The 57,671-nt window shown below is 71.7% G+C and carries 45 protein-coding genes (2 of these 45 running past the window's edge); 22 read left to right on the top strand and 23 right to left on the bottom strand.

The window, feature by feature from the left end; all coding sequences use genetic code 11:
• From ABD361_RS10500 to gadC, 5 genes are all read right to left on the bottom strand, one after another.
• Positions 1 to 1,991, bottom strand: the 5' portion of a protein-coding gene (locus ABD361_RS10500) for a bifunctional [glutamine synthetase] adenylyltransferase/[glutamine synthetase]-adenylyl-L-tyrosine phosphorylase (protein WP_344434673.1). Its footprint begins 1,150 nt before the window's first position; only the first 1,991 of its 3,141 coding nucleotides appear in the window; the start codon lies at positions 1,989 to 1,991; the stop codon falls past the left edge of the window.
• A gap of 295 nt (positions 1,992 to 2,286) precedes the next feature.
• Positions 2,287 to 2,898, bottom strand: a complete 612-nt coding sequence (locus tag ABD361_RS10505) for a histone deacetylase (RefSeq protein WP_344434960.1) — start codon at positions 2,896 to 2,898, stop codon at positions 2,287 to 2,289.
• Between the two features lie 41 nt (positions 2,899 to 2,939).
• Entirely contained in the window at positions 2,940 to 4,301 is a 1,362-nt protein-coding gene (gene glnA, locus ABD361_RS10510) for a type I glutamate--ammonia ligase (RefSeq protein WP_344434674.1), read from the bottom strand.
• A 205-nt stretch (positions 4,302 to 4,506) separates the two neighbouring features.
• On the bottom strand, positions 4,507 to 5,388 hold the full coding sequence (locus ABD361_RS10515; RefSeq protein WP_344434675.1) for an alpha/beta fold hydrolase: 882 nt from the start codon (positions 5,386 to 5,388) through the stop codon (positions 4,507 to 4,509).
• Positions 5,389 to 5,453: 65 nt separating this feature from the next.
• Positions 5,454 to 6,932, bottom strand: coding sequence for a glutamate/gamma-aminobutyrate antiporter GadC (gadC, locus tag ABD361_RS10520; protein ID WP_344434676.1), 1,479 nt, complete (start codon positions 6,930 to 6,932; stop codon positions 5,454 to 5,456).
• Between the two features lie 405 nt (positions 6,933 to 7,337).
• Between gadC and ABD361_RS10525 the strand changes: the two genes are divergently transcribed.
• The 3 genes from ABD361_RS10525 to ABD361_RS10535 all read left to right on the top strand — a co-directional run bounded on the left by ABD361_RS10525 (position 7,338) and on the right by ABD361_RS10535 (position 11,015).
• Positions 7,338 to 7,535 (top strand): hypothetical protein, encoded by a 198-nt coding sequence (locus ABD361_RS10525; RefSeq protein ID WP_344434677.1) that lies wholly within the window; start codon positions 7,338 to 7,340, stop codon positions 7,533 to 7,535.
• Between the two features lie 57 nt (positions 7,536 to 7,592).
• On the top strand, positions 7,593 to 9,179 hold the full coding sequence (locus ABD361_RS10530; RefSeq protein WP_344434678.1) for a multicopper oxidase family protein: 1,587 nt from the start codon (positions 7,593 to 7,595) through the stop codon (positions 9,177 to 9,179).
• Between the two features lie 81 nt (positions 9,180 to 9,260).
• Complete coding sequence (locus ABD361_RS10535) at positions 9,261 to 11,015, top strand: NAD+ synthase (protein WP_344434679.1); 1,755 nt, start codon at positions 9,261 to 9,263, stop codon at positions 11,013 to 11,015.
• A gap of 9 nt (positions 11,016 to 11,024) precedes the next feature.
• Here ABD361_RS10535 and ABD361_RS10540 read toward each other — a convergent pair whose 3' ends face one another.
• The 6 genes from ABD361_RS10540 to ABD361_RS10565 form a co-directional block, all read right to left on the bottom strand.
• Entirely contained in the window at positions 11,025 to 11,606 is a 582-nt protein-coding gene (locus ABD361_RS10540; protein WP_344434681.1) for a Uma2 family endonuclease, read from the bottom strand.
• 93 nt (positions 11,607 to 11,699) lie between these two features.
• Positions 11,700 to 11,912 carry a DUF2277 domain-containing protein gene (locus tag ABD361_RS10545; protein ID WP_344434682.1) on the bottom strand — a complete coding sequence of 71 codons (213 nt, stop codon included), beginning with the start codon at positions 11,910 to 11,912 and terminating at the stop codon, positions 11,700 to 11,702.
• Positions 11,869 to 13,089: an MFS transporter gene (locus ABD361_RS10550; RefSeq protein WP_344434683.1), complete on the bottom strand. Its 1,221-nt coding sequence runs from the start codon at positions 13,087 to 13,089 to the stop codon at positions 11,869 to 11,871. Before ABD361_RS10550 ends, ABD361_RS10545 begins: the two co-directional genes overlap by 44 nt.
• Positions 13,090 to 13,201: 112 nt before the next feature.
• Positions 13,202 to 14,242 carry an endonuclease/exonuclease/phosphatase family protein gene (locus ABD361_RS10555; RefSeq protein WP_344434684.1) on the bottom strand — a complete coding sequence of 347 codons (1,041 nt, stop codon included), beginning with the start codon at positions 14,240 to 14,242 and terminating at the stop codon, positions 13,202 to 13,204.
• A 261-nt stretch (positions 14,243 to 14,503) separates the two neighbouring features.
• Positions 14,504 to 15,151 carry a TetR/AcrR family transcriptional regulator gene (locus ABD361_RS10560; protein WP_344434685.1) on the bottom strand — a complete coding sequence of 216 codons (648 nt, stop codon included), beginning with the start codon at positions 15,149 to 15,151 and terminating at the stop codon, positions 14,504 to 14,506.
• An 8-nt stretch (positions 15,152 to 15,159) separates the two neighbouring features.
• Positions 15,160 to 16,764, bottom strand: a complete 1,605-nt coding sequence (locus ABD361_RS10565) for an MFS transporter (protein WP_344434686.1) — start codon at positions 16,762 to 16,764, stop codon at positions 15,160 to 15,162.
• Positions 16,765 to 16,937: 173 nt separating this feature from the next.
• Here ABD361_RS10565 and panB point away from each other — a divergent pair, with 173 nt between their 5' ends.
• The 3 genes from panB to ABD361_RS10580 all read left to right on the top strand — a co-directional run bounded on the left by panB (position 16,938) and on the right by ABD361_RS10580 (position 19,812).
• A complete protein-coding gene (panB, locus tag ABD361_RS10570; protein WP_344434687.1) occupies positions 16,938 to 17,810 on the top strand; it encodes a 3-methyl-2-oxobutanoate hydroxymethyltransferase in 873 nt (290 codons plus the stop codon).
• Between the two features lie 155 nt (positions 17,811 to 17,965).
• On the top strand, positions 17,966 to 18,991 hold the full coding sequence (locus ABD361_RS10575) for an ATP-binding cassette domain-containing protein (protein WP_344434688.1): 1,026 nt from the start codon (positions 17,966 to 17,968) through the stop codon (positions 18,989 to 18,991).
• Positions 18,988 to 19,812, top strand: coding sequence for an ABC transporter permease (locus ABD361_RS10580; protein ID WP_344434689.1), 825 nt, complete (start codon positions 18,988 to 18,990; stop codon positions 19,810 to 19,812). The genes ABD361_RS10575 and ABD361_RS10580 overlap by 4 nt, the downstream gene beginning before the upstream one ends.
• Positions 19,813 to 19,847: 35 nt before the next feature.
• Here ABD361_RS10580 and ABD361_RS10585 read toward each other — a convergent pair whose 3' ends face one another.
• Positions 19,848 to 23,507 carry an AfsR/SARP family transcriptional regulator gene (locus ABD361_RS10585; protein ID WP_344434690.1) on the bottom strand — a complete coding sequence of 1,220 codons (3,660 nt, stop codon included), beginning with the start codon at positions 23,505 to 23,507 and terminating at the stop codon, positions 19,848 to 19,850.
• A 138-nt stretch (positions 23,508 to 23,645) separates the two neighbouring features.
• On the opposite strand from ABD361_RS10585, the gene ABD361_RS10590 reads away from it, so the two are divergent.
• Positions 23,646 to 24,455, top strand: a complete 810-nt coding sequence (locus tag ABD361_RS10590) for a site-2 protease family protein (RefSeq protein WP_344434691.1) — start codon at positions 23,646 to 23,648, stop codon at positions 24,453 to 24,455.
• A 37-nt stretch (positions 24,456 to 24,492) separates the two neighbouring features.
• On the opposite strand, the gene ABD361_RS10595 is transcribed toward ABD361_RS10590, so the two are convergent.
• Complete coding sequence (locus tag ABD361_RS10595) at positions 24,493 to 24,678, bottom strand: hypothetical protein (protein WP_344434692.1); 186 nt, start codon at positions 24,676 to 24,678, stop codon at positions 24,493 to 24,495.
• Between the two features lie 92 nt (positions 24,679 to 24,770).
• A complete protein-coding gene (gene npdG / locus ABD361_RS10600) occupies positions 24,771 to 25,475 on the bottom strand; it encodes an NADPH-dependent F420 reductase (protein WP_344434693.1) in 705 nt (234 codons plus the stop codon).
• Between the two features lie 79 nt (positions 25,476 to 25,554).
• On the opposite strand from npdG, the gene ABD361_RS10605 reads away from it, so the two are divergent.
• Positions 25,555 to 26,184: a hypothetical protein gene (locus ABD361_RS10605; protein WP_344434694.1), complete on the top strand. Its 630-nt coding sequence runs from the start codon at positions 25,555 to 25,557 to the stop codon at positions 26,182 to 26,184.
• A gap of 69 nt (positions 26,185 to 26,253) precedes the next feature.
• The gene (locus ABD361_RS10610; RefSeq protein WP_344434696.1) at positions 26,254 to 27,594 is read left to right on the top strand and encodes an MFS transporter; all 1,341 of its coding nucleotides are present in this window, start codon (positions 26,254 to 26,256) and stop codon (positions 27,592 to 27,594) included.
• Positions 27,595 to 27,722: 128 nt separating this feature from the next.
• Here the strand turns inward: ABD361_RS10610 and ABD361_RS10615 are convergent, their stop codons facing one another.
• Entirely contained in the window at positions 27,723 to 27,962 is a 240-nt protein-coding gene (locus ABD361_RS10615; protein WP_344434697.1) for a hypothetical protein, read from the bottom strand.
• Between the two features lie 77 nt (positions 27,963 to 28,039).
• On the opposite strand from ABD361_RS10615, the gene map reads away from it, so the two are divergent.
• From map to ABD361_RS10645, 6 genes are all read left to right on the top strand, one after another.
• Complete coding sequence (gene map / locus ABD361_RS10620; protein ID WP_344434698.1) at positions 28,040 to 28,897, top strand: type I methionyl aminopeptidase; 858 nt, start codon at positions 28,040 to 28,042, stop codon at positions 28,895 to 28,897.
• Positions 28,898 to 29,001: 104 nt separating this feature from the next.
• Positions 29,002 to 29,667 (top strand): biliverdin-producing heme oxygenase, encoded by a 666-nt coding sequence (locus ABD361_RS10625; protein ID WP_344434699.1) that lies wholly within the window; start codon positions 29,002 to 29,004, stop codon positions 29,665 to 29,667.
• Between the two features lie 275 nt (positions 29,668 to 29,942).
• Positions 29,943 to 31,079, top strand: coding sequence for an iron uptake system protein EfeO (gene efeO, locus ABD361_RS10630; RefSeq protein WP_344434700.1), 1,137 nt, complete (start codon positions 29,943 to 29,945; stop codon positions 31,077 to 31,079).
• Between the two features lie 11 nt (positions 31,080 to 31,090).
• On the top strand, positions 31,091 to 32,383 hold the full coding sequence (gene efeB, locus ABD361_RS10635) for an iron uptake transporter deferrochelatase/peroxidase subunit (protein WP_344434701.1): 1,293 nt from the start codon (positions 31,091 to 31,093) through the stop codon (positions 32,381 to 32,383).
• Between the two features lie 31 nt (positions 32,384 to 32,414).
• Positions 32,415 to 33,407: an iron uptake transporter permease EfeU gene (gene efeU / locus ABD361_RS10640; RefSeq protein ID WP_344434702.1), complete on the top strand. Its 993-nt coding sequence runs from the start codon at positions 32,415 to 32,417 to the stop codon at positions 33,405 to 33,407.
• Positions 33,313 to 34,245 (top strand): SCO2278 family lipoprotein, encoded by a 933-nt coding sequence (locus ABD361_RS10645; RefSeq protein ID WP_486387905.1) that lies wholly within the window; start codon positions 33,313 to 33,315, stop codon positions 34,243 to 34,245. Before efeU ends, ABD361_RS10645 begins: the two co-directional genes overlap by 95 nt.
• Before the next feature lie 16 nt (positions 34,246 to 34,261).
• Here the strand turns inward: ABD361_RS10645 and ABD361_RS10650 are convergent, their stop codons facing one another.
• Positions 34,262 to 34,987 carry a bifunctional DNA primase/polymerase gene (locus ABD361_RS10650; protein WP_344434704.1) on the bottom strand — a complete coding sequence of 242 codons (726 nt, stop codon included), beginning with the start codon at positions 34,985 to 34,987 and terminating at the stop codon, positions 34,262 to 34,264.
• Between the two features lie 279 nt (positions 34,988 to 35,266).
• Between ABD361_RS10650 and ddaH the strand changes: the two genes are divergently transcribed.
• Positions 35,267 to 36,088, top strand: coding sequence for a dimethylargininase (gene ddaH, locus ABD361_RS10655; protein WP_344434705.1), 822 nt, complete (start codon positions 35,267 to 35,269; stop codon positions 36,086 to 36,088).
• Positions 36,089 to 36,092: 4 nt separating this feature from the next.
• On the opposite strand, the gene ABD361_RS10660 is transcribed toward ddaH, so the two are convergent.
• The 4 genes from ABD361_RS10660 to ABD361_RS10675 form a co-directional block, all read right to left on the bottom strand.
• Positions 36,093 to 36,656 carry a Uma2 family endonuclease gene (locus tag ABD361_RS10660; protein WP_344434706.1) on the bottom strand — a complete coding sequence of 188 codons (564 nt, stop codon included), beginning with the start codon at positions 36,654 to 36,656 and terminating at the stop codon, positions 36,093 to 36,095.
• Positions 36,657 to 36,760: 104 nt separating this feature from the next.
• On the bottom strand, positions 36,761 to 37,276 hold the full coding sequence (locus tag ABD361_RS10665; RefSeq protein WP_344434707.1) for a GNAT family N-acetyltransferase: 516 nt from the start codon (positions 37,274 to 37,276) through the stop codon (positions 36,761 to 36,763).
• 340 nt (positions 37,277 to 37,616) lie between these two features.
• Entirely contained in the window at positions 37,617 to 38,654 is a 1,038-nt protein-coding gene (locus tag ABD361_RS10670; protein ID WP_344434708.1) for a small ribosomal subunit Rsm22 family protein, read from the bottom strand.
• Between the two features lie 23 nt (positions 38,655 to 38,677).
• Positions 38,678 to 39,979, bottom strand: coding sequence for a multidrug effflux MFS transporter (locus ABD361_RS10675; RefSeq protein WP_344434709.1), 1,302 nt, complete (start codon positions 39,977 to 39,979; stop codon positions 38,678 to 38,680).
• 109 nt (positions 39,980 to 40,088) lie between these two features.
• On the opposite strand from ABD361_RS10675, the gene ABD361_RS10680 reads away from it, so the two are divergent.
• Together ABD361_RS10680 and ABD361_RS10685 are read left to right on the top strand one after the other, a co-directional pair.
• Positions 40,089 to 40,967 (top strand): PhzF family phenazine biosynthesis protein, encoded by an 879-nt coding sequence (locus tag ABD361_RS10680; protein ID WP_344434710.1) that lies wholly within the window; start codon positions 40,089 to 40,091, stop codon positions 40,965 to 40,967.
• Between the two features lie 149 nt (positions 40,968 to 41,116).
• Positions 41,117 to 41,665 (top strand): hypothetical protein, encoded by a 549-nt coding sequence (locus tag ABD361_RS10685; RefSeq protein WP_344434711.1) that lies wholly within the window; start codon positions 41,117 to 41,119, stop codon positions 41,663 to 41,665.
• Positions 41,666 to 42,234: 569 nt separating this feature from the next.
• On the opposite strand, the gene ABD361_RS10690 is transcribed toward ABD361_RS10685, so the two are convergent.
• On the bottom strand, positions 42,235 to 46,077 hold the full coding sequence (locus ABD361_RS10690) for a polymorphic toxin-type HINT domain-containing protein (RefSeq protein WP_344434712.1): 3,843 nt from the start codon (positions 46,075 to 46,077) through the stop codon (positions 42,235 to 42,237).
• A 359-nt stretch (positions 46,078 to 46,436) separates the two neighbouring features.
• Here ABD361_RS10690 and ABD361_RS10695 point away from each other — a divergent pair, with 359 nt between their 5' ends.
• The 4 genes from ABD361_RS10695 to ABD361_RS10710 all read left to right on the top strand — a co-directional run bounded on the left by ABD361_RS10695 (position 46,437) and on the right by ABD361_RS10710 (position 53,028).
• A complete protein-coding gene (locus ABD361_RS10695) occupies positions 46,437 to 46,946 on the top strand; it encodes a hypothetical protein (protein WP_344434713.1) in 510 nt (169 codons plus the stop codon).
• A 181-nt stretch (positions 46,947 to 47,127) separates the two neighbouring features.
• Positions 47,128 to 48,567 (top strand): FG-GAP-like repeat-containing protein, encoded by a 1,440-nt coding sequence (locus tag ABD361_RS10700; RefSeq protein ID WP_344434714.1) that lies wholly within the window; start codon positions 47,128 to 47,130, stop codon positions 48,565 to 48,567.
• A 100-nt stretch (positions 48,568 to 48,667) separates the two neighbouring features.
• The gene (locus ABD361_RS10705; protein WP_344434715.1) at positions 48,668 to 50,755 is read left to right on the top strand and encodes an FG-GAP-like repeat-containing protein; all 2,088 of its coding nucleotides are present in this window, start codon (positions 48,668 to 48,670) and stop codon (positions 50,753 to 50,755) included.
• Between the two features lie 218 nt (positions 50,756 to 50,973).
• Complete coding sequence (locus tag ABD361_RS10710) at positions 50,974 to 53,028, top strand: FG-GAP-like repeat-containing protein (RefSeq protein ID WP_344434717.1); 2,055 nt, start codon at positions 50,974 to 50,976, stop codon at positions 53,026 to 53,028.
• A 79-nt stretch (positions 53,029 to 53,107) separates the two neighbouring features.
• Here ABD361_RS10710 and ABD361_RS10715 read toward each other — a convergent pair whose 3' ends face one another.
• Together ABD361_RS10715 and ABD361_RS10720 are read right to left on the bottom strand one after the other, a co-directional pair.
• On the bottom strand, positions 53,108 to 55,171 hold the full coding sequence (locus tag ABD361_RS10715; protein ID WP_344434719.1) for a PIG-L family deacetylase: 2,064 nt from the start codon (positions 55,169 to 55,171) through the stop codon (positions 53,108 to 53,110).
• Between the two features lie 5 nt (positions 55,172 to 55,176).
• A protein-coding gene (locus ABD361_RS10720; protein ID WP_344434721.1) for a stealth conserved region 3 domain-containing protein crosses the window boundary here: on the bottom strand, positions 55,177 to 57,671 show its 3' portion. 382 nt of this gene lie beyond the right edge of the window; 2,495 of the gene's 2,877 nt are visible here — the last part of the coding sequence; the start codon falls outside the window, past its right edge; its stop codon occupies positions 55,177 to 55,179.

Here is a 57,671-nt window from a genome sequence, read left to right on the forward strand (position 1 = left end):
CGGCGCACTCCGCGCACCGCGACGATGGCGGCCTCGGCGTCCTCGGCCCGGCCGACGGCGGCCAGCACCTCCTGCTCCAGTGCCTCGCGGGTACGGGGCCGCAGGCCGCCGGGGTCGCCGAGCAGGGCGACGGCCTCGGGGGCGCGCAGCAGCAGGTCGGGGGCGAGGCGGCCGGCGGAGAGCACCCGGGCGAGGTTCTCGGCGGCGGCGCCCTCGTCGCGCAGCAGCCGCAGGTACCAGGGGGTCCGGCCGAGGGCGTCGGAGACCTTGTGGAAGTTCAGCAGACCCGCGTCGGGGTCGGCGGAGTCGGCGAACCAGCCCAGCAGCACCGGCAGCAGCGTGCGCTGGATGGCCGCCTTGCGGGTCACCCCGGAGGCGAGCGCCTCCAGGTGGCGCAGGGCGCCGACGGGATCGGCGTACCCCAGGGCCTCCAGGCGCTGGCCGGCGGCCTTGGGGCTGAGCCGGATCTCGCCGGGTTCGAGCTGGGCGACGGCGTCCAGCAGCGGCCGGTAGAACAGCTTCTCGTGCAGCCGGCGCACCTCGCGGGTGTGCTGGCGCCACTGCGCGCCGAGCTCGGCGACCGGCTCGGTGCCCTGGGGCCAGCCGTGGGTGCGGGCCAGCGAGCGGCCCAGGCGCCGCAGGTCGGCCTCGGCCTCGGGCACGAGGTGGGTGCGGCGCAGCCGGTAGAGCTGGATGTGGTGCTCCATGGACCGCAGGAACCGGTAGGCGGCGTCCAGCGCCGCCGCGTCCGCGCGGCCGACGTACCCGCCGGCGGCGAGGGCGGCCAGCGCGTCCAGGGTGCCGGGCACGCGCAGGGTGGCGTCGCTGCGCCCGTGCACCAACTGCAGCAGCTGCACGGCGAATTCGACGTCGCGCAGGCCCCCGGGGCCCAGCTTCAGCTCGCGCTCCAGCTGGCCCGCGGGGATGGAGGCGACCACGCGCCGGCGCATCTGTTGCACGTCGGCGACGAAGTTCTCCCGCTCGGCGGCCTGCCACACCAGCTGCGAGACGGCCTCGGCGTACGCGCCTCCCAGCGCCGCGTCGCCCGCCACCGGCCGGGCCTTGAGCAGCGCCTGGAACTCCCAGGTCTTGGCCCACCGCTGGTAGTAGGCGAGATGGCTGCTCAGGGTGCGTACGAGGGGCCCGTTGCGGCCCTCGGGGCGCAGATTGGCGTCCACGGGCCAGATGGTGCCCTCGGGCGTGACGTCGGAGCACACCCGCATCATTCGCGAGGCCAGCCGGGTGGCGGCCTGCAGGGCCCGGCCCTCCGGCGTCTCCCCCCGCGGCTCGGCCACGAAGATGACGTCGACGTCGGAGACGTAGTTCAGTTCCCGGCCGCCGCACTTGCCCATGCCGATGACGGCCAGCCGGCAGGCGGCGGCGTCGGCCGGCTGCTCCTCCTCGGCCACGGCCAGCGCGGCGCGCAGCGTGGCGGTGGCCAGGTCGGCGAGTTCGGCGGCGGTCGTCGACAGGTCGGTGCTGCCGCTGACGTCGCGGGCGGCGATGCCCAGCAGGGCCCGGCGATAGGCGGCGCGCAGCGCGTCGGGCGCCGGCAGGCCGCGCTCGCGGCCGCCGCGCATGCCCTCGGCCAGGGCCCGCTCGAACTGCGCCACGTCCGGGCGCAGATCGGCCGGTTCGAAGTCGTGCAGGACGTGCCAGTCGCCGGGGTGGCGGGCCAGGTGGTCACCGAGCGCCTCGGAGGCGCCGAGCACCCCCAGCAGCCGGTCGCGCAGCGGCTTGGCGGCCACCAGCGTCTCCAGCAGCGCCCGGCGCTCGCCGGCGTCCCGCTCGGCCTCCTCCAGCCGCACCAGCCCGCGCAGCGCGAGGTCGGGGTCGGCGGCCGCGCCGAGCGCGTCGAGCAGCACCGGGTCGGCGCCCACGGAGGCCAGCCCCGGCCCTTCGAGCAGCCTTTCGGCGGCTGCGGGATCCGTGAAGCCGTACCTCAGCAACCGGGTGTACGTACTGCTCCGCCGCCCCTGCGGCACGGTCATCGCCTGCCTCCCGCTCCGGTGCCCGCCGATCAGACCACGAACGAGCCTAGTGCCCAGCGCCCCCGTAGGGGGCGCGGGGCAGCGTCGATCTGCGGCTGCCGCCGCGCGGGCGCGATCGGCCACCGGCGGCCTGCGGCCGAAGCGCTACCCCGGCGTCCGGGCGCAGCACGGCAGTGCATCTGCAGGCACGTCGTGGCTTGTCGCGCAGTTCCCCGCGCCCCTGACGGGGCGCCCCGAAGGGGCGCGGGGAACTGCGCGATCGGCCACCGACGGCCCGCAGTCGAGGGCGCCGCCCCTACGGGGCACCGTCGTGATCGGTCGGCGCGGAGCGCAGGAGTGCCGCCGCGGACTCGCGCGTCCAGTGTCCGTCCGCTCCCGGACAGCCGGCCAGGTACGCGGCCGCGCGCTCCGCGCCCCAGCCGTGCGCCTCGGCCAGGCCGGCGGCGATGTGCCGCAGGTACGCCGCCGACGGCGGGTTGCCGGGCACCTCGCGGTGGCCCCAGGGCGCGGTGAAGGTCAGCACCGGGTGCCCCTCCAGCGTGCCGGGGCACACCAGCGTCTCGTAGCGCCCGGGCCCCAGGACGAGCCGGGAGCCGGCCCGGACGCGGCTGAGGTCCAGGTCCCGGTCCCGGCCCGGCTCGCGGTACATCTCCTGCGCGGCGACGTCGCAGAACTGCGCGGCGGTGAGCAGATAGCCGCGGGCGGCCGTCGTACCGGCGCCGTCGGGGTCGTAGAACGCCCGTCCGCCGCGCCACACGGGCGACTCGGTGGCGAAGTACAGCACTCCCGGCAGCATCAGCGGCACCGACCGCTCCGGCGGACGCGGGTCCCGGCAGCCGGGGTACGTCCGCCGTGCCCCGGCCGGCCTGCCCCCGGTGAGGTAGCAGCGTAAGCGCCGCGCGTGCATGTTCGACCCGAAGGCCGCGTACCAGACGCGGCCGGGGGCGCTCACAGCACCGGCAGCATCTTGCGCAGCTCGAAGGCGGTGACTTCGGAGCGGTACTCCTCCCATTCCTGCTTCTTGTTGCGCAGGAAGAAGTCGAAGACGTGCTCGCCGAGGGTCTCGGCGACGAGCTCGCTGCGCTCCATCAGCTCGATGGCCTCGCCGAGGTTCTGCGGCAGCGGCTCGATGCCCATCGCGCTGCGCTCGGCGTCCGACAGCGCCCACACGTCGTCGTCGGCGCCGGGCGGGAGTTCGTACCCCTCCTCGATGCCCTTCAGGCCCGCGGCGAGCAGGACCGCGTAGGTCAGGTAGGGGTTGGCGCCGGAGTCGATGGAGCGCACCTCGACGCGCGTGGAGCCGGTCTTGCCCGGCTTGTACATGGGCACCCGGATCAGGGCCGAGCGGTTGTTGTGGCCCCAGCAGATGTACGACGGCGCCTCGCCGCCGGCACCGGCGGTGCGCTTGGAGCCGCCCCAGATGCGCTTGTAGGAGTTGACCCACTGGTTGGTGACGGCCGAGGTCTCCCCCGCGTGCCGCAGCAGGCCGGCGATGAACGAGCGGCCCACCTTCGACAACTGGTACTCGGCGCCCGACTCGTGGAAGGCGTTGCGGTCGCCCTCGAAGAGGGACAGGTGGGTGTGCATGCCCGACCCCGGGTACTCCGAGAAGGGCTTCGGCATGAACGTGGCGTGCACGCCCTGCTCCAGTGCCACCTGCTTCATCACCAGGCGGAAGGTCATGATGTTGTCGGCCGTCGACAGCGCGTCGGCGTACCTCAGGTCGATCTCCTGCTGTCCCGGCGCGCCCTCGTGGTGGCTGAACTCCACCGAGATGCCCATCGATTCGAGCATGGTGATGGCCTGGCGGCGGAAGTCCATGCCGACGTTCTGCGGGGTGTGGTCGAAGTAGCCGGAGTTGTCGGCGGGCACCGGCCGGCTGCCGTCGACCGGCTTGTCCTTCAGCAGGAAGAACTCGATCTCGGGGTGGGTGTAGAAGGTGAATCCGAGGTCGGAGGTCTTGGCCAGGATGCGCTTGAGCACGTAGCGCGGGTCGGCGTAGGACGGCGAGCCGTCCGGCATCAGGATGTCGCAGAACATCCGTGCCGTGCCGGGGGCCTCGGCGCGCCAGGGCAGGATCTGGAAGGTGCCCGGATCCGGCTTGGCGATCATGTCGGACTCGTAGACGCGGGCGAAGCCCTCGATCGCGGACCCGTCGAAGCCGATGCCCTCGTCGAACGCCTGCTCAAGCTCGGCCGGCGCGACCGCCACGGACTTCAGGTACCCCAGGACGTCGGTGAACCACAGCCGGACGAACCGGATGTCGCGCTCTTCGAGCGTGCGGAGCACGAACTCCTGCTGCTTATCCATAGCTACCTATCCTTGCAGGTCAGACGGCTCGTTTCACCCGGCGTCGAGCTGGCGGCCGGCACGGGCCGGACCTTGAGTATCACGTCCCCGGGTTACCGGCGGGTTTCCGTTCGGATCCGGCCTTGCGGCCTATGGGTGCATCGTACTGACGCGCGGACGAAATCCACTGCCCAGCGCATACCCCCGCAGGCGGCCGGCGGCCTGCTCAGCCCCGCAGGCGGTGCACGTACGGCGTTGCCAGGACCGCCGCCGCGACGGACTGGGGGCGGTCGTGCATCAGCAGGTGGCCGGCCGGGGCCACGGCCTCGAAGCGGGCGTCGAGGCGGGCGGCCAGGGCGCGCTGGCGGTGCAGCCAGCGGCGTTCGGGGCCGGAGTCGCTGCCGGTGGAGGCGGCCAGGAAGGTGATGGGTACGGGCGGCAGGCCGCGGTGGGTGCGCAGGTCCTCCAGCTCGGCGGCGACGTCGCGGTAGCGGGCGTTCTCCATGACGACGGCGCGGGCGACGCGGCTGCTGCCGTAGACGCGGCGCACCAGGTCGGCGGGGACGGGGTCGCGGCGGCGCACGGAGGCGGAGCGGGCGGTCAGCCGGCGCAGGGCCGGGCCGAGGGCGTGGGGCAGGCCGGCGGCGCCGATGGCCAGGCCGCGCAGGCGGGCGGCGGCGGTGCGCAGCTCGCGGGCCGCGACGGGGCGGGCGTCCTCCTCGACGCTGCTGTCGACGAGGACGAGGCCGGCCGTGCGCTCGGGGTGGAGCCGGGCGAACGCCTCGGCGTGCAGGCCCGCGAGCGAGTGGCCGACGACGGTGACGGGGGTGGCCAGGCCCAGGGCGTCGAGGACGCCGGCGATGCGGGCGGCCTCGCCGGCGGCGGTGGGCGGTTCGGTGGCGGGGGCGCTGAAGCCCAGGCCGGGGCGGTCGAAGCGGACGACCGTGCGGTAGGGGGCGAGGAGGGGGACGACGGGGTCCCAGTCGAACCAGGCCATGCCGAGCCCGGGGCTGAGCACGCAGACCGGGCCCGAGCCCTCGCACAGCACGTGCAGGGGGATCCCGCCGACGCGCAGCATCCGCCCCGGTGGCCGTGCCGTACCGCTCATGGGACCCCCCTCGGTCCGTGCGTCGCCGTGTGCGTGCCCCGTGGCGCGGACGGGGCACGCACAAGCTACTCGACGGCGCCGTCGCGCCGGTGCCCGGCCGCCACCCAGTGCGGCTTGCGCAGGGCGAGGAAGGCCAGCGGGGCGAGGAAGCCGAGGGTGAGCAGGCCGCCGCCGACGATGAGCAGGTAGCGCCACAGCGGCTGGCCGCCGAACTGCTCCGGCGGGACGAAGCCGATGCACATCGCGGCGGCGGAGGCGGCGAAGCCGACGCCGGCGACCAGGTGCAGGGCCGGGACGCGGAAGCCGCGGGGCGCGTCGGGGCGGGTGCGGCGCAGCCGGATGGCGGCGGCGAACATCAGCAGGTAGACGACGAGGTAGATCTGCGTGGTGACGACCGAGAAGATCCAGTAGGCGCTGGAGACGTCGGGGATGAAGGCGTACAGCAGCGCGATGACGGTGGTCAGGCCGCCCTGGGCGATCATGATGGTGGTCGGCACGCCGTGCCGGTTGAGCTTCTGCAGGGCCGGCGGCAGGTAGCCCTCCTGCCGGGAGACCATCAGCAGGCCCTTGGCGGGCCCGGCGAGCCAGGTGAGCATGCCGCCGAGCGCCGCGGCCACGAGCAGCACGCCGACGACCTTGGTCAGCCAGCCCACGCCGAAGTGGTCGAAGAAGCCCTGGAAGGCCTGCATGACGCCGGCCGTCAGGCTCAGGTCCTTGCCCGGCATGACCCAGCTGATGGCCAGGGCGGGCAGGACGAAGATCAGCAGGACGAGGCCGGTGGCGGCGAACATCGCGCGCGGGTAGTCCTTGCCGGGCTCGCGCAGGGCCCCGACGTGCACGCCGTTCATCTCCATGCCGGCGTAGGACAGGAAGTTGTTGACGATGAGCACGAGGCTGGCCAGGCCGGCCCACGGCGGCAGCACGTGCGAGGAGTCCATGGGCGCGGCCGAGGGGTTGCCCTGGGCGAGGAAGACCATGCCGAGCACGACGAGGACGATGCCGGGGATCAGCGTTCCGACGACCAGTCCGGCGCTGGAGAGGCCGGCCACGGCCTTGGTGCCGCGCGAGGAGATCAGCACGCCGGCCCAGTAGATGACGACGATGACGACGGCGATGTACAGGCCGTTGTCCGCCAGCGACGGGTCGACGATGTAGGCGAAGGTGCTCGCGACGTAGGCCAGCAGGCTGGGGTAGTACGCGATGGTCATCGCGAACTGGCACCACACGGCGAGGAAGCCGAGCGGCTTGGACAGCCCCTCGCTCACCCACCGGTAGACGCCGCCGGGCCAGCCGGAGGCCAGTTCGGCGGAGACCAGGGCGGTCGGCAGCAGGAAGACGACGGCGGGCAGCAGGTAGAGGAAGACGGCGGCCAGGCCGAAGAGGGCCATCGAGGGCGAAGGGCGCAGGTTGGCCACGGAGGCGGTGGTCATCATCGCGAGCGTGGCCCACGAGATGAACTGCGTCTGCGTGCCTCCCGGCGCGGGAGCGGCGACGGGCGCAGCGGTGGAGGGACGTTCGTCCCGAACCTGGTCCGTGAGGGTCATGGGGGAAGAGCGTCCTTCGGGCCGTGCGTCAAACGATTTCGTCCAATGATCGGGCCTTCGCACCACTGCGCGCACATCCGTCCCGGGCGCACGCCTGGCGCTTGCATACCCCTCGGGGGTAAGGTGCCCGGCAAGATCCAGGGGCTCGGGAGGCAGGCGGTGCAAGGACGGCGCGGGATCGCCGCCCGGTGCGGGCGGCCGCTGCTGCTCGCCGCGCTCCTGCTCGGAATCGTGACCATGCACACACTCGGGCACCCCGGCGGTCACGCCGAGGGGCCCCGCGCGGCGGCGGCCACAACAACGGCGGTCACGACACCAGGGCATCACGCACGGCATCACGCAGGGCATCACGCCGGCGCGCACGCCCCGGGACGGCACCACGAGGGCGGCGGTACGGCTCCCGCCATGGACCCGTCGTCCGTGTGCCTGGCCGTCCTCGCCGCCGGCTGGACCCTGGCGGCCCTGCTCGCCCTGGCCGGCCTGTGCCACCGCGGCGCGGGCCCCGCGCCCGCGGCCCGGCCGTGGTTCTCCCGTGCCCTGTGGCCCCACCCGCCCCCGCCCCGGCACAAATCCCTCGCCCGGTTGTCGGTGCTGCGCGTATAGGCGGCAGCGCGCGCTCGCTGCTGCCCGTACACACCACCGATCACCGAGGTATCCCCCATGTCCACCTCCCGCCGCGCCGTGCTCGGCGCGGGACTCGGCCTGGCCGGAACCGGCCTGCTCGCCGCCTGCTCGACCGGCTCCGCCGCACCCGACCGCGGCCCCTCCTACGTCTCCCCCGGCGGCGAGGAGGTCGCCTCCGCGGAGGCGCGGCGCCCCTTGGGCCCCGTACGCTCCTTCTCCCTCACCGCGACCCCCGCGCGGCTCGACCTGGGCGCCGGCCGCACGGTCGCGTCGTGGGCCTACGGCGACGCGCTGCCCGGCAAGGAGATCCGCCTGACCGCGGGCGAGACGCTCGCGCTGTCCCTGGCCAACCACCTGCCCGTCCCCACCTCCGTGCACTGGCACGGCCTCGCCCTGCGCAACGACATGGACGGCGTCCCGGGCCTGACCCAGCGACCCGTCACGGCGGGCGCCTCCTTCGACTACCGCTTCGCGGTGCCGCGCCCGGGCATGTACTGGCTGCACCCGCACACCGGCGTGCAGCAGGACCGCGGGCTGTACGCGCCGCTGATCGTGGCGGATCCCAAGGAGCCGCTGGCGTACGACAAGGAGTGGGTCGTCGTCCTCGACGACTGGGTCGACGGAGTCGACGGCAGCACGCCGGACGCGGTGCTCGCGGAGCTCCGCAAGGGCATGGGCGGCATGGAAGGCATGGACCACGGCTCCACGGGCGGCATGGACCACGGCGGGATGGACCACGGCGGCATGAGCCATGGCGGGATGGACCACGGGGCCGCGTCACCCGCGCCCAGCGGCCCGCCGCGCATGCTGATGGGCGCCACCAGCCCGTACCTCGGCGGGGACGCCGGCGACGTGGCGTATCCGTACTACCTGGTCAACGGCCGGGTCCCGGAGGACCCGCAGACCTTCACCGCCCGGCCGGGCGACCGGATCCGGATCCGCTTCCTCAACGCCGGCGGGGACACCGCCTTCCGCGTGGCCCTGGGCGACCACCGGATGACCGTCACCCATACGGATGGTTTCCCCGTCGAGCACGTCCAGACCGACACGTTGCTGCTGGGTATGGGCGAGCGGTACGACGTCCTGGTCGAGGCCAAGGACGGCGTCTTCCCGCTGACGGTCCTGGCCGAGGGCAAGGACCGCACGGCGCTGGCGGTGCTGCGCACGGGCGGCGGCGCGGCGCCGGGCGCGGACGTACGTCCCCGGGAGCTGTCCGGCGCGCCGCTGACCGCCTCCCGCCTGCGGGCGGCCGCGGGCGCGGCGTTGCCGGAGCGCCGGCCGGACCGGACGCTCACGCTGCGGCTGACGGGGTCGATGGCGAAGTACGACTGGGCGGTCAACGGGAAGCCGTACGACCCGGAGCGGCGCCTGCCGGTGCGGGCGGGCGAGCGCGTACGGCTGGTGTTCGTCAACGACACCACCATGTGGCACCCGATGCACCTGCACGGCCACACCTTCGCGCTGCCGGGCGGCGGGCCGCGCAAGGACACGGCGATCGTGCTGCCGGGCAAGCGACTGGAGGCCGACTTCGACGCGGACAACCCGGGGCTGTGGATGATCCACTGCCACAACGTCTACCACGCGGAGTCGGGGATGATGACGATCCTCGGTTACCGGAAGTAACTCCCCACACGGAGCGCCGCCGCACGACCGGTGCGGCGGCGTCCACCCCCATTGCGTCAGTCAGACGATTACACTGGCGACGTGGCTCACCTTCGTCTCGCCCTGAACCAGATCGACTCCACCGTCGGGGACATCGCCGGCAACGCGGAGGCGATCGTCCGCTGGACCCGCCACGCGGCCGAGCACGGCGCCCATCTGGCCGCGTTCCCCGAAATGGCCCTGACGGGCTACCCCGTCGAGGACCTGGCGCTGCGCCGCTCCTTCGTCAGCGCCGGCCGCCGGGCGCTGCACGACCTCGCCGCCCGCCTGCAGCAGGAGGGCCTCGGCGAGCTGCCGGTCGTCGTCGGCTACCTCGACCACAGCGAGGAGGCCCGCCCCAAGCTGGGCCGCCCGGCCGGCGCCCCGCGCAACGCCGCCGCCGTCCTGCACCGCGGCGCGGCCGTGCTCACCTTCGCCAAGCACCACCTGCCCAACTACGGCGTCTTCGACGAGTTCCGCTACTTCGTGCCCGGCGAGACCCTGCCGGTGGTGCGGGTGCACGGCGTGGACGTGGCCCTGGCCATCTGCGAGGACCTCTGGCAGGAGGGTGGCCGCGTGCCGGCCGCGCGCACCGCCGGCGCCGGGCTGCTGCTGTCCATCAACGCCTCCCCCTACGAGCGGGAGAAGGACGACACCCGCCTGGAGCTGGTGCGCAAGCGCGCCCAGGAGGCCGGCTGCACGCTCGCCTACCTCGCCAGCACCGGCGGCCAGGACGAACTGGTCTTCGACGGAGACTCCATCGTCGTCGGCCCCGACGGCGAGGTCGTCGCCCGCGCCCCGCAGTTCGAGGAGACCTGCCTCGTCCTCGACCTCGACCTGCCCGCGGCCCCGGCGCAGGCCCCCTCGGGCGTCGTCGACGACGGGCTGCGCATCGAGCACGTCACGCTCTCCACCGACGTCCTGCCCGCCCGCGAACCGGAGTTCACCGGCGGCCGCGCCCGGCACCTCGGCGACGACGAGGAGGTCTACACCGCCCTGGTGACGGGCCTGCGCGCGTACGTCCGCAAGAACAACTTCCGCAGCGTCCTGATCGGCCTGTCCGGCGGCATCGACTCGGCCCTCGTCGCCGCCCTCGCCTGCGACGCGGTCGGCGCGGCCGACGTGTACGGCGTGGCCATGCCCTCGCGCTACTCCTCCGAGCACTCCCTGGCCGACGCCGAGGAACTCGCCCGGCGCACCGGCCTGAACTTCCGCACCGTCCCCATTGCCCCCATGTTCGACGCGTACATGGGCGCGCTCGGCCTGACCGGCCTGGCCGAGGAGAACCTCCAGTCACGGCTGCGCGGCACGATGCTGATGGCCATCTCCAACCAGGAAGGCCACATCGTCCTCGCCCCCGGCAACAAGTCCGAGCTCGCCTGCGGCTATTCCACGCTCTACGGCGACTCGGTCGGCGCGTACGGCCCCATCAAGGACGTCTACAAGACCGCCATCTTCCGCCTGGCCCGCTGGCGCAACCAGGCCGCCGCCGAACGCGGCGAGACCCCGCCCATCCCCGAGAACTCCATCACCAAGCCCCCGAGCGCCGAACTGCGCCCGGGCCAGGTCGACACGGACTCCCTGCCGGACTACGAGGTCCTCGACCGCATCCTGGAGCTGTACGTCGACCGCGACCGCGGGCGCGCGGAGATCGTGGCGGAGGGGTACGACGAGGAACTGGTGACGAAGGTGCTGCGCCTGGTGGACACGGCGGAGTACAAGCGCCGCCAGTACCCCCCGGGCACGAAGATCTCCCCCAAGGGCTTCGGCAAGGACCGCCGCCTGCCGATCACGAACGCGTGGCGCGAGACGGTGTGAGGCGTCGCGTCAGCCGACCCAGTCGTTGAGCGGCTCGGTGTCCAGCCCGATGCCCACGGGGTCGGGAAGGCGCACCGACTTCCCGAACGGGACGGTCTCCGCCAGCTCGTAGCGCATTCCGTCGGGCCGGCTGTGGACGGTGATCTCACGCGAGTCCCGGTCGATCAGGAGATAGACCGGGATGCCCGACTCGGCATAGGCACGGGGCTTGTCGATACGGTCACGCAGGTGTGTGTCGGAGTCGTAGGAGGTGACCTCCACGACCATCAGAACCTGGTCGGCGGAGGCCCACTCGCCCTCACCGATGAAGGCGTCGCTGGGGGCGAGCGTGCCGTCCGGGCGGGCGTACCCCTTTCGGTACGTCTCGACCTTCAGTCCCTGCTCGTGCAGCCACAGATCGGGGCGGGCCTGCATGCAGATGCGCGTGAGCCACTGGATGATGCGGCCGTGAACACCGTCGGGCACCGGCTTGATCCCCACCCTTCCGCGGATGAACTCGTACCGTGGGCCTTCGACGGCACGAGCGGCAGCACGCGCGAAATCCTCGAACTCCTCGGGCAGCATCTGCGGCCGGTCGGACACCGCGGTCATGAGCTGGCCTCCTCGCAACGTCGGGGCACTCCCCAAATCCGGACGATACAGGTTTCCGCCCTGGGTGGCCCTCGGAACGGGCGGCACCGGGGATCACTTCGCCCCGCGCACCACCAGGCCCGCCAGAAGGTGCTGCGTCGCCTCCGTCACCGCCTCCACCGCCTCGTCGAAGACGGCCCGGTTGTGGGCGGCCGGGGTGTGGAAGCCGGAGACCTTGCGGACGTACTGGAGGGCGGCGGCCCTGACGTCGTCCTCGCTCACCTCAGGCGTGGTCGGCGGTCTCAGCGTCTTGATGCTGCGGCACATGCTCCAAGTGTGCACCCGCGACCACGCGCGACCCGCCGTCGCGGTCCAGTGCACCCGCTGTCACCGCGATCGCCAGGCCGACCACGGCCAGGGCCGCGCCCACCATCGTGGGGGACGTCCAGCCCCATCCCGCCGCGATGGCCGCGCCGCCGAGCCAGGCGCCGCCCGCGTTGGCGAGGTTGAAGGCCGAGTGGTTGGAGGCCGCGGCCAGGGTCGGCGCGTGCCGCGCCTTGTGCATGACGAGCATCTGCAGGGGTGTGGTGGTCATGAAGCCGACCGCGCCGAGCAGCACCACCGTCACGAGCGCCGCCCACTTCACGTGGACCGCGAAGTCGAAGAGCACGAGGACGACCGCCAGCGCGCCCAGCGACCCGTACAGCGTGGCGCGGGGGGCGCGGTCGGTGAGGCGGCCGGCGGCGAGGGCGCCGAGGGTCATGCCGGTGCCGAAGAGGGCCAGCACGAGCGTGACGGACGTCTCGGAGAAGCCGGTGACCTCGGTGCTCATGGAGGCGAGGTAGCTGTAGACGGCGAAGACGCCGGCGAAGCCGAAGACGGCGGTGAGCAGGGCGAGCAGCACCTGCGGGGCGCCCAGGGCGCGGACCTCGCGGGCGAGGCCGCCGCCCTCCTCGCGCGGGATGGGCGGGACGAGCAGGGCGAGCGCGCCGACGGCGAGGACGCCGATCCCGGCGACGACCAGGAACGTGGCGCGCCAGCCCAGGTGCTGGCCGAGCAGCGTGGCGGTGGGCACGCCGACGACGTTGGCGACGGTCAGGCCGAGGAACATCGTGGCGACGGCCCGTGCCTGGCGCCCGCGGGCGGCCAGCTGGGTGGCGACGACGGAGCCGACGCCGAAGAACGCGCCGTGCGGCAGCCCGGCCAGGACGCGGGCGGCGACGAGCAGCCCGAAGGTGGGGGCGAGCGCGGAGGCGAGGTTGCCGATGGTGAAGAGCACCATGAGCAGGACGAGCATGAGCTTGCGCGGGAGGCGGGCGCCGAGTGCGGCCAGCAGCGGGGCGCCGACGACCACGCCGAGGGCGTAGGCGGAGACGAGGTACCCGGCGGTGGGCACGGAGGTGTGGAGGTCGCCGGCGACGTTGGGCAGCAGGCCCATCATCACGAACTCGGTGGTTCCGATGCCGAAGGCCGAGACTGCGAGGGCGAGCAGCGCCAAGGGCATGGGGGTGCTGCCTTTCGGGTGGGACGCGGGGGGACGTGCGGGATGTGCGGGACGTGCGGGGACGTCCGGGGCAAGCCCTCCACCCTAAAGGAGCCCGGCGCGGGCCTTGGGTTCAGATCTTCATCCGCGCCGCGATGGGCAGGTGGTCGCTGGGGGTGGCGGGCAGCGTCCAGGCGGAGACGGGGTCCATGCCGCGGACCATGATCTGGTCGATGCGCGCCATGGGGAAGCCGGCCGGCCAGCTGAAGCCGAAGCCGTTGCCGGCGGCGCCCTGGGCGGAGCGCAGCTGGGAGGTGATGGGGGCCAGGGAGCGGTCGTTCATGGTGCCGTTGAGGTCGCCGAGGAGGACGACCTTCCGGACGGGCTCCTGGGCGATCTCCCGGCCCAGCGCCTCGGCGCTGTTGTCGCGCTGGCCGGCGGTGAAGCCGGCGTTGAACTTCACGCGCACCGAGGGCAGGTGGGCGACGTAGACGGCGACGGGTCCGCGGGGGGATTCGACGGTGGCGCGCAGGGCGCGGGTCCAGCCCATCTTGATGTCGACGGGGCGGGCGTCGCGCAGCGGGTACTTGCTCCAGATGCCGACGGTGCCCTGCACGGAGTGGTACTTGTACGTGCCCGCCAGCGCCTTCTCGTAGCGGGAAGCATCGCTGAACTCCTCCAGGGCGACGACGTCCGCACCGGAGGCGGCGACGGCGCGGGCGGTGCCGGCCGGGTCGGGGTTGCCGGCGTTGACGTTGTGGGTGGCGACGGTGAAGTCGCCGCCCTTGCCGGACTTGTCGGTCAGCAGCCCGCCGAAGAGGTTGACCCAGGCGACGGCCGGCAGCAGCAGGGCGATCAGCGCGGTCACCGACCGGCGCAGGACGGCGCCCACCAGGAGCACCGGGATCAGCAGGCCCAGCCAGGGCAGGAAGGTTTCGGTGAGGCTGCCGAGGTTGCCGACCCGGTTGGGGATCTCGGCGTGCAGGACCATCAGCAGGCCCAGCACGACGGCGAGCGCCGCGAGGACGAGGCCGCGCCGCCATATGCCCGGTCCCCGCCAGCCGTCGGGGCCGGTCAGGCGCTCGCGCCACCGCTCCAGGAGGCCCCGGGCTCCGGCACCGGTCCGCGGACCCGTCTCCTGAAGGCCCGTCTGCTCCATGTACGCCTGCGGCATCGGTCGTCCTCACTGCTTGCGTCTGCTGCTCCCGGCCCACGACGATAGGTGATCTTCGCGTCCGGTCCTGCCGTGCGCCCCCTGGGCGGGGCGTCGGGGAGGAGGACGACCGTCCGTCGCGCCCGGGTTCCTGCCGGCCGGCCGCAGCGGGCCCCTGTGACAGAACGGGCACATTCGGACCACACGGCCGTCATACGGACCGGGGCGGTGCGCTCGGCGGAGCCGCACGCAGTGCGCTCAGCGAGGCCGTACGCGGTGCGCTCAGCGGGGCCGTACGCGGGGTCGTACGCCCTCCAGGACGGTGTCGACGATCGTCTCGGCCAGGCCCTCGGGCAGCTCCTGCCAGTCGTGCAGGACCGCCCGGGCGAGCATGGGGCCGGTGAACAGGTCGGTGAGCAGGCCCACGTCCACCCCCGGGCGGACCTCGCCGGTGGCCACCCCGCGCCGCAGCACCTCGGCGAAGGCCCGGCGCCGGGCGGCGACGACCGTCTCGTGGTACTCCCGCCACAGCCTGGGGTGGGCCCGCACCTGGGCGATCACCGTGCGCAGGACGGCGGAGGAGCGCCCCGCAAGGCCCCGCCGGCGCAGGTGCTCCAGCAGGGCGACGAGGTCGTCGCGCACGCAGGCGCCCTGCAGGACGGGGGCGGTGTCGTCGTCGAGGGAGCGCAGGACGTCCAGCAGGAGCTCCTCCTTGCCCGCCCAGCGCCGGTAGACGGCGGCCTTGCCCACCCCGGCCTCGCGGGCCGTGCGCTCGATCGACAGCTCGCCGATGCCCACGCCCTCCTCCAGCTGCCGCAGCACGGCCTCGACGACGGCGCGGTCGACGGCGGCGCTGCGCGGCCGGCCGGGCCGCGCCGCCGGCGTCCCGTTCGCCGACCGGCTCGCCGACCGGCTCACTGCCCGGCTCACTGCCCGGCTCACTGCCCGGCTCCCGCCTGCTCCTTCTCCGCGCCCGGCCGGGCCGTGCGGGCCCCGGCGCGGGCCGCGTCGTGCGCCGGCAGGAACAGGAAGGCGACGGCCGCGCCCGCCAGCGCGACCGCGGCGCCGCACAGCACGGTGACGTGCATGGCGTGGACGAACGCCTCGCGGGCGGCACCGACCAGGTGCCGGCCCTGCGGGCCGAGGCGGTCGGCGACGCCCAGGGTGGCCTCGATGGACTCGCCGGCGGTGCGCCGGGCCTCGTCCGTCAGCCCGGGTACGGCGTCGAGGTCGCCGGAGATGCCCCGGCGGTAGGTGGTGGAGAGCAGGGAGCCCAGGACGGCCACGCCGAGTGCCCCGCCGACCTGCCGGAAGGTGTTGTTCACGGCGGAGCCGGAGCCGGCCTTCTCGCGGGGCAGCGACTGCATGATCGAGACGGTGGCGGGCGGGGTGATGTGGGCCATGGCGGTGCCCTGGAAGAGGAAGAGCACCTCCAGGCCCCAGATGGGCGTGTCGGTGTCCATCAGGGAATAGCCGGCCATGGTCGCGGCCATCACGACCATGCCGGTGGTGCACACCGCCCGGGCGCCGAAGCGTTCGACGGCCAGCCGGGCGCGGGGGGCGAAGACCATCTGGGCGGCGGCCAGCGGCAGCATCAGCAGGCCGCTCTGCAGCGGGGTGAAGCCGCGGGCGCTCTGGGTATAGAAGACCATGAAGAAGGTCACGCCCATCAGCCCGAAGAAGACCAGCCCCAGCGAGGTGACCGCGGCGGAGAAGGCCGGGTTGCGGAAGTAGCGCACGTCGAGCGCGGGGTGGGTGCTGCGCCGCTCGTGCAGGACGAAGGCGGTCAGCACCAGCAGTCCGCCGCCGACGGTGCCGTAGACCTCGGGGACGGTGAAGTCGGCGAGCTGGCCGCCCTTGATGATGCCGTAGACCAGCAGGACCAGCCCGACGACGGACAGCAGCACGCCGGCGGGGTCGAGCCGGCCCGGGCGGGGGTCCTTGGAGTCGGGCACGAGCACGGTCATGGCGATCAGGGCGGCGGCGACGATCGGCAGGTTGATCAGGAACACCGAGCCCCACCAGAACCGGCTGAGCAGCAACCCGCCGGTCACCGGCCCTATGGCGATGGCGAGCCCGACCGCCCCGGCCCAGATGCCGATCGCCCTGGGCTGCTCCTCGCGCTCGAAGACGTTCATGATGATCGCGAGCGTGGCGGGCATCACGAAGGCCCCGCCGAAGCCCATCAGGGCGCGGTAGGCGATCAGCTCCTCGGGCGAGCCGGCCACGGAGGCGAGCGCGGAGCCGACGGCGAAGACCGTCATGCCGCACAGCAGCACCTTCTTGCGGCCCAGCCGGTCGCCCAGCAGGCCGGCGGTGAACAGCATCCCGGCGAAGACGAGGGTGTAGGCGTTGATCGCCCACTCCAGCTGGCTCTGGGTGGCTCCCAGCCCGGTGGGCGCGGGCTGGGAGATCTTCTTCATCGCCACGTTGAGGACGGAGTTGCCGAGGACGACGACGAGCAGGCTGCACAGCAGGACGGCCAGGATCGCCCAGCGTCTGCGGTGGACGGTGTCGTGGGGTGCCATGTCGTGGGGTGCCATGGACACAACCCTAGGTGCGTTTCGATACGAACCCGTTCCGTATCGCAGGGCTGTGCCCCGGATGGCCCGGTGCGTGCACCCGGCTTCCCCGGCCGCGGAGGGCGTGTCAGCATGGAGGGGATCCGGGGACGCCGTGAGGGCGCCTCGAGACGACAACACAGGAGAACAAGGTCATGACGACGCATGCCCTGAAGACCCCCGACAGCAGCCGGCGCGACCCGAAGGCGCTGTACGGCGGGACGTCCACCCGGCGCATCACCGTCCGCGACATCGCCGCCGCCAAGGACCGCGGCGAGAAGTGGCCCATGCTCACCGCCTACGACGCGATGACCGCCTCCGTCTTCGACGAGGCCGGCATCCCCGTCCTGCTCGTGGGCGACTCCATGGGCAACTGTCACCTCGGCTACGACTCCACGGTGCCGGTCACCATGGAGGAGATGACCCTGCTGTCCGCCGCCGTCGTACGGGGCACCAAGCGCGCCCTGATCGTCGGCGACCTGCCCTTCGGCTCGTACCAGGAAGGCGCCACCCAGGCGCTGCGCAGCGCCACCCGGCTGGTGAAGGAGGCCGGCGTCGGCGCGGTCAAGCTGGAGGGCGGGGAGCGCTCGGCCGAGCAGATCGACCTGCTGGTGCGCTCCGGCATCCCGGTGATGGCCCACGTGGGCCTGACCCCTCAGTCCGTCAACGCCTACGGCGGCTACCCGGTGCAGGGCCGCGGCGAGGAGGCGGCCGCCCAGCTGCTGCGCGACGCCAAGGCCGTGCAGGACGCGGGCGCCTTCGCGGTCGTGCTGGAGCTGGTGCCGGCCGAGCTGTCCGCCGAGGTCACCCGCACCCTGCACATCCCCACCGTCGGCATCGGCGCCGGGCCCGACTGCGACGCGCAGGTGCTGGTGTGGACGGACATGGCCGGCATGACGTCCGGCCGCCTGCCGCGCTTCGTCAAGCAGTACGCCGCGCTGCGCGAGACCCTCGGGGGCGCCGCCCGGGCGTTCGCCGAGGACGTCACGGCCGGGGCCTACCCGGCGGAGGAGCACTCCTTCCACTAGTCCGGTGGTCCACTAATCCGGCCGGTTGTCCGGTGCGCCGTACCGGCGGCGTGTCGGTGATCTGTCGGTGATCTGTCGGTGATCCGTCGGCGGGCGCCACCGCCCGCCGGCGGGCTGTCGGCCGGATGTCAGTGGGCGCTGGCAGGGTTGTCGGCATGAAGCGAACCGACATCCCCAACGGCACCGAGAACGCCGTCGAAGTCCGGGGCCTGGTCAAGCACTTCGGCGAGACCAAGGCCCTGGACGGGGTGGACCTCGACGTCCGCCGGGGCACCGTCCTCGGCGTCCTCGGCCCCAACGGCGCCGGCAAGACGACGCTCGTGCGCTGCCTGTCCACCCTGCTGCGCCCCGATGCGGGCACCGCCCGCGTCGCCGGGTACGACGTGCTCGCCCAGCCCCGCCAGCTGCGCCGCGTCATCGGCCTGACCGGGCAGTACGCCTCGGTCGACGAGAAGCTCTCCGGCCGCGAGAACCTGTACATGATCGGCCGGCTGCTGGACCTCTCCCGCAAGGACGCCCGCCGGCGCGCGGACGAGATGCTGGAGCGGTTCTCGCTGACCGAGGCGGCCAAGCGGCCCGCCGGCCAGTACTCGGGCGGCATGCGCCGCCGGCTGGACCTGGCCGCCTCCATGATCGGCCACCCGGCCGTGCTCTACCTGGACGAGCCCACCACCGGCCTGGACCCGCGCACCCGCAACGAGGTGTGGGCCGAGGTCCAGCGCATGGTCACCGAGGGCAGCACCGTCCTGCTGACCACGCAGTACATGGAGGAGGCCGAGCAGCTCGCCCACGAGCTGACCGTCGTCGACCGCGGCCGGGTGATCGCCGAGGGGCGCGTCGACGAACTGAAGGCCAAGGTCGGCGGGCGCACCCTGCAGGTCCGCCCGGCCGAGCCGGCCGATCTGGCCCGCATGGTCGACGCCATCGGCCGGGCCGGGCTGGACGGCATCGCCGGCGCGACCGCCGACCCGGCGGAGGGCGTGGTCAACGTGCCGATCGTCAGCGACGAGCAACTGACCGCCGTCGTCGCCCTGCTGTCCTCCCACGGGATCACCCTCGCGGGGATCAGCACCCACCTTCCCAGCCTCGACGAGGTCTTCCTCGCCGTCACCGGCCAGAAGACCTCCGCCGCCCCGGCGGCGCAGGCGAACACCGACGCATTCCAGGAGGTAGCGGCATGAGCGCCGCCACGCTCGACGCACACGTGACGGCGCCCGCCGGCGAGGGCCGGATCGGCCTGCGCGCCAACCTGCGGCACATCGGCGCGCTCGCGCGGCGCAACCTGCTGCAGATCAAGCAGGACCCGGAGTCGATGTTCGACGCCGTGCTGATGCCGATCATCTTCATCCTGCTGTTCGTCTACGTCTTCGGCGGCTCGATCGCCGGCAAGGGCAACGAGGAGGTCTACGTCAACTACCTGGTCCCCGGCCTGATGGCGATGATGGGCATGAACATCGCCATGGCCGTCGGCTCGGGTGTCAACGAGGACTTCAAGAAGGGGGTGATGGACCGCTTCCGCACGATGCCGATAGCCCGGTCCTCGGTCCTCCTCGCGAAGATCGTCGTCGAGATGGGCCGCATGCTCATCGCCACCGGCATCCTGCTGGCCATGGGCTTCGCCCTCGGCCTGACCGTCAAGACCTCCGTGCTGCACCTGCTGGCAGCCGTCGGACTCTCCATGGTCTTCGGCGCCTCGCTCATGTGGATCTTCATCCTGCTCGGACTGACCCTGAAGACCCCCCAGGCGATCCAGGGAGTGGCCATGCTCGTGCTGATGCCGCTGCAGTTCGGCAGCTCCATCTTCGCGCCGACCCAGAAGATGCCCGGCTGGCTGGAGGCCTTCACCGACTACAACCCGCTGTCCAACCTCGCGGACGCCGCCCGCAACCTGGTCAACGGCGGCGCGGTCGCCCACTCGGTGTGGATGACGCTGGCCTGGTCGGCGGGGATCACGCTGGTGACGGCACCGCTGGCGGTCTCCCGGTTCCGCAGCAAGACCTGAGGCTGCAGGTCCTGCTGCAGCAGGACCCGATCCGGTCACACGAGGGCGGCCGCCTCCGCGGGGGAGAGACGGGCGCCCTCGGCGTACGCCTGCTCGTACACCGCCGCGCCGAGCACGGCCGCCGCCCGCCCGGCGGTCTGCTCGCGCATCTCCCGCTCGTGCGTGACGACGAAGTGCCCGTACGGCCGCAGGGCCACGGAGGCGCCCAGCAGCCGGGCCGCCCGCAGGGCGTGCTCGGGGCCGCCGATCGCGGCGTGGGCCTGCGCCGCCACCATCAGGTGCACCGACGGCAGATGGGAGGCGACCAGCTCCACCAGCGGATCGCCGTCGACCTTCACGAGCGCCTCGCGCACCTTGGGCAGCGCCTGCCGCGGCTGCCCCTCCAGCACGTCCAGCCAGGCCGTCAGGCCCAGGATCATGCCCTCGAACAGCACCAGGGCCCGCTGCCCGAACTCGCCGGTCATGTGGTCGAAGTGCTGCCGGGCCTCGGCCGTGCGGCCCATGCGGGCCAGCAGGATGCCCAGCTGGACGTGGATGAAGGCCGCCGCGTCGGGATGGTCCTTCTCCATCGCCTCCAGCGCCTCGCGGAACCGTCTCTCGCCCTCCTCCAGCGAGATCTCCCCGCCCTCCAGCAGCACATCGGTCAGCCGGGAGCTCAGGTGCGGCACCTGTCCCTCGGAGCCCAGGGCGCGCACGCACTCGATCGCCGCCCGGTAGTCGTCGGCCGCCTTGGCGAAGTGGCCCTCCCGCTGGTACGCCTCCGCGCGGCTGGAGAGCGCCTCGGCGACGCCCCAGGAGTCGCCGAGGCGGGTGAAGATCTCCAGGCTCTCGTCGGCGTCCCGAGAGCCCAGCAGGGCCCGCTCGGGCTGCTCGTTGAGCAGCTTGGCCCGCAGCTGCAGGGCGTTGGCCAGCTCCCAGGTGTACCCCAGCTCGCGGCAGCGCTCCACGACCCCGTCCATGACCGTGCACAGGTCGTCGATCGCACCGGTCAGCAGCAGCGCGAAGAACCACATCATCCCCGGCACCCGGCAGTTCTGCGGCTGCCCCTCGCCGTACGCGGCGACGATGCCGTGCAACTGCGCCTGCGCCTGCGGTGTTCCCAAAGCATGCATGTCCGACTCGGTATTGGCCAAGGCCAGCAGCCGCACCCCGCGGCGGGCCTCCACCAGCAGCTCGTGCGGCATCGGCGGCGGCGCCTCGATGCTCGACACCAGCAGCGGCGGGGCCGGCTCGACGGGCTCCGCGAAGGGATCCGGGCCCAGTGCGGCCGCCGCCTGCGCCCAGTGCCGGGCGTCCGCCCGGTGGTCGCGCAGCTGCCAGAACCAGCCCAGCGACAGCACCAGGCACAGCGCCTCCTGCTCGTCCCCCGCGGCGACGGCACGGCGCAGCGCGGTGCGCAGGTTGTCGTGCTCCAGCTCCAGACGCTCCAGCCAGGCGTACTGCTGCGGCCCGCGCAGCAACGGGTCGGCGCTGCGGGCCAGTTCCCGGTAGGCCACCAGGTGGCGGCGCTCGGTCGGCTCCTGCTCCCCCGCCTCGGCCAGGCGCTCCGCGGCGTACTCCCCCACGGTCTCCAGCAGCCGGTAACGCATCTCGCCGTCCGGCGCGGGGGCGGCGACCACCAGCGACTTGTCCACCAGCGACCCCAGCAGCACGGCCACCTCCGGCACGGTGACCTCACGGCCGTCCGCGCACACCTCCTCCGCCAGCGCCAGGTCGCAGCCGCCGGAGAAGACCGACAGCCGGCGCAGCACCGCCCGCTCCGGTGCGTCCAGCAGATCCCACGACCAGTCGACGACCGCGCGCAGGGTCTGCTGCCGCGGCAGCACCGTACGGCTGCCCGAGGTCAGCAGCCGGAAGCGGTCGTCCAGCCGGTCGGCGAGCATGCGCGGGGTGAGCATCCGCAGCCGCGCGGCGGCCAGCTCGATCGCCAGCGGCAGACCGTCCAGGCGCCGGCAGATCTCGGCGCACGCCTCCGGATCCTGCTCCGGACGGAAACCGGGCCGCGCCGCGGCCCCTCGCTCGGCGAGCAGCCGCAGCGCGACCGGATCGGGCAGCGGCTCGACAGGACGTACGACCTCGCCGGGCACGGCGAGCGGCTCCCGGCTGGTGGCCAGCACGGTGACGCCGGGGCAGTACGCGAGCAGCGTCTCGGCGAGGCGGGCCGCCGCGTCGATCACGTGCTCGCAGTTGTCGAGCAGGAGCAGCATGCGGCGCCGCTCGCAGTGCTCGGTGAGCCGCACGAGCGGATCGAGCGCGGAGGCCTCGGTGGCCGCCCGCAACCCCTCGGCGGTACTGCCCCGCACCACGGTCTCCCGCGCCCCGAGCGCGGTGAGCACGGCCTCGGGCACGGTGGCGGGATCGTCCACGGGGGCGAGCTCGGCGAACCACACGCCGTCGGGCCACGCACTGCCCTGCGCGGTGACGGCGGCCTCGGCGGCCTCCTGCGACAGCCGCGTCTTCCCGGCGCCACCGGGCCCGAGCAGGGTGACGAGCCGATGCCGGCCGAGGTCCTCCCGGATGGCTTCGAGGTCGTCCTCCCGTCCGACGAACGACGTGAGCCGGGCGCGAATGTTGCCCCGAGAGCGGCCCCGGCCCCCGGTTTCCGGCCCGGCGCCACCACCATCCGGGGCCGTGGCGGGGGCCGGTTGCTGCCCGGTGGGCGGGTTGGTGCCCACCCTCCCCCGGCTACCACTGGGGGATGCCCCCATCGCTGTGCGGAACGATTGCCCACCAACAGGCGCGCCGGGGGCTGCGCCCGGCGCCGCAGCGCCGGCACCCTCGGGCTCGGGGGTGGAGCCGCCGGCTCCGGGGGTCCGGGGGCCTGCCCCCGGGGAAGGGTGGAAGTGGGGGCCCCTCCCAGCGGTGGCTGGGGGAGGGACCGGGGCCTCCTCACCGCCGTCACGGCGATCAGCCACCGCGTGCGGGCCCGGCGGCGCCGAACCGGCCCCCGCCACCGCCGAAGGCTCCGGCTCCGGCTCCGGCGCCAGGAGCTGCGCATGCAGCGCCCGCAGCTCCGCCCCCGGATCCGTGCCGAGCCGCTCGGCGAGTTCGCGCCGTACCGTCTCGTACTCCTCCAGTGCCTCCGCCACGCGCCCCACGTCCCGCAGGGCCCGCAGGCGCAGGGCGCGCAGGGGCTCGTCCAGGGGGTGTGCGGTGCACAGTTCGGCGAGTTCGGGCAGGACTTCGGCCGCCCGTCCGAGGGCGAGTGCGGCGGCGGGCCGGGCCCGCCGGGCGGCGAGGCGGCGCGCCTCGGCGCGTACGGCGGGCGCGCCCGGGTCGGGCAGGTCGGCCAGGGCCGGCCCGCGCCACAGGGCGAGCGCGTCGTCGAGGAGGACGAGCGCCTTGGCGGGGTCCCCGTCGGCGAGGGCGCGTTCCCCTTCGCCCGCGAGTCGTTCGAAGCGGTGCAGGTCGACGTCGTCGGGTTCGGCGCACAGCCGGTAGCCGCCGGCGGCGGAGGCCACGGCCTGCCGTCCGAGGGCGCGCCGCAGCCGGCCGACGAGGGCCTGCAGGGCGCCGGCCGCGTCGGCGGGCGGGGTGTCGTCCCAGATCTCGTCGACGAGGGTGTCGGTGTCGACGGTCCGGCCGGGCCGCAGGGCGAGTGCGGTCAGCAGGGCGCGCAGCCGCGCCCCGCCGAGGGCCAGGGGCCGGCCGTCGTCGGAGTGGGCCTGGGTGGTGCCGAGGATGCCGTAACGCACCGGCCCATTGTCCCGTGTCCGCCGGGCGGCCGATGAGCCGGCCGCTACGCGTTCGGGGGGTGCACCGAGTACGGTCGCCCGGTACGTTCGTCCGCCCGGGAGGATCCCGGCGGCCCGAGGACCTCAGGAGCACACCCAATGGCAACGCAAGCGGCCCGTGGCGAAGGGCGTGTGAGCCCTGTCTTCCTCGCCCTCGTCGCCATCATGGCGGTCTCCATATGGGCGGTGTGGACCGATTTCTCGGCATCGCCGGGTTTCGCGGTGTTCCTCTTCGTGGTCTCGGCGTGGATCGTCTCGCTGTGCCTGCACGAGTACGCGCACGCCCGCACGGCGCTGCACGGCGGTGACATCACGATCGGGGCGAAGGGCTATCTGACCCTGAACCCGCTGAAGTACACGCATGCCCTGCTGAGCATCGTTCTGCCGGTGATCTTCGTGATCATGGGTGGGATCGGCCTGCCGGGCGGTGCGGTGTTCATCGAGCGACACCGCATCCGCGGCCGCTGGAAGCACAGTCTGGTCTCCGCCGCGGGCCCGCTGACGAACCTGGTCTTCGCGGCGGTGGTCTGTGCCCCGTTCTGGCTGGGCGCGCTCGACGGCGTTCCGGACAACTTCCGCTACGCGCTCGCCTTCCTCGCCCTGCTGGAGGTGTCCGCGACGCTCCTGAACCTGCTGCCGGTGCCGGGGCTGGACGGCTACGGGGTGATCGAGCCGTGGCTGTCGGCGAAGGTGCGCCGCCAGCTGGAGCCGTTCGCGCCGTTCGGGCTGCTCGCGGTGTTCGGCTTCCTGTGGATCCCGGAGGTCAACCACGTCTTCTTCGACGCGGTGGACGCGATCCTGCGGTCGCTGGGTGTCACGGAGTGGGACACGTACTGGGGCCAGCAGCTGTTCCGCTTCTGGCAGGGGACGCCGGACGTCCCGCCGCTGGACTCCCTCGGCCTGGGCTGATGCGGCCGGCTCGGCTGATGCGGCCGACGCGGCTGATTCAGCCGTTCCCGGCCGCGGCCACGTCGTTCTTGGCCTTGCGCACGTAGTACCAGGCGATGTTCGAGGCGACGCCGAGCAGGAGCACCCACACGATGCCCAGCCAGCTGCCCTGGGCGAAGGAGACCACGGCCGCGGCCAGCGCAAGGACGCAGACGGCGAGGGCGTAGAGGGCGAGGCGGGGCATGGGGGCGGCTCCTGTCCGGTGCGGCGGGGCGCATGTGCGTACGATCCCCGCCATTGTCCCCCATGCCCCGGGCGCGCTCGGGGAGGGCGGCCTCACACGTCCGTCAGGCGCAGTCCGGCATGGGCCTTGTAGCGGCGGTTGGCGGAGATCAGGTTCGCCACCAGCGACTCGACCTGGTGGGCGTTCCGCAGCCGCCCGGCGTAGACGCCGCGCATGCCGGGGATGCGGGCGGCCAGGGCCTGGACGACGTCGGTGTCGGCGCGCTTGTCGCCGAGCACCATCACGTCCGTGTCGATCTCGGCGATCTCCGGGTCGGAGAGCAGCACGGCGGACAGGTGGTGGAAGGCGGCCGTCACCCGGGACTCGGGCAGCAGGGCGGCGGCCTGCTCCGCGGCACTGCCCTCGGCCGGCTTGAGCGCGTAGGCGCCCTGCTTGTCGAAGCCGAGGGGGTTGACGCAGTCGACGACCAGCTTGCCGGCGAGTTCGGTGCGCAGGGCTTCGAGGGTCTTGGCGTGCCCCTCCCACGGCACGGCGACGATCACGATGTCGCTGCGCCGGGCGCACTCGGCGTTGTCGAGCCCCTCGATGCCCAGGCCCAGCTCCTCGGCCGCGGTGCGCGCCCGCTCCGCCGCCCGGGAGCCGATGATCACCCGCTGGCCGGCCTTGGCCAGCCGGTAGGCCAGGCCGCGGCCCTGGTCGCCGGTGCCGCCGAGCACGCCGACCACCAGGCCGGACACGTCGGGGAGGTCCCAAGGGTCCTTCGCCGGGGCCTTCTTCACCTCTTCGGAAGTAGTCATGACAGCGATACTGTCACGAACGGGTGAGGCCGCCGGCAACTGCGCGTAGCCGAGGGACGGTTGCGCCAGGCTGGGCCGCATGGACGCCGTACGGGTCGCGCTGCTGCAGGAAGCCCTGGCCGGGACCGAGTGGCTGCGCGAGACGCACCGCTTCGCGGGCGCGCTGCGCACCTCGGTGGCGGCCCGCGGCGGCGACCTGCTGCTGGTGGGCACGCCGCAGTACGAGCCGTGGCACCTGGCGGCGCACCTGGACGACGAGGCCGCCCGCTCGGGCCTGGCGGAGCTGTCCCCCACGCTGGTGCGGCACACCGTGCCGCCCGGCGCCCCGGCGCACCTGGCGGTGGGCCTGCGCCGGCTGGAGGCCGCCGGGCGCGGCCAGACGCTGCTGGTGGTGGCGCAGGGCCGGCCGGGCGAGGGCCTGCTGGAGCGGGTGCACGACGCCCGCCGGGGCGGGGCGACCGTCCTGACGCTGGAGGCGCAGACAGCGGCGATGGCCGAGATGACGGAGATGGCGGAGATGGCGGCACTGGCCCACGAGGCGCTGACCGTGCCGGAGGAGGCCACCGGCCTGGACCTCGACACCCTCCAGCACCTGGTGAGCGCCGCCGCCGGCGAGGACGCGGGGCACACGGCGCCCGGCCGCCGGCTGCGGGACCGCCTCGCCCGGCTCGCCGACCGCCTGACGGCACCACAGGCGCCCCGCTGGTGAGACCCGGTCACGGGCGTCCCGGGAAAACGGTTTGCCCCAAGGCGGTACGTGCACGGACCATGGTGCCCCGTGACCGAGCACCATCCCGATTCCGCCGAAACCTCCGATTCCGCCGGATCCTCCCCCTCCGGGTTGCGCACCCTGCTGCCCGACCTCGCGCCCCTGCGCACCTCCGCCGACTTCCGGCGCATGTGGATCGCGGGCCTGATCACCTCCTTCGGCGGCTTCCTGACCTTCGTCGCCGTGCCGCTGCAGCTCAAGGAGCTGACCGGCTCGGCGCTCGCCGTCGGCGCGACCGGCGCGGTGGAGCTCGTCCCCCTGATCGTCTTCGGCCTCTACGGCGGCGCGCTCGCCGACGCCATGGACCGGCGCAAACTGATCCTGTGGACCGAGGCCGGCCTCGGCGTCCTCAGCGCGCTCCTGCTGCTCAACAGCGTCCTGCCGCATCCGCTGATCTGGCCGATGTACGTCGTGGTCGCCCTGGTCAGCGCTCTGACGGGGCTCCAGCGGCCGGCCCTGCAGGCCATCGTGCCGAGGGTCGTCGCCCACGAGCAGCTGCCCGCCGCCATCGCACTGAACTCCATGCGCTGGCAGGCCGGCGCCATCGCCGGCCCCTCGGTCGCCGGCCTCGTCGTCGCCTTCGGCGGCCTGGAGCTCGCCTACCTGCTGGACGTCCTGTCCTTCCTGGCCTCCCTGGCCCTGTGCCTGCGCCTGGCCCCCTCCCCCGCCTCCCACGACGCCGAGAAGCCCTCGCTCGCCGGCATCGTCGAGGGCGCCCGGTACGCCTGGAGCCGCAAGGAACTCCTGGGCACCTACGCCGTGGACATGGCGGCGATGTTCTTCGCCTACCCGGCGGCGATCTTCCCCTTCCTCGCCGACGACCTCCACGCCCCCTGGGCCCTGGGCCTGATGTACTCGGCCGGCGCGGTCGGTTCCCTGGCGGTGACCCTCACCAGCGGCTGGGTCTCCCGCATCCACCGGCACGGCCGCATGGTGGTCCTCGCCGCGGCGGGCTGGGGCGCGGCCATGGCGGTGGCGGGGCTGCTGCACAACGTCTGGCTGGTCCTGCTGTTCCTGGCCGTCGCCGGCGGCTGCGACACGGTCAGCGGCCTGTTCCGCTCGGCGATCTGGGACCAGACCATCCCCGACGCCCTGCGCGGCCGCCTCGCGGGCATAGAACTGCTGTCGTACTCGGTGGGCCCCCAGCTCGGCCAGGTCCGCGCCGGCGGCATGGCCTCCCTGACGAACGCCCGCATGTCGGTCTGGTCGGGCGGCCTGGCCTGCCTGGCCTCGGTGGGCCTGCTCGCCGCGTGCCTGCCGAAGCTCCTGTCGTACGACCAGCGCACGGACGAGCACGCGGCACGGATGCGCGCCGCGCGCAGCGCGGACCGCGTGGCGGAGGCGGCGTAGCCGCCCCGGGGCACGGCGCCCCGTAGGGGCGCGGGGAACTGCGCGACAAGCCACGACGCACCAGCAGACGAAGTGCCGTACGCTCGACTGCAGGCCGCCGGTGGCCGATCGCGCAGTTCCCCGCGCCCCTACACGCCGTCGCGCCCCGCCCCGCCGGCCCCGGCGTCGTCGTTCCATCGCGGGTCCTCGCGCCACGCCTCCTCGCGCTCGCGCGCCCGTTCCATCGCGTGCGCGGCCTCCTCGCGCGTGCCGTACGGCCCCATCCGGTCCGCGGCCCGGCACTCCGGGCCTTCCTCGACGGTGCCGTGCTTGAGGCAGTAGTACCACTCGCCCGCCCGCCCGGCGGGGCGCCGCTTGAACAGTGCCATGGCTCTCCTCGTGTCCCTGACGTCGCGTGTGCTCTCGCCCACATGCTCCCCGATGGCCCCTGGCTACACTCGCAGACATGTCTGGCCAGTCGCTTCTTGTCCCGGGGACGCTCTCCCCCACCCGCCCCGTTCCCGCCTCGATTCCGCGGCCCGAGTACGTGGGCAGGCCGGCTCCGGCCCCGTACGGCGGTCCGGAGGTGCAGGACGCCGAGACGATCGAGAAGATGCGGATCGCGGGGCGCATTGCGGCGCGGGCAATGGAGGAGGCTGCGCGGCACATTGCGCCGGGTGTGACGACGGACGAGCTGGACCGGGTGGCGCACGAGTACATGTGCGACCACGGCGCCTACCCCTCGACCCTCGGTTACCGCGGTTTCCCCAAGTCGTTGTGCGCGTCGATCAACGAGGTCATCTGCCACGGCATCCCGGACTCCACGGTGCTGCGCGACGGCGACATCGTGAACCTGGACGTGACGGCGTTCATCGGCGGGGTGCACGGCGACAACAACGCCACCTACCTCGTCGGCGAGGTGGACGAGGAGTCGCGGCTGCTGGTCGAGCGCACGCGCGAGGCGCTGGCCCGTGCCATCAAGGCCGTCAAGCCGGGGCGCCGGATCAATGTGATCGGCCGGGTGATCGAGTCGTACGCCAAGCGCTTCGGCTACGGCGTCGTGCGCGACTTCACCGGCCACGGCATCAACTCGTCCTTCCACTCGGGTCTGATCGTGCCGCACTACGACAGCCCGCACCACGACACGCTGATCCAGCCGGGCATGACGTTCACCATCGAGCCGATGCTGACGCTGGGCACGTACGAGTACGACATGTGGGAGGACGGCTGGACGGTCGTCACCAAGGACCGCAAGCGCACCGCGCAGTTCGAGCACACGCTCGTGGTGACGGACACGGGAGCGGAGATCCTCACCCTGCCCTAGGGTTTTTACCGACAGGGCGTCGGGAAGCATTCAGGAAGCATCCCACTTAGGCAAACCTAAGTGGGAACGCTCTCCCGACGCCCCCTCGGTCACCGGAGGCCGCCTTGGACCCGTCCACCGCCCCGACCCCCTTCTCCGTGCTCATCCGCACCGCCTCGCACGAGCAGCACACGGAAGCCGAGAGCTCGTCGTTCATGAGCGACATGCTGGGCGGCCGGCTGGGGCTCGCCGCGTACCGCCGGTACACGGAGCAGCTGTGGTTCGTCTACCGGGCCCTGGAGTCCACCTCGGGCGCCCTCGCCGCCGATCCGGTGGCGGGCCCGTTCATACGGCCCGAACTGGCCCGCACCGCGCAGCTGGAGTGCGACCTGGCCCATGTGGCCGGCCCGGGCTGGCGCGAGGGTCTGGTGCCGCTGCCGGCAACGGCGGCGTACGCGGCCCGCATCGAGGAGTGCGCCCGCACCTGGCCGGCGGGGTACGTCGCCCATCACTACACCCGCTACCTCGGGGACCTCTCGGGCGGGCAGGTCATCCGCGGCACCGCCGAGCGGACGTGGGGCTTCGCCCGCAAGGGCGACGGCGTGCGCTTCTACGTCTTCGAGGACATCGCCAACCCGGCGGCGTTCAAGCGGGAGTACCGCGGGCTGCTCGACGCGCTGCCGCTCGACGACCTGGAGAAGCAGCGGGTGGTCGAGGAGTGCCGGCGGGCCTTCGCGATGAACACCGCCGTCTTCCACGCCCTGGGCCGGGAGTTTCCGCTGAGCGCCTGAAGGCGAGCCCTGAAGATGAGCGCCTGAAGCCGAGCGCCTGGAATTCGCCAGTGGCGAAACTAATCGATCTTGGTGCTCGCCTGCGCGGCGTGAGAGGTGTGGTGTTTTCGGGACGAGGGAGACGAAATTTTGCCCTGCCGGCCCGCCGTGAGAGCAGAATCACGCGCCGTTCCGGGAACAGGATAGGCAAGCCTCAGATAAGTTAGGGCGGCCTAAATCAGCAATGATTTCCGGCCACGTCCCGAACCGCCTCTCGAGCATGCCTGGGAGCCCCCATGCGAGCCCTCCGCTCCTCCGCAGTCGCCGCCGTCGCGGCGGCGGCGGTCCTGACCGCCGTGTCCGGTTGTTCCGGGAAGGCCGACAAGAACGCCGCCGACGCCATCGCCATCAAGGCGAGCGACGACAAGTGCGAGGTCGCCAAGACCTCGTTCCCCGCGGGCGACGTGACCTTCAAGATCGAGAACAAGGGCTCGAAGGTCACCGAGGTGTACGTCTACGCCGAGGGCGACCGCATCGTGACCGAGCGGGAGAACATAGGCCCGGGCACGAAGGCCGAGATCACCGCGACGATCAAGAAGGCCGGCTCCTACGAAATCGCCTGCAAGCCGGGAATGAAGGGCGACGGCATCCGGCAGAAGATCACCGTCACCGGTGGTTCGGAGAAGGCGGAGAAGAAGAACCCCGAGCTGGACAAGGCGGTCGCCGCCTACCGCACGTACGTCCAGCAGCAGGCCGACGAGACCCTCCCGGTCGCGCAGAAGTTCGCCGACGCGGTCAAGAACGGCGACCTGGACGAGGCCAAGAAGCTCTACGCCCCCTCCCGCACCGGCTGGGAGCGCACCGAGCCGGTCGCCGAGTCCTTCGGCGACATCGACCCGAAGACCGACGTCCGCGAGGACGGCCTGGAGAAGGGCCAGACCTGGACCGGCTGGCACAAGCTGGAGAAGTCCCTGTGGGACGCCAAGCAGATCACCGACGAGGACAAGAAGCTGGCCGACCAGCTGATCACCGACCTCAAGGACTGGCAGAAGCGCGTCGGCACCGCCGAGATCACCCCGACCTCCATGGCCAACGGTGCCAAGGAGCTGCTCGACGAGGTGGCCACCCGCAAGGTGACCGGTGAGGAGGAGCGCTACAGCCACACCGACCTCGCCGACTTCGAGGCCAACGTCGAGGGCGCCGAGAAGGCGTACGACCTGCTGAAGCCGGTCGCCGCCAAGAACGACGCCGCGCTGGCCGCCGAGCTCGACAAGCAGTTCGCCGCCGTGAAGAAGGCGCTCGCCGACTACCGCGAGGGCGACGGCTACAAGTCGTACGACACCGTGGGCCAGGACGACCGCAAGAAGCTCTCGGACGCCGTCAACGCGCTCGCCGAGCCCCTGTCCAAGCTCGCCGGCGCCGTCGCGAAGTGAGGGACGAGCCGATGAGCGAGACGACGACCGAGCAGACCGAGAACACGCAGACGGCCGGGAAGACCACCGCCGGCCCCTCCCGCCGGGCCCTGCTGGGCTGGGGCGGCGCCGGCCTGGCGCTGGGCGCCGCGGCCGCCGGCGGCACCGCCGCCGCGCTGCGCACCGGCAGCGACGCGAGCCCGGCCGCCTCCCTCGGCGACGCCGTGCCCTTTTACGGCGCGCACCAGGCGGGCATCGCCACGGCCGTGCAGGACCGCCTGCACTTCGCCGCCTTCGACGTGACCACCACCGACCGGGCGGCGCTGATCAAGCTGCTGCAGGAGTGGACGGCCGCGGCCGCGCGGATGACGGCGGGCCACGAGGTGGGCACCGGCGCGATCGGCGACAACGCCGAGCTGCCCCCGGACGACACCGGCGAGGCCCTGGGCCTGAAGCCCTCGCGGCTGACGCTGACCTTCGGCGTGGGCCCGGGCCTGTTCGAGAAGGACGGCAAGGACCGCTTCGGGCTGAAGGCCCGGCGCCCGCAGGCCCTGATCGACCTGCCCGCCTTCCCCAAGGACAACCTCGACGCCGCTCGCAGCGGCGGCGACCTGTGTGTGCAGGCCTGCGCCGACGACCCGCAGGTCGCGGTGCACGCCATCCGCAACCTGGCGCGCATCGCCATGGGCCGCGCCGCCATCCGCTGGTCGCAGCTGGGCTTCGGCAAGACCTCCTCGACGACGCCCGACGCGCAGACCCCGCGCAACATGATGGGCTTCAAGGACGGCACCCGGAACATCGACGGGTCCGACACCGCCGCCCTCGACAAGCACGTGTGGGTGGGCGAGAAGGACGGCCCGGCCTGGATGGTGGGCGGCTCCTACCTGGTGGCGCGCCGCATCCGCATGCACATCGAGACGTGGGACCGCACCTCGCTGACCGAGCAGGAGGACGTCTTCGGCCGCGACAAGGCCGAGGGCGCGCCGGTCGGCAAGCGCAAGGAGCGCGACGAGCCGAACCTGAAGGCGATGAAGCCGGACGCCCATGTGCGCCTGGCCCACCCCGACAGCAACAACGGCATCCGCATCCTGCGCCGTGGCTACTCCTTCACGGACGGCACGGACGGCCTGGGCCGCCTGGACGCGGGGCTGTTCTTCATCGCGTACCAGCGCGACGTGCGCGACGGCTTCGTGCCGCTGCAGACGAAGCTGGCGCGCGAGGACGCGCTCAACGAGTACATCCAGCACGTGGGTTCGGCGATCTTCGCCGTGCCGCCGGGCGTCCGCGACGCGGGCGACTGGTGGGGCAAGTCCCTCTTCGCGTGACGACGGTCCTCAACAGAAAGGCGGAGGCCACGTGTTCGGCAACTACCTGATCGGCCTGCGGGAGGGCCTGGAGGCCAGCCTGGTCGTCTGCATCCTGGTCGCCTACCTGGTCAAGACCGGGCGCCGGGACGCCCTGCGCCCGGTGTGGGCGGGCATCGCCGTCGCGGTGCTGCTGAGCATGGGCTTCGGCGCCCTGCTGCAGTTCGGCTCGCAGAGCATGTCGTTCGAGGACCAGGAGATGCTCGGCGGCTCGCTGTCGGTCATCGCCGTCGGCCTGGTGACGTGGATGGTCTTCTGGATGCGGCGCACCGCGCGGCACCTGAAGAAGGAGCTGCACGGCAAGCTGGACGCCGCGCTGGCGATGGGCACCACCGCGCTGGTCGTCACGGCCTTCCTGGCCGTGGGCCGGGAGGGCCTGGAGACGGCGCTGTTCATCTGGACGGCCGTGCAGGCCACCGACGACGGCGTGCGCCCGCTGGTGGGCGCCGTCCTGGGCCTGCTGACGGCCGTGGTGCTGGGCTGGCTGTTCTACCGCGGCGCCCTGAAGATCAACCTCGCGAAGTTCTTCACGTGGACCGGCGGCATGCTCGTCGTGGTCGCCGCGGGCGTGCTCGCGTACGGCTTCCACGACCTGCAGGAGGCCGGCGTGCTGCCGGGCCTGGGCAGCAAGGCGTTCGATGTCAGCGACCAGGTGCCGGCGGACAGCTGGTACGGCACGCTGCTCAAGGGCGTCTTCAACTTCCAGCCGGACCCGACCTGGCTTCAGGTGGCGGTGTGGGCGCTGTACCTGGTGCCGACCCTGCTGGTGTTCTTCGCGCCGGGGCGTACGGGTAGGGTTGCGCCGTCCCGAGCAGTCCCCGAGGAGTCCAAGCGCGATGAGACGCCTGCCGATACGCCTCTCGCCGCGTCGAGCGGTGCGCACGCCGGCGATGCTGCTGGCCCTGCCGCTGCTGGTGCTGGCGACGGGGTGCGTGACGGTGCACGGCGAACGGGCGGTCATCCCGTCGGTGAAGGACAGGGCTGAGGCCCGTACGGTCCTCGAGCACTTCACGGACGGCTACAACGAGGCGTACCGCAAGCTCGACCCGGCCCTGGTGGACCGGGTCGAGTCCGGTGCGCTCGCCGAGATCGGCCGGGCGGACATGGCCGCGCAGCGCGCGATCACGCCCGGCGGCAACCCCGGCTACCCCGGGCTCGTCCTGGACGACGCCCGCTTCACCATCCCGAAGATGGCGGGGTGGCCGAAGTTCTTCCTCGCCGACACCCGCAGCAACCGCGACCGCAACCGCTGGCTGGTGGTCTTCGTGCGCGAGAACGCGGACGCGCGGTGGCGGGCGGCGTACCTGTCGCTGCTGGCGCCGGGCAGCGTGCCGCAGTTCGCCACCGACAAGGACGGCTGGGCGCAGGCGGCGGACGCGGGCCTCGCCGTCGAGCCGCGGGCGCTGAGCACGGCGTACGCGGACTTCCTGCGCACCGGCGACGGCGGGCGCTTCGCCCCCGGCCCGGCGACCACGCAGCTGCGCGCCGAGCGGGCGAAGCTGGCGCGCACGCCCACGTTCTGGACCGAGTACATCGACACCCCCGAGGGCGCCCCCGGCTTCCCGCCGCTGGCGCTGCGCACCCGGGACGGCGGCGCGCTGGCGTTCTTCACCGCGCGCCACCGGGAGCGGCGCGCCATGGTGCAGGGCGTGCGCCCGGAGGTGACCGACTCCCGCACGAAGGCGCTGCTCAAGGGCAGCCTCAAGCAGGCGGTGACGTACACCCGCGTGTCGGAGTCGGCGGTGCAGGTGCCGGCGAAGAGCACGGCTCAGGTGGTCTTCCTGAACCGGATCGAGTCCCTGACCGCCGCCAGGGGCGAGTGAGCGGCGCGGACGAGCCCTAGAGCCCGATGGGCCAGGGGTGGGCGGGCTCGTGGTCCTGCTGCTCCCCCGCGTACTGGGCGCAGGCGTCGGTGAGCGCCTCCAGCAGGGTCAGCGGATCCGGCAGCGCCCGCTCGGGGCCGTGCAGCCAGGTCACCTTCTGGTCACCGGGCAGCACGGAGGGCGGCAGCAGCACGTAGCTGCCGCGGCAGTGCCAGCGCAGGCCGGGGTGCTCGTCCATCGTCTCCGGATGGCAGTCCAGTTCGCAGGGCCACCACTCGTCCTCGTCGTCGGGGGTGCCGCGGGTGGCGGTGAAGAAGAGCATCCGGTCGGGGGCGACGGTGGCGACGGGGCCGACCTCGACGCCGGCGGCCGTGAGCCGGTCGAGGGCCGCCCGGCCGGCCTCGGCGGGCACGTCGAGGACGTCGTGGGCGATGCCGGTGGCGGTGACGAAGTTGGCCTCCGGCTGGCCGCGCAGCCATGCGGCGACCTTCTCGGCCTCGGCGGAGGCCAGGGTCTGCCAGGCGAAGGAGACCGGGTGGCGGCCCGGGGTGGGACAGCCGATGCGCTCGCAGGAACAGCCGTACCCGTCGGGGTGCGCGGCGGGGGCCAGGGGGAACCCCGCTGCGGCCGCGGCCAGGAGCAGTTCCTCACGGGCGGCGGAGGCCGCCCCCGTGCCCGTATCGCCGCCCGCTCCGCTCCTGGGGCGGCGCAGCCATTGGGAGAATCTGCCCTTGCGTTCCATCTATCCCCTCACTTCGACCGCGGTCTTCGGTCAATGCTGCCACCATCCTGCTCCCGGCGGGGCCGCCGGGCGCATCCGGGGGGTGTGAGACCGGCCGCGCGGAAGCCGGTTTGGCGAGACGAACCGTATCGTCAGAGCGGTCGGTGGCGCGCCTGGAGCTCTGCGCCCGGGTCACTTCTAAACCACCCGTACGGTTCATGCGCGACAGCCGCCCACCGTGGACGATTTGGTCACGCACGAGTCACCGTGCCCGTCCAACACCACTGTGAGGAGGGCGACTTGCCCACCGCTGAGCGTGCATCCACCCCCCGGCGCTACCTGATGTGCCCGCCGACGTACTACCGGGTCACATACTCGATCAACCCCTGGATGGACCCGGGCAAGCCCGTAGACCTCCGGCTCGCCCTCACCCAGTGGGAGGAGCTGCGGGACCGCTACCGCTCCCTCGGGCACACCGTCGAGGAGCTCGTGCCCCGCCCCGACCTGCCCGACATGGTCTTCGCTGCCAACGGCGCCACGGTCGTCGACGGGCGCGTGCTCGGCGCCCGCTTCGCCCACCCCGAGCGCCGGGCCGAGGCCGACGCGCACGTCGCGTGGTTCCGCTCCCACGGGTACGCGGACGTGCGCGAGCCCACCCACATCAACGAGGGCGAGGGCGACTTCGCCGTCACCGCCTCCTGGATCCTGGCCGGCCGCGGCTTCCGCAGCAGCCCGCTGTCGCACCCCGAGGCCCAGGAGTTCTTCGGCCGCCCGGTGATCGGCCTGGACCTGGTCGACCCGCGCTACTACCACCTCGACACCGCGCTGTGCGTCCTGGACGACACCGCCGACGAGGTCATGTACTACCCCGGCGCCTTCTCCCCCGGCAGCCGGGCGGTCCTGGAGCGCCTCTTCCCCGACGCCCTGATCGCCACCGCGGACGACGCGGCGGCGCTGGGCCTGAACGCCGTGAGCGACGGCCACCACGTCCTGCTGCCCCAGGCCGCCGTCGGGCTCTTCGGCCCGCTGCGCGAACGCGGCTTCGAGCCGATCGGCATGGACCTGGGCGAGCTGCTCAAGGGCGGGGGCAGCGTGAAGTGCTGCACGCAGGAGCTGAGATAGGGCTTTACGAGGCGTACATACGGAACTCCGAGGTGTCGACCGTCCACTCACCGACGGTGATCTTGTCACCGAAGACGTAGTCGTGCCGCGTGCGGTAGCAGGGCCGCCCATCGGGACCGGGGCCGGGATCGGACATCACGGCCCCCGTCCCCTTGCGGGGGTCGACGAGGAGGTACAGCGGGATACCCATCGCCGGGTACTCGTCCATCTTCTCCGTGTAGTCGTTGCTGTGGCTGGTCGGCGAGACGATCTCCGCGGCCAGGGACAGGTCCCGCGGGTTGAACGGCTCGTTCTCCTCTCCGAACACCTCGTCCGCGACGACGATCACGTCCGGGCGGCGGAGCTTGCCGACGGAGGGGTCCTCGATGTCGCCACCCGGGAAGGCCACGAGGCCCTCCGGCAGCTGGCGATCCAGCTGCCGGCTGAGGCGCATGGCGTTGAAGTCGTGGAACCTGGACGGCGACGTCATCATGAAGATGCCGTCGCCAGTGATCTCGAAGCCCTTGATGGGGTCGGGAGCGTGCTTCATCAGCTCCTCGGCGATGGCGCGCATCCGGGCGTAGTCCATGGCATGGCTCCTGCTGAGGGCGACTGCTGCTGCGTACGCCTTCACCGTCCCACGCGCCTACGACAACGGAGGGGGGCGCCGGCCGGCGCCCCCCCCTCACCGGGTCACTGCTGGGGAGGGTCCTGCGCCGTGGTCCTGAAGCGGGCCACGTCCTCCTCGGTGGTCCACCGCTGGAAGCCGGCCTTCTCCAGGACGCGGACGGAGGCCGGGTTGGACAGCTCCACGGTGGCCGTCACCGTGTGGACACCGGGCGCGGTCAGGGCGTACGCAGCGAGCGCCCGCGTGGCCTCGGGGGCGTAGCCCCGGCCGCGGCGGGAGGGCACGATGCCGTAGCCGATCTCGACGAGCCCCTCGGAGGGCGGCCAGAACAGGCCGATCGAGCCCACCACCAGGCCGCTGTCGCGCTCGATGATCAGCCGGTGGCCGTGCTCGCCGAGCCAGTGGGGGTTGTCGTCGAAGAGGCTCGCCATGACGCCGTCGCCTTCGGCGGGGAAGTCGTCCGCCCAGTCCACCAACCGGGTGCGGTCGACGACGGCGGCGACCTCGGAGAGGTCCCAGGGCCGAAGGACGAGGCGGTCGGTGGTCAGCTCGGTGCTGTTGGCGGTGGAGTCGGAAGTCACGTGTCACTCCTGGTCGTCGGAACGACCGGCGCGCAGCGCTAGCGCGCGGGCCGGAAAAGGGCATGCTGAGGACGGCCGCCGACGGCCATATTCATCAACCTCCCTCGTCCGGTGATCACGCGCTTCCCGCGCGGCGCGACGATATCCGCCCGCCGCGCGGCGCAGCAACGTGTTTTTCGGCAGGCGGCACCACGGCGCCCCGTCAGGGGCGCGGGGAACTGCGCGATCGGCCACCGACGGCCCGCAGCCGACGCACGACCCCGACCTGCGGGCACGTTGTGGCTTGTCGCGCAGTTCCTCGCGCCCCTGACGGGGCACTGCGAAGGCCTCCGGACAGGCCCTACTCGTCCTCGCCCGCGCCCGCCGGAGGCCACTCGTCGCCCCAGTCCGCGTCCCGCGCGGCCCGGTAGAGGGGGCCGTGGCGCTTGGTGACCGTGGTGCGGGTCAGGCCGTCCTCGGGCGTGCACAGGTCGAGCAGGACCTGGCCCTTGCGGATCTGGGGCCGGCGCACGATGCGCGCGGGGGCCTCGGGCACGGCCGTCTCCAGTACGGCCTCCCGTACGGCGGCCACGTACGAGAACTTCTCGTCCTCGTACGCCAGCGAACCGCCCTTGACCTGCCGGTGCAGCGACGAGCGGCTCACCCGGGCCGAGAAGTGGCACCAGTCCGTGCCCCGCTCGATGGGGCAGGCGGCGCTGTGCGGGCAGGGGGCGACGACGCGGAAGCCGGCGGCGATCAGCCGGTCGCGGGCCTCGATGATCCGCAGGTAGCCGTCGGGCGTGCCGGGCTCGATCAGCACGACGGCCCGTGCCGCGGCGGCCGCGGCGTCGGTGACCGCCCCCCGGTCGGCCTCGGTCAGCTCGCCGAGCACGTAGGAGACGGTGACCAGGTCGGTGCCGGCGGGCAGGGCCAGGCCCGCGCCGATCGCCTGCCGCTGCCAGCGCGCGGCGCGCAGCGCCGGCTCGGACGCGGCGGCGCGAGCCAGCTCGGCGCCGAGGGCGAGGGCGGGCTCGGCCCAGTCCAGGACGGTGGTCTCGCGCTGCCCCTGCGGCCAGGCCGCCGCGACGGCCCAGGTCGCCGCGCCCGTACCGCCGCCGATGTCCACGTGCGAGGCGGGCTCCCACTGCGGCATCCGGTCGCGGAACGCCTCCAGCGCGGACCGTACGGCCTCGAAGGTGGCGGGCATGCGGTACGCGGCGTACGCGACGACGTCGGAGCGGTCGCGCAGGACCGGCGTGTGGGTGGGGGTGCGCCCCCGGTAGTTGGCGATCAGCCGCTCGACGGCCGCGGTGGCCTGCCGGGGCGGCAGCCCGTCGAGGAGGCCGGCGAGGGCGGTGCGCAGGGTCTCGCCGGTCGGCGGGTGTGCGGGGGCGTGCATTTGGCGAATTCTATGCGCGTTTTCTATGCGCGTTCCGGTGCAGAGGGCTCGGGGGCGGCGGCGGTCCGCCCGGCGGGGGCCGTGCCGGCGGTGCCCGTGCGCTGCCACGGCCGGCACAGCCCCGCGAAGCACGCCAGCGCGGCGAGTGCGCAGCCGAGCTGGACGGCGGCCATGGGTACGGCCGTGTGCTCGCCGGCGATGCCGACGAGCGGGGAGGCGACGGCGCCGAGGAGGAAGGTGGAGGTGCCCAGCAGCGCGGAGGCGGAGCCGGCGGCGTTGCGGGAGCGCATGAGGGCCTGGGCGTTGGTGTTGGGCATGGCCAGGCCCATGGCCGACATCAGCACGAACAGGCCGGCGGAGACCGGGGCGAGACCGACGTCGCCGAGCAGGCCGGAGGTCATGACGAGCAGGGCCGCGGACGCCACCGTGATGATCACCAGGCCGATGGCCAGGACCTTGTCCATGGAGACCCGGCCGACCAGCACCTTGCCGTTGAGCTGGCCGACGGCGACCAGGCCGATCGAGTTCACGCCGAAGAGCAGGCTGAAGGTCTGCGGGGAGGCGCCGTAGATGTCCTGGACGACGAAGGGCGAGGCGGAGATGTACGCGAAGAGCGCGGCGAAGGCGAAGCCGCCGGCGAGCATGTAGCCCGTGAAGACGCGGTCGGCGAGCAGGCCGCCCATGGCGCGCAGGGCCGGCCGCAGGCCGCCCGCCTGGCGGCGCGCGGCGGGCAGCGTCTCCTCCAGCCGCCGCCACACGAGGAGGGTGAGCACGATCCCGATGGCGGCGAGGACGACGAAGACCCCGCGCCAGTCGGTCACCCGCAGGATCTGGCCGCCGATGAGCGGTGCGACGACGGGGGCCACGCCGGAGATCAGCATGAGGGTGGAGAAGAAGCGGGCCATGGCCACGCCGTCGTACAGGTCGCGGACGACCGCCCGCGCGATGACGATGCCCGCCGCGCCGGCGAGCCCCTGCAGGAGCCGGAAGGCGACGAGCATGCCGGCGTTGGGGGCGACGGCGCACACGGCGGTGGCCAGGACGTACACCACCATGCCGGCGAGCAGCGGCCGGCGGCGTCCCCACTTGTCGCTCATCGGCCCGACCACCAGCTGGCCGAGCGCCATGCCCATGAGGCAGGCGGTGAGGGTGAGCTGGACGGTGGCCGCGGGGCTGTGCAGGGCGTCGGTGACCTCGGGCAGCGCCGGGAGGTACATGTCCATCGACAGCGGGGGGACGGCGGTGAGGCCGCCGAGGATGAGCGTGACGAGCAGTCCGGTACGGCGGGTGGCGGCTGGGGCTGATGCGGTATCGGAGCTTGTCATGCCGTCCATGGTGTCATGAGCGCGACGGGCGGGCGCCCCTTACGGGGAAAGTGTGATCGAGACGGCACGCGAGCGGAGGGAATAGCTCGGCGCGAGGGGCGGGTTGAGCATGATCATGACGAACACCGAGATCACGGACGTGCTCCGCTACACGGCCTTCTCCTCCGACCCGAACGGCGGCAACCCCGCGGGCGTGGTCCTGGACGCCTCCGCCCTGGACGACACGGCACGGCTGGCGATCGCGGCCGACCTCGGCTACAGCGAGTCGGCCTTCCTGACGGCGCCGCCGGAGGGCCTGGGCGAGCCGGGCCGCGCGTTCACCCTGCGCTTCTTCAGCCCGCTGGCGGAGGTCTCCTTCTGCGGCCACGCGACGGTGGCGACGGCCGTGGCCCTGGCGGAACAGAGGGGCCCGGGCGCGTACGTGTTCGCGACGCCGGCAGGAACGGTGCCGGTGGAGGTCGCCCAGGACGGGGACGGACAGCTGCGCGCGACGCTGACCAGCGTGGAACCGCACGTCGAGGAGGCACCGCAGGAGCTCGTGACCGAGGCCCTGGCGGCCCTGGACTGGCCGGCGACGGACCTGGACCCGGCCTACCCGCCGCGGATCGCGTACGCGGGCGCCCGCCACCTGGTCCTGGCGGCCGGCTCGCGGGAGCGACTGGCGGAGCTGTCCTACGACTTCGACCGCTTGGCAGCCCTGATGCGCGCCCACAACCTGACGACGGTCCAGCTCTTCTGGCGGGAGAACGAGTCGACCTTCCACGTCCGCGACCCCTTCCCGGTCGGCGGCGTGGTGGAGGACCCGGCGACGGGCGCCGCGGCGGCCGCCCTGGGCGCGTACCTGAGGGAGCTCTCCTTCGTCGCCCCGTCCGCCCGCCTCACCCTGCACCAGGGAACGGACATGGGCCGCCCGGGCCTGCTGGAGGTCGAACTGCGCGAGGGCGACCCGCGGGTGCGCGTGACGGGCACGGCGACGCGGATCGCGTGAGGGGGCGGGGGCGCGTCCCGTCGTACGCGCCCCCAACTGCCGTCGGCGGCAGCCCGAATGGTTGATTCCGGGTCTAGCATCCTCCCAAGCGAGGGGCAGTGAACCGGGGGGACAGCACGATGCCGCAGGACGGAGACCCGCACCCACCCATGCCACCGCACCCGCCGGACACCCGCTTCTGGTCGAGGGTGTGGACGTACTGGGTGACGGCCGGCCTGGCGATCGTCCTGGCAGCGGCGATTCCGGCATTCATGCAAGCGGGCCCGTTCGCTCCCGCGCGCCCCCCGGCCCCGAGCCCGAGCCCGACCCCGGTCCTGAGCACGACGACCACCACCCCACCGACGCCACCCTCGCCGACGCCCTCCCCGGTGCGCGTCTCGGCCCGGATCACCAGCATCGTTCCGATGGGCGCGGTGACCCCGACGGTGACGAAGGTGCAGCTCGTCATGACCTGGACGGGCCTGAAGGGCCGCTCGGGCTACGTGAAGTGGTACACGTACAACGACGCCACGAAGATCCGCACGAGCGACGACAGCACCATCAGCACCCCGGCCCTGAACTGGGACAGCACGGACTGGAAGCCCACCTTCATCGTCCCGACACCGCCGGTCCACTGGCAGTTGCAGGTAACGGCCTACGCTCCCGACGGCACCCAACTGACGACGGCACACTCGGCGTTCACGTTCGCCGGGTCGTAGGGCTCTTCAAAAGAAAGATCTCATTAAATTTGCCTGCCAGGAAAACAGATCGCGGGACGTAACAGCGCTCCCAAAAATGACAGTGGGCCCCATCAGATAGCTAGACAGGGCCCACAGGTTAAATCAGCCAGTCAACAAAGTCGAATATCCAGGCAAAGCCGATCAAGCTCTCCTCGATCGCTCTGCGTCGAACACACGGAGCGATTCGGGGTCTCGTTCCTCCAGCCCATAGAAGTGAGCGTCAGAGTGCGCCACTTCACTGTAGCCCCAACGCGCTTCACAGACCAAGTCGCCAGGACCCGAGGAATCAACGCCAATGTCATGGGAAACGAATTCCCAATCAGCAGGGAGACTCGAATCCTCCACCTCGAAGAGCTGGAGCGGCAGCCAGGCAGGCTTTTCATAGTCGTCCGCAACGAGCACCGTAAGGGACCCATTGATCAACGCCATGGCAAAAACATCATACAGCCTGCCGATAGATAGAGTGAACCGAGTTTCCGGCGTGTAGAAAAGCCCACGGCGGTATGGCCCGATCTCCGACCCCTTATTGGCAACACATTTGACGATCACTATTCCTCCGGAATCGGATCCGACTTAAATTTATAGTCGTCCACCTCGCCAGTGCGCGTGTTGCGAACGTAGTGAATCTCGACGCCGTTTACATTCTGCGACATCTTCACCCAACCATCTTTGTAACTCCAGGTCGGGTCGGTCATACGCACAGGGATCTGACGACCAGCTGCAGGGTTGGCCATAGCCTCGTCCATGGCCAATTTTTCCTTGAGCGATACCGCGGTGGTGCGACCAGTGGACTTTCGTCCCAAGGGTACCGGGCAGGACGAATTATGTACGAGAACTGACGTGCTGCCCGCGAGCACATAGTACGTGTGAAGGTCGTTGACGGTGAGGTTGTAGGCGGGGGAGCGTCCGGTCCAGTGGCGGACGCTCCCTATCTGCGCCCTACCACCATCAGGGGTGCGGAGGCTGTCCTGCGGGGTGAGGTCGGCCGCATCCTTCCACTGCTTGTCGGTCTCTGACCAGAACGGGTGATGGTCCGTAGTAGTGAGAGAACCGCCTCCGTTTTGGTGAGCGATAGTGATTTCGGTGAAATCGCGGTCTTCCGGGGTGTAGATAGTCGCGTCGACGCGACGTGGCCCGGTGACCCCGCTCTGCGGATCGGTGGCCAGGACCTCATCACCGAGCTCAACCTGTTCGATGGCGCGCGTGGTCCCGTCCCCCATCAGGACAGGAGTGCCGGCCGGGAAGCTGTTGCAACCAGGGGATTTCTTGGCCCATCGCGTTCCCTTGGCTATTTCCTCAAGATCCTGCAGCTTCTTGAGCTTTGCGAGCTTGCCCATCGGAATCACACCGGCGGCGGCCATAGCGCAGCCGCCGAAGGTGGGCTCCTTGATGCACCTTTCGATGTCGGCGCCGCCGGAAAGCTCCCAAGCGACCGTGCCAACGATCTTAGCGAGCTCAGGGTCAGGCGTCGCGAAGATGACCTCCGTGTCCTTATCCCGTCCCATCAGGCACGGCGGCACGGTGTCCCGGTTATAAGGAACGACGCAGGTTTTCTTCTTCTTTGCCGCCTCAGCCTGCTTCTTTAGCTCTTCCTCGGCCAGACGCTTGGCTTCGGCGATCTCCGCTTCCCGCTTGCGCTTGACCTCGTCCCATGCTTCGCCCGCGGCCTTCTCAGCCTGGTCCTTGCTCTTGCCGGCCGCGATTGCAGAGGCACGCGCCTGTTCAGCGGCGTCGTCCGCCCTTGCGGCGGACTCACGTGCGTAGCTGGCGGAGAACTCGGCCTGCGCGGCGGAGGCCTCGGCGTCGGCGGCGTCGCGGTCGGCGGCGGCCGCGGCGTTGCGCGCCGTTGCAGCGGACTGACTCGCCTGGGCAGAACTCGCCGCTGCAGCGTCGGCGGACTTCTTGGCATCGGCCGCGTAACCCTTGGCCACTTCCGCTGACTTCTTGGCCTCACCCGCGGCAACGGCCGCTTCGTTCTTGGCCGCATTGGCATTCGCTGCGGCTTCAGCGGCACGCCAGCGGTTCACCTGAGCGTTGGTGGCGATAATCTGGCCTTCAGCCAGCAGCCGATCGATCTCGGCGCGGTGGTGAGCGGTGAGGCCGTCCTTACGGGCGGCCGTGTACTGACCGACCACAATGAACTCATGCAGCTTGGCCGGGGGGCCGGCCAGGGCTGCTTTGGCAGCGGCCTTGAGCTCTTCACCACTGTCCTTGCTGCCGGCAAGCTGAGCAGCGATAACCTCTTCGTCCGTGATCCGGGCGGGGTACTGGCCAACCTCAAGGAAGGTCGCCAGCGCCTTACCCGTGCCGTTGGCCAGAGCCGCCTTAGAGGCATCCTTGACGCTGACACCACCAGAGTTATTGACCTTTGCGACAGCGACAGCGAGGTCGTCCTCACCAACGACGTACTGGCCAGTGGTATAGAACGCCGTAACCTGCTCCGGAGTGCCCTTGAGCGCCTCGGCGGCACCTTGCCGGATCGACGGGTAGGGGCTGTTCACGCTGAGCTGAACAACCTTGTCCCGCGTCTCTTCCAGCCCCGCCTTCTTCCAACCGCTGCGCAGATACTCCAGCACATCGGCATCCGAACCACCCAGAGCGATCACTGCCGCCTGCTGATGCCAAGGCCCACGCAACTTTAGAGCGTCGAGGGCCAGCTTGCGGCCCTTAGCGGCAACGGCCGCGGCATCTATGCCCGGCTTGGCCGCCTCAGCGGCCAACGACTCAGCGGTGGCATCGAGAGCACGTGCATCGCGGGCGACGGTCGCTGATGCCGAGATCAGCTTGTCGTCCCGATCCTTCGCCGAACGCGCCCGCTCCAGGGCTGCTGTAGCGCGGGAGGCGAGTTCCTGAGTCTCGACGTCGAGAGCGACTTGGTGGACATTTTTCGCGGTGTTGACGGCAGTCGTTGCGGCCTCGGCAGCGAGCTTCGCCGCCTCGGCCCACTTGCGGGCATTGTCAGCTGCTTGCGCGCTCTGACCGGCATACTTTACCGCCAAGTCAGCAGCGTCAGCAGCCTTGTCCGCGTGATCAGCAGCAGAATTTGCCGCCTCACGAGCCGCATAGGCCTGCTGTGCAGCACGCCGCGCCAAGGCAGTCGCATTCTCCGCAGCCTGATTGGCAGCATTAGCGAAACGCCGGGCCTCGGCTGCGGCTTCACGTGCCTCAGCGGAGTAGACACCGGCGGCCTCGGCATACTGATTGGCTTCTTCGGCGGAGGCCGCAGCAGCGTTCGCATTTGCGCCGGCACTACGGGATGCGTCTGCGGCAATACCGGCGGCCTCGGATGCCTTGCCCGCTTGCTGAGCGGCAGCAGCGGAACTGCGAGCCAGCGACGCTGCATTGCGAGCCGCAACCGCGGACTGCTTTGCTGTTTCGGCCTTGCTCGCATCACCAGCCGCGGCTATCGCCGCGTTGTAGGCATCATCGGCCGCATTCGCTGCCGCAGCTGCGGCATTCGCGGTCTGGGCCGCAGCGATGGCAGCCGTCCGGGCGGCCCGGTTGGCAGCATTGGCCGCGCCGATGGCCTCCTGAGCGGCAGCGGCCGCGGCACGCGCGGACGCCGCAGCCTGCTGAGCCTTGTACGCGGCCCGGTTCGCGTCCTTTCGGGCGGCCTCGGTCTCCCGGGCAGCCTTCGCAGCAGCTTCCTTGGCCTGGTTCGAGGCCGCAACCGCACGCGCGGATGCCTCCTCGGACTTCTTCGTCGCCGCCTCTGCCTGCAGCCCGGCCTGCTTGGCCTGCTCCGTAAGCTGCGCAATCGTTGCGTGTTCCTGGTCACGGTTGCGGGCAACATACTGCCCGACCTCCAGAAACTCGGCGACATCGTCCGCACTGCCCTGCAACGCGGCCTTGCCGGCAGCCTTCATATTCGGGCCACCAGAATTGATCAGCTTGGCAACCTCGACCTCATTGTCGGTCTCCCGCGCCTCATACTGACCAGACTCGAGAAACTTCGTGACAGCATCAGGGCCGGACTGAAGCGCGGTCTTACCGGCCTCCTTTACGGCCGGGCCGCCGAAATTAATGACACGCGAGGCCTCGACCTCGCGGTCCTCCTGCAGCGGCTTCTCCCAGCCGCTCCTCAGGTATAGGCGCAGTTCCTTCGGAGTGCCCTGCAGCGCCTTCTTCGTCGCCTCACGAACTGCCGTGCCACCGGTATTAAAGATCCGGCTCGCATCGACATAATCGTCGTCATACTGAATCGCATTGGCATCGCCGAGGAATTTTCGTATGTCCTCGTCAGAGCCTAGTAGCGCCCGCTCGGCCGCTTCCCGGATGCCCGGACCGCCAGATTGCCAAATCGAAACAGCCAAGGCTCGATCACTGAAAACTCTGGGGTCGTCGTCAGCAGATGCGGGCGTTGCCCCTATCAGGCCCACCATCATCGCCATCGGCAGCACAACGCCGCCGATCCCTCTACAGGTAATGCCCGTCGCATGGGCCAGCTTTCCGGAACTCCATCTACCGGAAAGGAGTGTTCGCCGTTTCACTCGGCAAGTTCCCCCTCATCGAAGTGTCACCCCTCTGCGCACCGGCGATGGGCCAGCCGCGGATCGGCGCTCCCGGCATCCCCCTGCCGGTGGTACGCCAGTCATCGACCAGCATTCAAGCAAGACCAACTCGCAGCACAGCGCCCCAACTCACTGGCACCAAGGGGTTGAGAAGCGGACGTGATCTTACATGTGCTTTACTTCTGACACTTATGGGCGTCTCTCAGCGACTGCCCCTCATGTCCTGATACGGAGCAGAAATGACGATATCTCGTGCCCGTAAGGCACTCCTCACCGGCGTCATCGGCTCGGTCACGGCCCTGGCTGCCGTCACCACCCTGAACGTCGCCTACGCCGCCCCCCAGCCCCCGACCACCGCCACGGACACGGACACGGACATGCCGTCCGCTGTCGAGGACTTCGCCTACCCCAACGCCGCCAAGATCCAGCAGGAGCAGCAGATCCTCCTCAAGCGCGGTGACGGCAACATCACCCTCGCCGCTTGTGATGGCACCAACGCCATCGAGGTCAAGTCCCGCAGCGGCCAGAAGAAGTACTGCTTCAACGTCCGCGGTACCAAGGGCTGGGTCACCCTGGAGCTCAAGGACTCCTTCGGCATGTGGACCAAGGAGCACCCGGTCCAGGCCACCATCAACACGGGCGGCAAGGAGACGGTCGTCAACGCCCCCGCCAACGACTTCCAGGCCCTCGGCGAAGCCGGCGACGTCAGCCAGCGCTCCATGCTCGTCGAGCTGCGCGTCACCAGCTGACCGCAAGCTATTGCGGCCATGCGGCCGCTATAGCCCTACTCCCGGAGACCAGGACTGACCACCCGTCTCCGGCGTTCTGAGATCAACCCCGAGGGGGAGAACCATGTCTCTCATACGTTCACGCACCGCGTGGACAAGAGGAATCGTCGCGTCCGGCGCTGCTGCCGCGGCCCTTCTGTCCATGACGCCGGCTCAGGCCGTCGAAGGCGCGCCCGCCAAGGACTCGTTCCAGTTCACGGCCAAGCTCGACATCGGCAGCGGCGACACCGCCCGTAGCTGCTCGGCCGCTCTTGTCGAGCAGCAGTGGCTCATCACCGCGGCCAGCTGCTTCGCCGACAACCCCGCGCAGGGCTTCAAGATTCCTGCTGGCGAGCCGAAGCTCAAGACCACCGCGACCATCGGCCGCACCGACCTGACGCGCGACAACGGCACCGTCGTCGACGTGGTCCAGCTGGTGCCGCGCGAGGACCGCGATCTGGTCCTGGCCAAGCTGGCCAAGCCGGTGTCCGGCGTCACGCCCGTAGCGCTGACCAACAGTGCGCCGATGCAGGGCGAGGAGCTGCGCGTCGCCGGCTACGGCCGTACCAAGGGCGAATGGGTACCCAACGTCCTGCGCTCGTCGTCCTTCACCGTGAACTCGGTCGCGCCCCAGTCGATGGGCCTCGCCGGCAAGGACGCCGACGCCGTGGTCTGCAAGGGCGACACCGGTGGTCCTGCCTTCCGTGACATCGCCGGCAGGCAGGAGCTCGTCGGCGTCAACAGTCGTTCCTGGCAGGGTGGCTGCGTCGGCACCGACCCGGCCGAGACGCGCAAGGGCGCCATCGACACCCGCGTCGACGACCTGGCCGGCTGGATTTCGACGACCACGTCCCGCGTTCCGTTCGACCAGACCATCGTGGCTGCTGGTGATTACGACGGCGACGGCACGACCGACCTGTTCACCGTGAACACAGCACGGGACCTCTCCGTGTGGCCCGGTCGCAAGAGCGGCCTGTGGGGCACGCCCCGCGTTCTGACCGGCGGCTGGAACTTCAACGAGACGGTCAGCGCCGACTTCAACGGCGACGGCGTGAGCGACCTCGTGGCCAGCGACGCGAGCAAGAACCTGTACATGTGGCCCGGTCGTAAGAGCGGCGTCTACGACTCCCGCAAGCCGCTCAGCACCAACAACTGGGCCTTTACCCAGATGGTGACCGGTGACTTCACCGGTGACGGCAAGGCCGACATCATCGCCGTCGACGCCGACAAGACGCTGTGGCTGTGGCCCGGCGAGGGCCGCGGAACGTTCGCCGACCGGCGTGCGCTCAGCACCAAGAACTGGAACTTCACCCAGACCGTGGCGGCCGACTTCACGGGTGACGGCATTGCCGATCTCATCGCCCGCGACGACAAGGCCAACCTCCTCCTGTGGACGGGTGCCAAGAACGCCGACTTCAGCCGGGCCCGGACCCTGACCGGTGGCTGGAACTTCGTCCAGACGACCGCGGGCGAGTTCACCGGTGACGGCAAGACCGACATCATCGCCAAGGACGAGAAGACCGGCTCCTCCTACATGTGGTTGTGGAACGGCCGCGGTGACGGCAACTTCTCGAGCCGCGTCAAGATTGCCGACGGCTCGTAGGAATCGCCACCATCCGAAGGGGGCGTCGGGGCCTGTGCGCCGCGCCCCCTTCCGGCTGCTCGCTCTATCGTCTTTCCCTCAGTCGAAGGAGACAGCACGCATGGCACGCTCCGACACCTCTCACGGCATCCGCCGATGGTCCCGGTGGAGACCCGGAGCCGGCGCCGTCGCCTCGGTGTCCGTCCTTGCGGCCCTGACCACCACGCTGGCCGCCTCCCCCGCCCAAGCCGCACCCGCCGCGCCCGCCGCCGCCCCCGTCTGGACAAGGACGTGGGGTACGGCCATGACCATCGCCGCTCCCGCCGAGTGGCCGGCGCCGCCCGGTAAGGAGAAGTCCGACCGGCGGGGCTCCCAGGTGCGGGGGCGGCAGACGCTGCGGATGGTCGTGCACACCAGCACCGCCGGCACTGCCACTCGCATCCACCTCGTCAACACCTTCAGTACCGCGCCCGTCACCATCGGACATGCCACCGTCGCCAACAGGGACGAGAACGGTTCGGCCACCGGCACACCCGTCACCCTCACCTTCGGCGGCAAGCAGAGCACCGTGCTCCCGCCCGGCGGCAGCGTCGACAGCGATCCGGCCGCGTTCTCCGTCAAGGCGGACGAGGACCTCCTGGTGAGCATCCACCTGCCCGACCCGGTGGCGATGGCGCCCTTCCACCCGTACACGCTGACCAGGTCGTACACGACGGCGCCCGGCGACACGGCGGACCACAGCGCCGAGACCGGCGACGAGAACTTCCGGACCGATTTCCCCTATTGGGCCTTTCTCAGCGGCGTCGACGTCATGTCCGTCAACAGCGGCGGCACCACCGTTCTCCTCGGCGATTCGCAGACCGACGGCGGGCACACCACGGACAACGCCAATCGCCGCTGGGGCGACGACTACGCGCGCGCCCTGCAGGCGCGGGAGCGGCCCATGGGCGTGGTCAACGCCGGCATATCCGGCGGCTTCCTGCTGTCCGATCACCCCGACTACGGGCAGAGCGCCATCGGCCGTTTCGACCGGGACGTACTGGAGCAGCCCAACGTCAAGTCAGTGATCCTCTACCAGGGCATCAACGACATCGTCTACGGCAACGCCTCCGCCCCGGACATCGTCGGTGGCATCCGCCGGCTCGCCTCCCGTGCGCGCAGTGCGGGCATCACGTTCACAGCGGCCACCATTCCGCCCTTCCGGGGGTACGGGCGGTACGACGCCCGCATGGAACAGGTCCGCCAGGACGTCAACGAGTACATCCGCCGTACCGGCGACATCGACGCGTACGTGGATTTCGACGGGGCATCCCGGGATCCGCTCGACCCGAGCCGGCTCTTCGCCGCCTACTACAACCGCGGCGACGACCGGCTCCACTTCGGTGACAACGGCAGCCAGGCGCTTTCCGATTCCGTCGCCCAGCCGCCCGTACCCTCGCGCGTCACCGCGCGCTTCGACCAGACGACCGTCGCGGACTTCACCGGCGACGGCATTCCCGATGCCATCGCGCGCGGGAAGAACGAGACGAACGCCCCCTTGTACTTCTGGTCCGGCAATTCCGACGTCGACGACAGGAGCAAGGGGGACGGCACCTTCGGTCAGGTCAGGAAGCAGACCGACGGCTGGAACTTCACCCAGACCACGGCCGCCGACTTCACCGGGGACGGGAAGGCCGACATCGTCGCCAAGGGCGACGACAACGTCCTCTACCTCTGGGCCGGCGGCGGCAACGGCGACTTCAGCCGCAAGAGGAAGCTGCTGGGCAACTTCGCGTACACCGAGGTGGTGGCCGCGGATTTCACCGGTGACGGCCATGCCGACCTCGTCGCGCGCGACGCGGGCGGCGACCTCCACCTGTGGACGGGCGACGGAAAGGGCGGTTTCAGCCGGGAAGTCCGGCTCACCGGTGGCTGGAACTTCACCCAGACCACGGCCGGAGATTTCACCGGTGACGGCAAATCTGATCTCATCGCCAAGGATCAGGCGAATGACCTGTATCTGTGGACCGGTGGGGGCAACGGTGACTTCAGCCGCAAACGGAAGCTGCTGAGCGACTGGAACTACTCACAGACCTCGGCCGTCCCCTTCCGTACAGGCGGCATCGCCCACCTCATGGCACGCAGCGACGCGACCGGGGTGCTCCACGAGTGGCTCGGCCTGGGTGGCGGCTCCTTCAGCGGACGGCTGCGCCTCGCGGACAGCTGGTAACAGGGTGCCCGGATGACGGCGGTTTCTGCGGATGGGTGATCATTCTGTGAGGCATTGAGATCAACCCACCTGGCACCTGGTCATCCGAACACCTTCAGCCACTAGGAGACACAGCACCGATGGCACGCCACGGCAGCGCGCGCCGCAGATCCCGCCGGCGACGGCCACAACGGGGATTCCTTCGAGGAGGATTCCCGCTGGCCGTCGTCGCCTGCATCGTGGCAGTCGCTGCCCTGGTGTGGCCGGTCATGACCCTGCTCGGCGGCACCGAGTCGGAGGCCGTCGGGCGGGCCTGGACGGTCATGCCCACGTGGACGCGGACGTGGGGCACGGCCATGGCCACGGCCGGCCCCGCCGCCCAGTCCAAGGTCACCGGCCGGCAGACACTGCGCATGGTCGTCCACACCAGCATCGCCGGCGCCTCCGCCCGCATCCACCTCGTCAACACCTTCGGCACCGAGCCCGTGACCATCGGGCGCGCCACCATCGCCCGCCAGTCCATCGGGGCCACCGCGGACGCGGCCCCGCTCCCCCTCACCTTCGGCGGCGCGCCGGGCACCGTCCTGGCGCCCGGCGGGAGCGTCTACAGCGACCCGGCGGCGTTCCCGGTCAAGGCGGACGAGAACCTCCTGGTCAGCCTCCATCTGCCCGACCGCGTCAACAGCGCCCCGTTCCACGACTACACGCGGGCGACGTCCTTCGCGTCCGCGCCGGGCGACGCGGTCGACCGTACGGCGGAATCCGCGGGCAGCCGCTTCCCCACCTCCTTCACGCACTGGGCCTTCCTCAGCGGCGTCGACGTCATGGCGCGCAACGGCGGTACGGTCGTCCTCCTCGGCGACTCGCAGACCGACGGCGGCCACACGACGACCGACGCCAACCGCCGCTGGCCCAACGCGTACGGGCGTGCGCTGCAGGCCCGGGACAAGCCGATGGGCGTCGTGAACGCCGGCATATCCGGCAACCGGATACTCGCCGACGGCGACCCGGCCGAGTGGGGGGAAAGCGCCCTCAAGCGCTTCGACCGCGATGTGCTGGCGCAGACCAACGTCAAGTCGGTCATTTTCTACGAGGGCATCAACGACATCGTCTTCGGCAAAGCGACGGCACCGGAACTCGCCGCCGCCATCGGACAGCTCGCCGCGCGGGCCCACGCCGCAGGAATCACCTTCACCGTGGCCACGATTCCGCCGTTCAAGGGATTCAAGGAATACACCCCCGCCATGGACCGCGAGCGGCAGGCCCTCAACGACCGCATTCGCACCATGCGCGACATCGACGGCTACGTGGACTTCGACGCCGCCATGCGGGACCCGCTGAATCCCACGCGCGTATTCGCCGCCTACTACAACCGCGGCGACGACCGGCTGCACTTCGCCGACAACGGCAACCAAGCCCTCGCCGACGCCGTCACCCCCGCCCGCTCCCCCGTACCGACAGGTCCCGCTCCGAGCGCGAGCCCGAGCCCGACGGCGGCTCCGACGGCAGCTGCGACAGCCCCGACGGCCACGCCCACCGCCGCTGGGGCCACGGGAATCGTGGCGGCGGACTTCACCGGCGACGGCATCCCCGACCTCATTACCCGCGCGACGAACGGCGAACTCCGGCTGCATCCCGGCAACAAGGACGTGGACGACAGCTCGCGCGGCGACGGCACGTTCGGCAGCCCGAAGCGGGTCATGCAGAACTGGGACTTCACGGAGACGGTGGCCGCCGATTTCACCGGCGACGGCAAGGCCGACCTCCTCGCCAAGGACGCCGCCGGAAACCTCCAGATGTGGGCGGGCAAGGGCAACGGCTCCTTCGCCGCCCCCCGGAAGGTGGCGGGCGGCTGGACGTCCACGCAGACCGTGGCAGCGGACTTCACGGGTGACGGCGTCCCGGACCTGGTCGCGCGCGACGCAGCCGGAAACCTGAAGCTGTGGCGAGGCGGTAAAAACACCACGTTCGACAGCCCGCGCCCCGTCCAAAACGCATGGAACTTCACCGAAACAACGGCCGCCGATTTCACCGGCGACGGCAAGGCCGACCTCCTCGCCAAGGACGCAGGCGGCAAGCTCCACCTCTGGGCGGGCAAGGGCGACGGCACCTTCGCCACACCCCGGAACCTCACCGGAGGCTGGACGTACGCGGACGTCACCGCCTTCCCCCTCCGCAAGGGCGGCATCGCCCACCTCCTCGCCAGGAACCCCGCAACCGGCGCCCTCCACGAGTGGCTCAACACGGGCAACGCCACCTTCAGCCGCCCTCTGCGCCTCGCGGACGGCTGGTGACCACAGGCGCGTACAAGGGGCCGGCCCCTCACCTCCTACCGAGGTGAGGGGCCGGACCCGTTCTGTACCGCAGCGCGCCCTACTTCACGCCCGCCGCGTGCAGCTTGGCGTCCGTGCCGAGCCAGGCCACCGTGTGCTTCTTGCCCTTGGCCGTGGCCAGGGCGGCCGTGCCGACGGCCAGGCCGGGCTGGGTGGTCCAGCGGGGGGTCTTGCCGGTGCGCCAGAGGGCGAGGCTGGTGGAGCCGTTGTCGTTGCGGGCGGCGATGAGGGTGTGCTCGCCCGCGGGCAGGAGGGTGGCGGGGCCGAAGCCGCGGGCGGCCAGGCCCAGTTGGAGGCGTTCCCACTCGGTGGCGCCGGCGGGGAGCCGGTAGGCGAGCAGGGTTGCGGTCTTCGGTTCGCGGATGACCAGCAGGAGGGAGCCGTCGGGGCGGGCCAGTGCGGCCGGCGGGTCGGCGGGCAGGGGGAGCTTGGTGGGCAGGTGCTCGAAGGTGCCGCCCGGCTGCCGCTGGACCCAGTGGTGGACGGTGTCGTGGCCGGAGCCGAAGACGTGGATGCGGCCCTTGGTGTCGGTGACGGCGGCCAGGCCCTCCTGGACCTCGGCGCCGCCGTCGAGCTGGGTCCACGGGGTCCAGGTGCCGTCGGGCTGCTGGTGGCGGGTGGCGACGCCCTTGGCCCAGTTGCGGGCGAAGAGCTGGGCGGAGCCGTCGGCGTTGCGGGCGACGACGGGGCCGCCGACGCGGCGGCCGCGGGCGGCCCGGTCCTCGGGGTTGCCGAGGGAGGTCCAGGGGCCGAAGTCGCCGTTCTTGCGGTCCTGTTCGGCGACGACGAGCTCGCGGCTGTTGTCGTCGGGGCCCGTTCCGAGCCCGGAGATGCGCTCGGCGAAGACCTGCCAGCGCCCGTCGTGGGTGAGGCCGGCGGTCAGGCCGGGCAGCAGGGGGCCGCCGCCGAGGAGCTTGGGGCCCTGCCACTTGCCGCTGCCGGGGGAGCTCTCGTGCCACAGGGCGGCCTGCTGGTCGAGGACTCCGAAGGCGGTGAGGCGGCCGTCGGCGTCGGGCAGCACCCAGGTGGCGTTGCCCGGGTAGCGGTAGCTGGTGCGCTGGGCCCAGCCGGTGCCGTACGCGCGGTTCTGGCCGACGTCGTAGTCGCCGCAGCCGGCGGGGAAGTCGCAGGAGCCGGGGGCGCCGCCGTAGGCGTTGAGCACGGCGACCTTGCGGCGTACGGCGGCGTCGGGCAGGTTCTGCGGCCACCGCTCGTTGTAGTAGCCGCGGTAGGCGGTGACGGTGTAGTGCGCGCCCTTGCCCGGTCCGCGGTAGCGCTGGAGGGCGGCGTACGTGAAGAGGGCGGCCGCGGTGTGGTCGGGGTGGTCGGAGTAGCCGGCCTGGTCGTGGTGCAGGCGGTTGCGGGCGTCGTGGACCTGCATGTCCGGGTCCAGGTCCATGGTGCGCACCAGGGTGGGCCGGAAGTGGTCGAGGACGGCGGCGAGGGCGTCGATGACGGCGCCGCGGTCGATTGGGTGGGACTCCTGGACGGTGGAGCCGGCCGCCACGCGGGTCTTGCTGACGGCCTTGGGGTCGGACCACAGCGCCGGCAGGCGTACGTCCTTGCCGCCGCCGGCCTTGTCGTCCGCGGTGTGCTGGGCGATGCCGAGGAAGACCAGGACGACGCCGGGGTGGCTGACGAGGGTGTCGGTCTCGGCCTGCAGGCCGCCGGGCAGGGGCAGCACGCCGCGCTTCCACTCGGCGTGCGGGTCGCCGGCGGCCATGAGGGCGTACGCCTGCCGCAGGCCCTGCTGGCGGGCGCCGGCGTAGCCGGCGAAGTCCGGCTTGAGCCGTTCCTTGCGGCCGGGCACCTTGTTGCGGCCGTCGGCCTCACCGCTGGTGACGTAGACGCTGACAACCTTGTCGTTGGCGTCGATGGACTGCCGTACGTCCGGGTTCATGAAGTACAGGTCGTCGTCGGGGTGGGCGACGATCTGCATGCTGGTGGCACCCGAGGCGCCGTCGTCGCCGACGGGCACCTGGGCCCGGGGCGTGACGGTGACGGGCTTGGGCTGCTCCTGCGTCTTCGAGGTGCAGCCCGCTGCGGCGAGGGCGAGCATCGCGGCGAGCACCGTTCTCCTGCGAGGGGCAAAAGAAGTCGTCATGCCGGTCACTCGCCCCCGTGGACGAGGCGGCGGTTGCGCTCGGAGCCCTTCTCGAACTGGGAGGCGACGGGGAAGTAGCCCTCAAGAAAGACCGCGAGGGCATCCGCCTGCTCGTCCTCCGGCACGTCCCCGTCGTGGTAGTCGTTGATGCAGAACACGTCGTTCGCGCGCGTCGCGAGGATGCGGTGCAGGCGGACGTGGTGTTCGCGCAGGCCGACGTTGACGAAGGCCGAGCTGATGCTGCCCGGCAGGGAGCGCCCGGTGAACAGCGCGTACCAGTGGTGCAGCGAGGAGGCGATCGCCAGGTCGCTGCGGCTGCGGAACTGGGCGGAGGCCGTGGTGCCGATCTCCTCCGGGAACCGCTCCTCCAGCTCCTCCAGCACGCTGCGGCGCAGCGGGTGCGGGGTGTGCAGGAAGGTGTTGGTGACGGTCTTGCCGAACTCCCGCTCGATGAAGGCCCTGTTGTTCTTCGCCGCGGCGAAGACGAGGTCGCTGTCGAGCGAGGGGTCGCCGGCCGGCACGGCGGTGGGCGACATGAAGCACTTGGCCGCGCCCGAGCCGTGGAAGAAGGACTCCGGCTGCATCGGGCGGCCGAGGAAGACGTCGTCGTTGAAGTACAGGATGTGCTCGGCGATGCCCTCGATGCGGTGGATGCGGCTCTCGATGGCGTGCGAGTTGAACGACGGCAGGCGGCCGGTGTCGCCGAAGACCTCGCGGTGGCTGACGACCTTCACGCGCGGGTGGTCGGTGTCCAGCCAGTCGGGGGTCTGGTCGTCGGTCAGCAGGTAGATGGTGCGCACCCAGGGGGCGTGCATGTCGAGCGAGCGCAGCGAGTAGCGCAGCTCGTCGCGGCTGCGGAAGCGGGCGGAGGCGCCGGCGGAGGCGGCGGCCAGGATGCCGTGCTCGGCCTGCGTCTTCTCCTTGCGGGCCAGCCACGCGGGGTCGGTGCCGTCGACCCAGGTGTAGACGACGTCGATGGGGAAGTCGACCTCGTCGACGAAGGTCTTGGCGAACGCCTCCAGCGTGCTGTACTCGCGCTCGCCGATGCGGGTGGTGGCGGGCTTGGCCAGCTCGGTGCGCGGCAGGGTGGCGCCGTAGCGGGTGCCGGAGGGGAAGGTGACGGTGGTCTCGTCGTCCTCGGTGTCCTGCCAGAAGGCGACGGTGCAGCCGTAGACGCCGCTGACGCGCAGCTGGCCGCCGCCGGTGATGACGGGGCGGAAGACGCGCATGCCCACGCAGGTGGACGGGACGACGGAGGGCGTCAGGTAGCCGGCGAGGACGGTGCGCAGCACGGAGCCGCGGGCGTTGAGCAGGGCGACGTAGACCGGCTCGTCCTTGTAGCGGCGGGCGAGCTCGTCGACGAAGGCGTCGCGGAAGGCGCCGTCGACGGCGATGGTGTGCCGCAGCTGGGTGGTGGGCGTGACCGCGTAGGCGATGCCCAGGGCGTCGAGGGCGTCCACGGTTAGGTCGAGGTTGTCCTGCATGACCTCGAAGGGCGTGGTGTTCTCGCGGACGAGGCAGATCTGGCCGCCGGCGCGCTTGACGTCGGGGCGGGCCGCCTCGATGCGCACCTCGTGGGCCTTGTGGGCGACGTCGGAGAAGGAGCGGTCGGTGCCGCGCGGCACGGCGGCGCCGGCGATGCCGCCGGCGGTGTCGGCGGCGGCCTGCAGCATGCGGCGGCGGGCCCGCTCGGCGTCGCGCCGGCCGCCGGAGCGGTGTGCGGCGAGCTCGTCGAGCAGGTCGTTCCACTCCTTGGCGACCTGGTCGTGGCTGAAGCGGCCGGCGTTCTCAAGCGCGGCGGCGCCCATGGCGCGGCGCAGCTCGTCGTCGTCCATCAGGCGGGCGAGGGCGTCGGCCAGCTCGCCCTCCTCGCCCAGCGGGGCGAGCAGGCCGTTCTCGCCGTCGGTGAGGATCTCGCCGGGGCCGTTGGGGCAGTCGTAGGCGACGACGGGCACGCCGGCGGCCTGGGCCTCGACGAGCACGAGGCCGAAGGCCTCGACGCGGGAGGTGAGCATGGCGATGGACGCCTTGGCCCACTCCTCGGCCATGTTGCCGGTGCTGCCGACCAGCTGCACCTGGTCGGCGACGCCGAGGTGGTTGGCGAGGTTCTTCAGGGCGCGCATGCGCGGGCCGTCGCCCAGGACGCGCAGCGTCCAGCGGGGGCGGTCGGCGGCCACGGTGGCGAAGGACCGTATGGCGTGCTCGACCTGCTTCTCGGCGGCCAGGCGGGCGCCGAGGACGACGGTGCGGGTCTCCAGGGTGGAGCGCGGGCGGAAGCCGTCGGGCAGGGCGTTGCCGATCGCGGCCAGGCGCGGGGCGCAGGCGCCGAGGGTCTCGGCGAACCAGTCGCGGGTGCGGCTGGTGAGCGAGACGAGGGCGTCGATGTGCGAGGTGTACATCCGCAGCGGCTCGCCGGTGACGCCGCGCAGCTCGGAGACCCGGTGGTCCATGTGCACGGTGAGCACGTGGCGGGGGGCGAGCTGGGCCATGTAGGCGAGCA

It is taken from the genome of Streptomyces luteosporeus (genome assembly GCF_039532865.1).
Classification (GTDB): Bacteria; Actinomycetota; Actinomycetes; order Streptomycetales; family Streptomycetaceae; genus Streptomyces; species Streptomyces luteosporeus.

What these genes read in the sequence shown, in the direction of transcription:
- ABD361_RS10505 (WP_344434960.1), bottom strand. Translation starts at nt 2,898, where the DNA reads ATGCACGCGCGGCGCTTACGCTGCTACCTCACCGGGGGCAGGCCGGCC.
- glnA (WP_344434674.1), bottom strand. Translation starts at nt 4,301, where the DNA reads ATGGATAAGCAGCAGGAGTTCGTGCTCCGCACGCTCGAAGAGCGCGAC.
- ABD361_RS10515 (WP_344434675.1), bottom strand. Translation starts at nt 5,388, where the DNA reads ATGAGCGGTACGGCACGGCCACCGGGGCGGATGCTGCGCGTCGGCGGG.
- gadC (WP_344434676.1), bottom strand. Translation starts at nt 6,932, where the DNA reads ATGACCCTCACGGACCAGGTTCGGGACGAACGTCCCTCCACCGCTGCG.
- ABD361_RS10525 (WP_344434677.1), top strand. Translation starts at nt 7,338, where the DNA reads ATGGACCCGTCGTCCGTGTGCCTGGCCGTCCTCGCCGCCGGCTGGACC.
- ABD361_RS10530 (WP_344434678.1), top strand. Translation starts at nt 7,593, where the DNA reads ATGTCCACCTCCCGCCGCGCCGTGCTCGGCGCGGGACTCGGCCTGGCC.
- ABD361_RS10540 (WP_344434681.1), bottom strand. Translation starts at nt 11,606, where the DNA reads ATGACCGCGGTGTCCGACCGGCCGCAGATGCTGCCCGAGGAGTTCGAG.
- ABD361_RS10545 (WP_344434682.1), bottom strand. Translation starts at nt 11,912, where the DNA reads ATGTGCCGCAGCATCAAGACGCTGAGACCGCCGACCACGCCTGAGGTG.
- ABD361_RS10550 (WP_344434683.1), bottom strand. Translation starts at nt 13,089, where the DNA reads ATGCCCTTGGCGCTGCTCGCCCTCGCAGTCTCGGCCTTCGGCATCGGA.
- ABD361_RS10555 (WP_344434684.1), bottom strand. Translation starts at nt 14,242, where the DNA reads ATGCCGCAGGCGTACATGGAGCAGACGGGCCTTCAGGAGACGGGTCCG.
- ABD361_RS10565 (WP_344434686.1), bottom strand. Translation starts at nt 16,764, where the DNA reads ATGGCACCCCACGACATGGCACCCCACGACACCGTCCACCGCAGACGC.
- panB (WP_344434687.1), top strand. Translation starts at nt 16,938, where the DNA reads ATGACGACGCATGCCCTGAAGACCCCCGACAGCAGCCGGCGCGACCCG.
- ABD361_RS10575 (WP_344434688.1), top strand. Translation starts at nt 17,966, where the DNA reads ATGAAGCGAACCGACATCCCCAACGGCACCGAGAACGCCGTCGAAGTC.
- ABD361_RS10580 (WP_344434689.1), top strand. Translation starts at nt 18,988, where the DNA reads ATGAGCGCCGCCACGCTCGACGCACACGTGACGGCGCCCGCCGGCGAG.
- ABD361_RS10590 (WP_344434691.1), top strand. Translation starts at nt 23,646, where the DNA reads ATGGCAACGCAAGCGGCCCGTGGCGAAGGGCGTGTGAGCCCTGTCTTC.
- ABD361_RS10595 (WP_344434692.1), bottom strand. Translation starts at nt 24,678, where the DNA reads ATGCCCCGCCTCGCCCTCTACGCCCTCGCCGTCTGCGTCCTTGCGCTG.
- npdG (WP_344434693.1), bottom strand. Translation starts at nt 25,475, where the DNA reads ATGACTACTTCCGAAGAGGTGAAGAAGGCCCCGGCGAAGGACCCTTGG.
- ABD361_RS10605 (WP_344434694.1), top strand. Translation starts at nt 25,555, where the DNA reads ATGGACGCCGTACGGGTCGCGCTGCTGCAGGAAGCCCTGGCCGGGACC.
- ABD361_RS10615 (WP_344434697.1), bottom strand. Translation starts at nt 27,962, where the DNA reads ATGGCACTGTTCAAGCGGCGCCCCGCCGGGCGGGCGGGCGAGTGGTAC.
- map (WP_344434698.1), top strand. Translation starts at nt 28,040, where the DNA reads ATGTCTGGCCAGTCGCTTCTTGTCCCGGGGACGCTCTCCCCCACCCGC.
- efeO (WP_344434700.1), top strand. Translation starts at nt 29,943, where the DNA reads ATGCGAGCCCTCCGCTCCTCCGCAGTCGCCGCCGTCGCGGCGGCGGCG.
- efeB (WP_344434701.1), top strand. Translation starts at nt 31,091, where the DNA reads ATGAGCGAGACGACGACCGAGCAGACCGAGAACACGCAGACGGCCGGG.
- ABD361_RS10645 (WP_486387905.1), top strand. Translation starts at nt 33,313, where the DNA reads ATGCTGCTGGCCCTGCCGCTGCTGGTGCTGGCGACGGGGTGCGTGACG.
- ABD361_RS10650 (WP_344434704.1), bottom strand. Translation starts at nt 34,987, where the DNA reads ATGGAACGCAAGGGCAGATTCTCCCAATGGCTGCGCCGCCCCAGGAGC.
- ABD361_RS10660 (WP_344434706.1), bottom strand. Translation starts at nt 36,656, where the DNA reads ATGGACTACGCCCGGATGCGCGCCATCGCCGAGGAGCTGATGAAGCAC.
- ABD361_RS10670 (WP_344434708.1), bottom strand. Translation starts at nt 38,654, where the DNA reads ATGCACGCCCCCGCACACCCGCCGACCGGCGAGACCCTGCGCACCGCC.
- ABD361_RS10675 (WP_344434709.1), bottom strand. Translation starts at nt 39,979, where the DNA reads ATGACAAGCTCCGATACCGCATCAGCCCCAGCCGCCACCCGCCGTACC.
- ABD361_RS10680 (WP_344434710.1), top strand. Translation starts at nt 40,089, where the DNA reads ATGATCATGACGAACACCGAGATCACGGACGTGCTCCGCTACACGGCC.
- ABD361_RS10685 (WP_344434711.1), top strand. Translation starts at nt 41,117, where the DNA reads ATGCCACCGCACCCGCCGGACACCCGCTTCTGGTCGAGGGTGTGGACG.
- ABD361_RS10690 (WP_344434712.1), bottom strand. Translation starts at nt 46,077, where the DNA reads ATGGCGATGATGGTGGGCCTGATAGGGGCAACGCCCGCATCTGCTGAC.
- ABD361_RS10695 (WP_344434713.1), top strand. Translation starts at nt 46,437, where the DNA reads ATGACGATATCTCGTGCCCGTAAGGCACTCCTCACCGGCGTCATCGGC.
- ABD361_RS10700 (WP_344434714.1), top strand. Translation starts at nt 47,128, where the DNA reads ATGACGCCGGCTCAGGCCGTCGAAGGCGCGCCCGCCAAGGACTCGTTC.
- ABD361_RS10705 (WP_344434715.1), top strand. Translation starts at nt 48,668, where the DNA reads ATGGCACGCTCCGACACCTCTCACGGCATCCGCCGATGGTCCCGGTGG.
- ABD361_RS10715 (WP_344434719.1), bottom strand. Translation starts at nt 55,171, where the DNA reads ATGACGACTTCTTTTGCCCCTCGCAGGAGAACGGTGCTCGCCGCGATG.